Source organism: Streptomyces sp. NPDC002520 (assembly GCF_053595235.1).
In genome coordinates, this window is the sequence record NZ_JBSFXG010000009.1 from 56,304 (window position 1) to 113,974 (window position 57,671).

Consider the following 57,671-nt stretch of genomic DNA (forward strand, 5'->3'; position numbering starts at 1 on the left):
ACAGCACGGTCTACGAACCCCAGCCCCTGCCCGACGACACCGGCTCCTACGGTGTCTACGGTGACCAGCCCGTCGCCGCGGGCGCCGGACAGCCCCAGGGCGCCGGCCAGGCCTACGCCTACGACTACTCGGGCTACGAACAGCAGGGCTACGGCTACGACGCCGGCGGCCAGCAGGGTTACGCCAACTACTCCGACCCGTACATCGGCGCCCAGTCCTACGGCGGCACCTCGTACGACACCGGCTATGGCCAGCAGCAGTACGGCCAGCAGGGCTACGGGCAGGACGCGTACGGCACCGGCGGCTACGGCGAGACCCCGGCCGGGGGAGTCTGGGTCCCCCAGCAGCGCACCGACGAGAACTACGGCGGCGAGCTCCCGCAGGAGCAGCCGTACCCGTACCAGAACCCCACGCCGCAGCAGCCCGGCCCCGGGTACGACGAGCAGTACCGCTACTGAGCCCGCCCGCTCACTGGGAGCCGCGGAACTCCGGCCCCTCCACGATCAGTCCGGCCACCAGTGCGCCCGACATGCCGGCGTGGGGGAGGCCGCCGCCGGGGTGGGACCAGCCGCCCGCCCGGTACAGACCGGGCAGCCGCGTGGTGTTCGCCGGGTGCAGGAAACGGCCCTCGCCCGCGGCGAGCGAGGGAGCGGGCACGGCCCCGGAGCGGGCACCTGTCTCGCCCTCGATGTCCCCGGGGGTGCGCACCTCGTGCCACAACAGGCGCTCGCGCAGCCGGGGTACGGCGTGCCCGGCGGCGTCGAGGAGCAGGTCCGCGCAGCGCCGGACCGTGGCCTCCTCGTCCCAGCCGGCGTCGGCCGGCACCGCCGCGGACACCACCGCCGACTCGTGCGCGTCGTCCGGCCGCAGCGCAGGGTCGTCGGGGCGCAGCACGGTCACCGTGGGAGACGGGAGCTGGTCCCCGCCGGGTGAGGCCAGGAAGTCCAGCTCTTTCTCGCCGTCCGGCGCGTGCACGACCGTGCGGTGCGCGGCCCCGGCCTCGGGCCCGCCGCGCAGGGCCAGCAGCAGCGTGAACCGCCCGGCCCCGGGAGAGGCCTGCTCGGACCGGACGTCACCCTCCGCGTCCAGCGGACGTTCCGTCAGCGCCCGCAGCCGCGCCGGATCCACGTCCGCCACGACGTGGTCCGCCTCGGCGACGGTCCCTCCCCCGCTGCCGAAAGCCCGCGAGGTGCCCCCGGCCAGCTCCACGCCGGCCGCCCGGCCGTCCTTCTCCACGATCCGGGTGACCTCGGCGCCGAAGACGAACTCGACCTTCCGCTTCAGGCACCGCTCGTACACCGCGCGCGCGAGCTCCCGCATACCGCCGCGCACGTACCAGGCGCCGAAGGCGTGCTCCATGTACGGCAGCACGGCGGCGCTCGCCGGAGCGGTCCGGGGGTCGAGGCCGTAGGCGAGGGCGTGGCTGTGCAGCAGGGCTGTCAGGCGCTCGTCGCGCAGCTCCCAGTCGCCGACCTCGGCCAGCGTGCGCGCCCGGCGCGTGCGCAGCAGCCGCTTGTGCGGGACGGCCGGATAGGGCTCCTGCTGCGCCAGTACCTGCCAGTTCGGCCACAGGGGCTCCTCCAGCAGTGGCCGGCGGGTGCGGTCCCAGGCCTCGCGGGCCCGCACCAGGAAGTCGCCCCAGCGCCGGCCCGCCCCCGCGCCCAGGGCCTCGTCCAGGGCCGTGACGACACCCGCGTGCGAGGCGTTCGGCAGGGACACCGCGGTGCCGTCCGCGAAGACGTGCCGGGAGGCCGGGTCGACCTGGACCAGCTCGACCGTGTCCTCCAGGGACTCCTTGCCGGTCTTGATGAACAGATCGCGGTAGACGGCGGGCAGCGGCAGCAGTCCCGGGCCGGTGTCGAAGGCGAACCCGTCCCGCTCGAAGCGGCGCACCGCACCGCCGTACGTCTGCGTACGTTCGTACACCACCACCCGGTGGCCCGCGACGGCCAGCCGGGCAGCAGCCGCCATCGCGCCCATCCCGGCGCCGATCACCGCAATCCGTGCCATGCCTGCGACTTTATCGACCGGCACCGACAACGCCGACGGCGGCCGGTCAGCCCGGAGGTCCGGGCATCCGCGAGGCCAGCCGCCGCTCCTCCCGGCGCTGGGCCCGGCGCCGCAGAAAGCGCCGGATGCGGGAGACCAGGAACACCAGCACCACCAGTCCGCAGACCAGCAGCACACCCGCGACGACGGACGCCGCCACCGGATGGAACATCGCGAACGAGACGACGGCGCCCACCCCGAGATCCTCGGCGAGGCTCAGGACGAAGTTGCTGAACGGCTCCGGCGAGCTGTTGACCGCCATGCGCGTCCCGGCCTTGACGGTGTGGCTGGCCAGCGCCGTCGAACCGCCGATCAGCCCGGCCGCCACGTCCGACAGCGACCCGCTGTGCCCGGCGAGCAGCGCCCCGACCCAGGCGCCCGCGAGTGGCCGGACCACCGTGTGCACGGAGTCCCACAGCGAGTCGACGTACGGGATCTTGTCGGCGACCGCCTCGCACAGGAAGAGCACGCCGGCCGCGATCAGCACCTCGGGCCGCTGCAGCGTCTGCGGGATGTCGTCGCTGACTCCCGTCACGCCGAAGAGGCCGAGCAGCAGCACCACCGCGTAGGCGTTGATGCCGCTGGCCCAGCCGCTGGTGAAGACCAGGGGGAGTACGGACACGGAGGCGATCGTAGCCAGGCGGCGCGCCCGCGTCCTGGGCACGCGCGCGGACGACTGAGTACCTGTACCTAGGCGCCGAGATGAGTACCCGCGCGGATGGGCCCGGACCTGCGGGAACGGGAGAGTGGAGACACGGCAAGGGGGCGCGGCCCGGCACCGCCGACACGGGGCGGCGGAACGGTGCCCGCCCGCCGGCCGCTCCTTCCGCCGACCCGTCGGCGGAAGCGAGGCACGGGGGACCCGGGGCAGACCACCACGGGGGACCATCGGGGGAATGCCCGTACAGGAAGCACGGGGGAAGTACGGGAGACAGGTACGGGGGAGGGAGGAGGCGCCGGTCCGCGTGCGGGCCGGCGCCTCCTTCATGCCCGGCGCCGCTCTGCCCCGCTCATGCCCGGCGTTGCCGTGCCGCGCTCAGCCCTTGCCGCTCACGCGTCCCTGAAGCAGCCGGGACAGGGCCGCGTGGACGTCGTCGAGGGAGCGCTCCGGCTGGAAGGACTTCCAGTCCAGGGCGGCCACCAGGACCATGCCGACCAGTGCGGCCGCCGTCAGTTGGACGTCGATCTCCTCGCTGAACTCGCCGGCCTCGACGCCGTCCCGCAGCACCCCCTCGACGACGGCCACGGCCTCCTGCCGGACCACCATCAGGGTCGACTGCCAGGCGCGGTTGGTGCGCCACAGCTCCGCCACGTACAGCTGGGTGAAGGCGGGGTAGCGGTCGATGAAGACCAGGCCCGCGCGGACCATGGCGTCCAGCGCGTCCACCTTGCCGCCGCCCTCGGCCGCGGTCCGCTCGGCCGCCTCCCTGAGGGAGGCGGTGAGCAGGCCCACGCCGTGCCGCAGCAGCTCCTCGAAGAGGACCGACTTGCTCGCGAAGTTGTAGTAGACCGTGCCCTTCGCGACCCCGGCCCGCTCCGCGATCTCGTCCACCGTGGTGGCGGAGAAGCCCTGCTCGGCGATGAGGGTGACGGCCGCCTCGTAGAGCTTCTGCCGGGTGGCCTCACGGCGCGTGCTGCCGCCGGACGTGGCGCTGCTGCTTTCCATGGACCCGATTCTCACAGGTACGCGCGTGTGCCGGGACTCCTTGGAGATCACAGGCTCAGCTCGGGGTGCAGCCGGTCCAGCGTCCACACCTGGCGGCGCCGGGCCGCCAGCGCGGTGAGGGCGAGAGCACCCGCGGTGAACGCAGCCAGGACGCCGCAGGCCTGCCACACCGGTCCCAGTCCGCCGCCCGTGATCAGCCGGCGCAGGGCGTCCACGATGTGGCTCATCGGCAGGAACGGGTGGATCGCGTTGAAGAAGCCCGGACTGGTCTGCACCGGATACGTGCCGCCCGCCGACGTCAGCTGGAGCATCAGCAGCGCGAGGACGAGGATCCGGCCCGCCGCGCCGAAGCGGGCGTTCAGCCACTGCACGATGGCCGCGAAGCACGCCGTGACCAGGAACAGGAAACCGACCGTGCCGGCCGCCCGCGCCATCTGGAGGCCGATTCCCCAGTGCAGGACGGACATCAGGGCCAGTGTCTGCAGCACGCCCACCGCGACCACCGGCAGCCAGCCGGCCAGCGCGATCCGCCACGCGGACGAACCGGCCGCCAGGGCACGCCGGTTGAGCGGCGGGATCAGCATGTAGGCGACCATCGCGCCCACCCACAGGGACAGCGGGATGAAGTACGGGGCGAACCCGGTGCCGTAGTTGGGCGCCTTGTGCAGGTCGTGGGAGGCCAGTTGGACCGGGTCGGCCATGACGCCGGTCCGCCGGTCGCGGTCCCGCTTGTCGTAGTCGGGGATCTTCGCGGCGCCGTCGTGCAGGCCGCCGGCCAGCTTCCCGGAGCCGTCGACCAGCTTGTAGATGCCGCCGTTGAGGGTCTCGGCGCCGGACTCGGCCGTACCGAGCCCCTGGTCCAGCTTGACCGCTCCGGTGTCGGCGGTGCCGAGGCCGGCGTGCAGCTTCTTGGCGCCCGCGGCGACCTCGGCCGCGCCGTCGTTCAGCTTGTTGATCTTCTTGACGGCGTCGTTCACGTCCTTGTGGAGGTGCGGCGCGCGCTCGGCGAGGGCGCTGGCCTGCTTCCGCAGTGTGCCGAGGTTGTCCCGCATCGTCTTCAGGTCGCCGTTCTGGTCGGCGATCAGGGCATTGAGGTCGTCGGCGACGGTGGCCACGTCGGCGGCCGCCTGCTTGGCCCGCTTCAGGTCCGGGCAGGCCGGGTCGGGAATCGGCAGGGTTTCGCAGCGGGCCTTGTAGACCTCGGTCAGGACGGTGGAGGAGGCGTGGGCCGTCTTGGCGGCGCCGGGCGCGAGCTTCACCATGACGTCGAGGTTGTCCTCGACCGTCTGCGCCGAGTCGGCGACCAGGCGGGCCGTGTCCCCGATGGTCTTCTGGTTGTCCTCGAGGAACGGGCCTGCCTTCGCGTAGGCGCCGTTGACGCTGTCGGCGAGCGTCTGGGTGCCGTCCGCGACCTGCTGCGAGCCGTCCTCCAGGTCGGCCGCGCCCTTGTCGAGCTTCTTCAGGCCCTTGGAGAGCTTGCCGCTGCCCTTCTTGGCATCCTTCAGGCCGTCGGCGAGGTCCTTGGATCCCTTCTCCGCCTTGCCGATGCCGCCCTTGAGCCGGTCGGCCCCCTGGGCGGCCGTGACGGTCTTGTCGTGGATGGAGGAGAAGGAGACGAAGATCTTGTCCAGGAACGTGCGGGACGCCTTGGTGGACGCGGCCGAGCGGACCTCGCTGAAGACCGTCCGCGAGATCTGGCCCACGATGTAGTTGTTCGCGTCGTTCGTACGCACCTGGAGCGCGCCGGTCTGCGGGGAGCCGCCCGAACTGGAGGCGATGCGCGTGCTGAAGTCGGCGGGCATCGTCAAGGAGAGGTAGTAGGTGCCGTCCTCGACGCCCCGGCGGGCCTCGGCGTCGCTCACCTCGTGCCACTCGAAGGTCCGGCTGTCGCGCAGCCCGTCGACGATGTCGTCGCCGGCCGTGACCTTCTTCCCGCCGGCGATCGCCCCCTTGTCGTCGTTCACCAGGGCGACCGGGATGCGGTCCAGGCGGCCGTACGGGTCCCAGAAGGACCACAGGTACAGGGCGCCGTAGAGCAGGGGCAGCACGAGCAGCGCGACCAGGGCGGCGCGCGGCAGCCTGCCCCGCCCGAAACGCTTCAGCTCAAGGGCGGCGAGCCGGGGCGAGCGCATCGTCCTCCTCCTTGCGGTCCTCGTGATCCGTCTCGTCGTTCTGGTCCGTCTGGTCCGTCTGGGGCTTCTGGTCCTTCTGGCCGTTCCGGTCGCTGGGCGCGTCGGCCTGGCCGGGGATCCGGTCGTCGCGCCCGGTGCGGACGACGACGCAGTCCTCGGGGGCGGTGCGGCACACGGCCACGACCGTCGTCCCCGCGCGCGTGAGGGATCGCAGCAGGTCCCAGACCTCGGCGCGCTCGGAGTCCGAGAGCTTCAGATCCGTGTCGTCGACCGCGATCAGCCGGGGCCGGCCGACGAGGGCCAGCGCGATCGACAGGCGCAGCGCCTCCAGCCGCTCCAGGTCCCGTACGGCCGTGCGGGAGCCCTTGGGGAGCGTCTCCACCTCGAGTCCGGCGGCGGCCAGAGCCGCGTCGGCGCGCAGCCGGGCCTCGTGAACGCGGTGGGCGCCGGGCCGCAGCACCTCGCGCAGGGAGTCGCCGAACCGGCGTTGCAGCAGGGCCCGTTCGCGCAAGTGCTCGCCGACGGTCAGGGCCGGCTCCAGGTCGGTCACTCCGGGCACGTTGGCCACGGCGCCGATCCGGCGTACGGCCGCCATCTGCCGGGGGAGCCGGAACCCGCCCACGGCGGCCGCGCCCTCGGTGGGCTTCATCCGCCCGGTGAGTGCGAGCAGCAGAGATGTACGGCCGGAGCCGGACGGTCCCTCGATCGCGATCAACGCGCCGGGCTCCGCCGCGAAGGACACATCACGGAAGGCCCACCCCCGCGGCCCCTTGAGCCCGAGGCCCGTGGCCGTCATGTCCACGCCATTCATTGCCCCGCCCCTCCACCAATTTGAACTGACTGGTCAGTTCAAAAGTATCCACCGAACTGTCGATCGAAGCAAAAGCCCAGGTCAGAACGGATTGTCAGTGGCATACCTCACGATGGGCACATACGGCACCTGTGCCGTCACCCAGACGACAGGAGGTTCGTCATGGCCAACCCGTCCGCAGCCGCCGCCCGCCGGCGCCGCGCCACCGGCCCTGCCCCCTCACTGCCCGGCCCGGCGAGCGACGTGCACCCCGTGCGACGCCGGACCACGGCCCCGCCCGCAGCCCTCGACCTGCTCGCCCAGGCCCGCGCCGGACTGGACGAGGCCGCCGTCCTGGTAACACCGAACGAGCGCTATGCGACGGCCCACCTGGCCGCCCTGCGCACCGCCGCCGCCGTGCTCGCCGCCCGCGGCCGTCCCGAGACCTCGCCACGCCGCCGGGCGCGCATCCGCAGCGCCTGGGAGGTGCTCCCCGAGATCGCACCCGAACTGACCGAATGGAGCGCCCTGTTCGCCTCCGGCGCCGCCCGCCGGGCCCGCGCCGAGGCGGGCATCCCGGGCGCGGCCGGCCGGCGGGACGCCGACGACCTCATACGCGACGTCGCGATGTTCCTCCGCCTCGTCGAGCGGATGCTGGTGCTCCAGCCCGTCCTTCCCCAGCCCCGCCAGGACGGCGCCGCCGGCGGCGCCGCCGGACCGGACGGCCCGAGAGCCCGGGACGAACTCCCGGACGCGGGCTGACCCTCCCCGTCTCCGCCCCGCCCTGCCTGGTCCCGCCCTCGCCCCGCCTCGCGCGCGGCCCGATCCGTCCGCCGTGCGAGACGCATCCGGTCCCGCACCGGCGCGGTGACCAGGTACGGCGGTGGAGGCAATAGGGTGGAGACGCCTGCAGCCTTCCCACCTCCCGGTTCCGGGCCGGGGAGGCATCCCGTTCGCGCCGCCGGGCAACAGGCGGTGCCGCGCCGAGGAGTCAACTGTCGTGTCGGACCCGATGCGCCCGCCCGTCGCCCGCCCCCACCCTCAATCGGCGTCGCTGCGCTCCGACCCCCTTCGTCCTCGTGCCTCGCTCCGTACCGCCGTGGTCTGGGAGGTCCTCCAGGACGCCCTCGACCGCCGGGTCAAGGCCACCGGGCGGGAGGCGCTGGACGTGCTCGACACCGGAGGCGGCAGCGGCAACTTCGCGGTGCCCGTCGCCCGCCTCGGCCACCGCGTCACCGTCGTCGACCCCAGCCCGAACGCGCTGTTCGCGCTGGAGCGCCGCGCCGCCGAGGCCGGCGTGGCCGACCGGGTCAAGGGCGTCCAGGGCGACGCCCACGGCCTGTTCGACGTGGTCGAGCGCGGCGGCTACGACGCCGTGCTGTGCCACGGCGTCCTGGAATACCTCGACGACCCCGCCGAGGGCGTGCGCAACGTGGTCGCCGCGCTGCGCTCCGAGGGCGTGCTCAGCCTGCTCGCCGCCGGACTCGGCGGTGCCGTGCTCGCCCGGGCCCTCGCCGGCCACTTCACCGAGGCCAAGCAGGCCCTGGAGGACCCCGACGGGCGCTGGGGCGCCGGCGACCCGGTCCCGCACCGCTTCACCGCCGGGCAACTCACCGCGCTGGTCGAGGGCGCGGGCCTGAAGGCCGGTGCCGTCCACGGCGTGCGGGTCTTCGCCGACCTCGTGCCCGGCGTCCTGGTGGACACCGAGCCGGGCGCCCTCGACGCCCTCCTGAAGCTGGAGGCCGCCGCGGCTGAGCTGCCGGCGTTCCACTCCGTCGCCACCCAGATCCATGTGCTCGGTGAGACGCGGGGGGCCGCGGAGGCCTGAGCGGCCCCCCGAGACCCGCCGCTGATCAGGGGCTTGGCAGCAGATGGAGTACGCCACAAGCCCCCCGAACGAGGGGTTTGCGCCGTATGATCGAGGTACACCACCCGGCATGACGGGTCGGCCGCCGGGGAATGGAAGTCTCAGCGAGCCGGGACGGCCATGACGGATTCCGGTTGGCCAATTGGCGTAGAGGGGCGGGTTTCACGGGGGCGATTCCCTGCCTATCCTGAAGGGACCCCCCAGGTCGCCCCGGCGACTGCACGATGAGGAGGACTCCGTGCCGCTCTCGGAGCACGAGCAGCGCATGCTCGAGCAAATGGAGCGAGCGCTGTACGCCGAAGATCCGAAGTTCGCGTCAGCGCTTGAGGGAAACGGGCTGCGGACGTACACCCGGCGGCGGGTCTACCAGGCGGCCGCGGGTTTCCTTGTCGGTATCGCGCTCCTCATGACCGGTATGGCCCTGCAGCAGATCTGGGTCAGTGTGGTCGGCTTCCTCGTCATGCTCGGCTGTGCCGTACTCGCCGTCACGGGCTGGCGCAAGGCGCCCAAGCCGGGTGAACAGCCCGCGGGGCCGGCTCGCGGCCAGGCACGGCAGAAGCGTTCGATGATGGACCGGATCGAGCAGCGCTGGCAGCGCCGCCGGGACGAACAGGGTCACTGACCGGGCGCCGCTCCGCGCCCGCGCGGACGACGGCAGTCGGACCGACGACATCAGACATCCATGAGGGGTGACCACCGGCCGGTGGTCACCCCTCATACGTACGTCCCGCACGCCTCCCGCCCGTCCCGGTCCGGCGGTACACCGGTCCCGCCGGGTGCCTTCGACCTACGGCCGCCGGGTGTCACAGCCCACCGGCGGCCGGGCGCACGGCCCAGCCGCCGTGACAGTGACAGGCTCAGCCCTGCTGTCCCGACGGTCTCCGCAGTGTCGGCCGGGCCCGTGCCGCGCGGGTCCTGAGGGCTGCCCACCGGACCGACACCGCCCACAGCACCCGTACCGCCGAGCGCGGTGCGAACAGCGCCCGCAGCCGGGTCCGCCGGCCCACCGCGCCGTGCAGCGCGGTGACGACCCGGCGCACGTCCTCGGCCAGACCCGCCACCGGACGCGGCTCGGGCGCGTACAGCACCTGCTCCAGCGCCTGCGCCACCCGGTGCACCGCGGCCCCGGCCGCCGGATCGAGATGCCCGAGGTCGACGATGCGGGCCGCCGCCTTGCGCGGGGTCTGCGACTCGTCAGGCACGATGCCCACGTCCCAGGCGCTGTCGGTCAGCTCCTGCCAGGCCGCCAGGGTGTGCGCCGCCGCGCCCTCCCCGGTCCGGTCGTGTCCGCCCAGCCGCACGGACCGCACTCTGGCCCGCCACAGCATCGGCGACAGCGGGACCGCGAGGACGACCAGCGCTCCGAGCCCGATCAGCAGGGCCCACAGCCCGCCCGGCGTACCGCCGCCACTGTGCGGCACCGGTGCCGCGGACGGGCTGTCGCACATGTCCAGCCGGCGCAGCCGGCCCGTGCAGCCGTCGCTCGGCGAGGGCTCCGCCGAGGGCGCCGCGCTCGACCCGTGGGACGGCAGCGTCTCGTCCGGTACCGAGTTGCCGGGGGTGTCCGGCTGGGTGTACGCGGGCGCGGTGCCGCGGGTCGGCGTCGGCTCGAAGCGGGTCCAGCCCACGCCCTCGAAATACAGCTCGGGCCAGGCATGGGCGTCCTTCAGGCTCACCGACACCGAACCGTCCCCCTGCGGGGTGCCGGGCGCGAAGCCCACCGCGACCCGGGCCGGGATGCCCAGCGTGCGTGCCATCGCGGCCATCGCGAACGAGAAGTGGATGCAGAAGCCCTGCTTCTTCTCCAGGAACTTCGCGATGGCGTCGGGGCCGCGGCCCACCTGGACCTGGGTGTCGTACTGGAAGCCGCCGTCGACGGCGAAGTAGTCCTGGAGCTTGACCGCCTCCTCGTAGTGGTTCGCCGAACCGGAGGTGACCTCCCTGGCGGTGCGGGCCACCACCTCGGGCAGGCTGGACGGCACCTTGGTGTATTCGCGCCTCAGGGCGGCCGACGGCTCCGGGGCGGTGGCCAGCTGCTGCGGACTGGGCTGTACGTCCAGGCTGGTGACCACGTAGCGACGGCCGTGCGTGTTCTGGCCGCGGTCGCCCACGAGCGTCATGCCGACGGGCTCGTACCGCCAGTTGCCACCGATCTTCACGTCGGCCGGCGGGTACGGCATCGGCAGCCAGTCCTGCACGTACCAGTCGGCCGCCGTGATCGTCGTGCTCACGAAGGTGCGCCGGACGTCCGCGTCCAGGCCCGCGGGCGTGGGGAGGACGTCAGGCACGCTGACGACATCGCGCCGGGACGCCTTCCAGGTGGTGCCGTCGAAGTCGTCCAGGGAGACGATCCGCACGTACATGTCCGACAGGTTGTTCGCCGTGGTCCGCAGGGACAGCACCTGCCGGTCGTTGTCCACGTTCAGGCTGTCGCGCAACGACACCAGAAGGTTGACCGCGGAGGGCCCGCCACCGGGCCCGTCACCCGGGCCGATGCCCGTCCCCGTCTTCTCCAGCAGGCCGCCCTGCATCGCGGGCAGGGCGAGCGGCACCATCAGGGCGACGCCGAGGGCGACCGCACCGATCCGGCGTCCGGTGCGCACCGGGGCCACCGCGCCACCCTCCGGGGCGCCCGGTGCGCGGGGTGCGCCGCCGAAGACGCGGCCCCACTGCGCCAGCCGGTCCCGGCCCTCGGCGAGCAGCAGCATCAGATAGCCGGCCGCCGCCACCAGGAACCACAGCCAGTCGGCGCCGCCGTCGGCCAGCCCGGCGGCCACCGAGTACAGCGCCAGCAGCGGCAGCCCCGCCGGGGCCGCGCTGCGGAAGGTCACCGCGACGGTGTCGACCAGCAGATGGATGACCAGGACACCGCCGATCAGCATCAGCTTGATGCCGTCGGTGAGTGGTGCCGGTATCGCGTACCGGTTGACGTCGTCCGAGCCCTGCTGCAACAGGTCGCCGAAGTGCCGCAGCGCGTCCGGGCCCGGGAGCAACCCGATGACGGCCTGCTCGCGGGCGAAGAACAGCGTCAGCAGCATCAGGGTGACCAGGGCCTGGGCCGCCACGGTCAGCGGCCGTGCCAGCGGCACCCGTCGGGCCACCGCGCCCACGCCCGTCTGGACGGCCACCAGCAGGATCGACTGGATCAGCCAGGTGGGCTGGACGACCAGGGGCAGCAGCGCGCACGAGGCCATCAGCGTCGCCGCGGCGGCGCACAGCGCCAGACGTGCCCGCCCGCTCATCGCAGAGCCTTTCCGGTCATCCCCGTGCCTCCCCGCCCAGCGCGGCCAGACCCGAACGCTCCCGGTCCGCCTGCCGCCACAGTTCGTCCAGCGAGGCGCCGCGCGGCACGCCGATCGCCGTCCAGCCGGCCTCGCGCAGTATGCGCAGCCGCTCCTCGTGCGTGCCGCCCGCGGGCGGCACATCGGTCGCCTCCCGTGCCCAGGTGCCGGGATCCAGCACGAAGGCGACCGCGCCGCCGCTGCGCTGGCGCATCTTGGCCGCCACGGTGGCCTGCTCCTCGTCGAGATCGCCCAGGAAGGCGACCAGCAGCCCCTCGTTCCCGCCGCGCAGCACGTCGTAGGAGCGGGACAGGCCCGTGCCGTCGGAGTGGTCGATCACCGCGAGTGTGTCCATCATCAGCCCGGCCGCGTCCGCGGTGTCCGGGCCGGAGCCCGCGAACCCGTCGAAGCCCTCGCCGGGCACCGCGCTGCCACTGTCCGTCAGCATGCGCACCGAGAAGCCGCGTTCGAGCATGTGCACCAGGACCGAGGCGGTACCGGAGACGGCCCACTCGAAGGCGGAGTCGGGACCCGCGCCCTCGTAGGCGATGCCCCGGGTGTCCAGCAGCACCGTGCATCGGGAGCGGCGGGGCTGTTCCTCGCGGCGCACCATCAGCTCGCCGTAGCGCGCCGTGGACCGCCAGTGGACCCGGCGCAGGTCGTCGCCGTGGCGGTAGCCGCGCGGGATCACGTCGTCGTCGCCGGCCAGGGCGAGCGAGCGCTGCCGCCCGTCGCCGTAGCCCTTGGCCTCGCCGCTGAAGCGGACCGGGGACAGCGGCTGTACGCGCGGGATGACCGTCAGGGTGTCGTACGCCGAGAAGGAGCGGGTCAGTTCGCACATCCCGAACGGGTCGCCCAGCCGCAGCTGGAGCGGGCCGAGCGGATAGCGGCCGCGCAGGTCCGAGCGGACCCGGTAGGACACCTCGCGGCGGCCGCCCGGCTCGACCCGGTCCAGCACGAACCGGGGCCGGGGCCCGAGGACGTAGGGCACCCGGTCCTGGAGCATCAGCAGGCCGGTGGGCAGCCGGGAGACGTTGTCCATCCGCAGGTGGACCCGGGCCTCGCTGCCGGCGGGCACGCGCGCGGGGGAGAGACGGCGGCTTCCGGCCACCTGGTAGCGGGTGCGGTAGAGCACGGCGGCGCAGATCAGGGGCAGCACGGCGAGCAGCAGGCCGACCCGCAGCAGGTCGCTCTGGCCCAGTACGTAGGCGCAGACGGCGGCGGCGATCCCGGCGGCCAGGAAGGAACGGCCGCGCGTGGTGAGCACGGCCAGGGCGGTGCGGACACCGCTCGCCTCTCCCTGGTCGGCCTCCGGCCCTCCCGTCCCCCCGGCGCTCATCACAGACCCCGCGGGGGCTGCTGGGGATAGGCCGGCACGCCCCGGCCGAGCCCGCCCAGGCCGTTCTGCTGCGGGGCCTGGGGCACCGGGGTGCGCTGAAGGATCTCCAGCACGACCTGTTCGGCGGTGCGGCGGTTGAGCTGGGCCTGGGCGGTGGGCAGCAACCGGTGGGCGAGGACGGCGACGGCGAGCGCCTGGACGTCGTCCGGCAGCGCGTACTCCCGGCCACCGAGGGCGGCCGCGGCCTTGGCCGCGCGCAGCAGGTGCAGCGTCGCGCGCGGGGACGCGCCGAGTCTGAGGTCGGGGTGGTTACGGGTGGCCGAGACCAGCTCGACCGCGTACCGCCGGACCGCCTCCGAGACGTGCACCCCGCGCACCGCCTCGATCAGCTTCACGATCTCGTGCGCGTGCGCCACCGGCTGGAGGTCCTCCAGCGGGCTGACCCCGCCGTGGACGTCGAGCATCTGCAGCTCGGCCTCCACGCTCGGGTAGCCCACGGAGACCCGGGCCATGAAGCGGTCGCGCTGGGCCTCGGGCAGCGGGTAGGTGCCCTCCATCTCGACCGGGTTCTGGGTGGCCACCACCATGAAGGGGCTGGGCAGTTCGTAGGTCTGCCCGTCGATGGTGACCTGCCGCTCCTCCAGGGACTCCAGCAGCGCGGACTGGGTCTTGGGCGAGGCGCGGTTGATCTCGTCGCCGATCACGATCTGCGCGAAGATGGCGCCCGGCTTGAACTCGAAGTCCCGGCGCTGCTGGTCCCAGATGGACACACCGGTGATGTCCGAGGGCAGCAGGTCGGGCGTGAACTGGATGCGCCGCACCGAGCAGTCGATGGACCGCGCCAGCGCCTTGGCGAGCATCGTCTTGCCCACACCGGGGACATCCTCGATCAACAGGTGTCCCTCGGCGAGCAGTACGGTCAGCGCGAGCCGTACGACCTCGGGCTTGCCCTCGATCACGCCCTCCACCGAACCGCGGATGCGTTCCGCGGTACCGGTCAGTTCAGTGAGGCTCGCACGATCGTCATAGGTCGTCACCCGGCCCTCCTCGGCCCGTTATTGCTCGGGCCGACGCTCTGTGACGCGAAACCGGCCCACCCCGAAACACGGGCACCACGCGGAAAAAGTTCCGCGCGACGCCACACCCCGCATTCTTGCCGCCGTTACCGATTCGTGTCACTCGCCTGTGGACAACTGCCCGCAGGATGTCGGTGTTACGGCCATTTCGACTGCGTTTTCGATGCCGTGTTGTGGAGTTGTTTCCGGGCGGGCCGTCGGGGCAGGACCTCGTGCCGGTGCGCGAGCGGGTCCTCGCGCAGGGTCCGGCCGCCGGGGTCTCAGGCCGGGTCGACTTCGCGCAGCAGGCCGTCGCGCACGTCGAAGACGAAGCCGCGCACGTCGTCGGTGTGCAGCAGGAACGGCGAGGTGCGCACGCGCTGCATGGACTGCCGTACGTCCTGGTCGACGTCCCGGAAGGACTCCACCGCCCACGCCGGGCGCTGGCCGACCTCCATCTCCAGTTCGTGCCGGAAGTCCTCGGTGAGGGACTCCAGACCGCATCCGGTGTGGTGGATCAGCACCACACTGCGGGTGCCGAGCGCCCGCTGGCTGATGGTCAGGGAACGGATCACGTCGTCGGTGACGACGCCACCGGCGTTGCGGATGGTGTGACAGTCGCCCAGTTCGAGGCCGAGCGCGGCGTGCAGGTCGAGTCGGGCGTCCATACAGGCCACGACGGCGACATGCAGGACGGGGCGAGCGTCCATACCGGGGTCGGTGAAGGCGGAGGCGTACCGCTGATTGGCGTCGACCAGTCGGTCCGTCACGGTGCCGCCGCGCGTTATGGCGCCTTCGGAACCAGTGGGGGCTGCTGCGGAAGTCGTCATGGTGAAGACGTTACTGGTCACCTTCGTGCTCGGCCTGCTGTGAGTCCGAACAAAGAACGTCATCATGGCTTGTTGTGAGCTAACCCACACGAAGGGCAAACCTGGGCCGGACGGGTGAATCCCTTCGAATTGCGGCTCCGGCCGGTATGCGGTACGCGACGCGCAGGCCGGTTGATTGACCGCGAGACAGGGTGGACTAAAGTGACGCGAAGCGGGAGGCGTGGCTCTCCCTGCTGGTGAAACCCACGGAGACCCCGGCACCCGCCCGGACCGTCTCCCCGCGTGCGCGGCGCGTACGTACGGCTCGGCCTCCTCCCGCTCCCGGTCGGCTGACGCTTTTGGCGCCGGCAGGCCTCCCCTTCACCGGGGGCACCCCCAGCGTCGGCTGGGGGAGGGCGGGGGCCCGGCGGTGCGTACGGCCCGCTCTGTACTGAGAGGCCCCCTTGAGCCAGAGTCGACACGTCCCGGTGATGCTCCAGCGGTGTCTGGACCTGCTGGCGCCCGCGTTGCGGCGCCCGGGAGCGGTGGTCGTCGACTGCACCCTCGGCCTCGGCGGGCACAGCGAGGCGCTGCTGACGCAGTTCCCCGAGGCGCGGCTCGTCGCCCTCGACCGGGACAAGGAGGCGCTGCGCCTTTCGGGCGAGCGGCTCGCCCCCTTCGGTGACCGCGCCACCCTCGTGCACGCCGTCTACGACGAGCTGCCCGAGGTGCTGGACCGGCTCGGCGTCCCGCGCGTGCAGGGCGTGCTGTTCGACCTCGGGGTCTCCTCCATGCAGCTGGACGAGGCCGACCGCGGCTTCGCCTACGCCCAGGACGCCCCCCTGGACATGCGCATGGACCAGACGGCCGGGATCAGCGCGGCCGAGGTCCTCAACACCTACCCGGCCGGCGAGCTGGTGCGGATCCTGCGCGCGTACGGCGAGGAGAAGCAGGCCAAGCGCATCGTCTCCGCCATCGTCCGCGAGCGCGAGAAGGAGCCGTTCACCAACAGTGCGCGGCTCGTCGAGCTGATCCGGGACGCCCTGCCGCAGGCGGCCAAGCGCACCGGCGGCAACCCGGCCAAGCGCACCTTCCAGGCGCTGCGCATCGAGGTGAACGGCGAGCTGTCCGTCCTGGAGCGGGCGATCCCGGCGGCGGTGAAGGCCCTCGACGTCGGCGGCCGCATCGCCGTGCTGTCGTACCACTCGCTCGAGGACCGGCTGGTGAAGCAGGTCTTCGCCGCCGGCGCCGCGAACACCGCCCCGCCCGGGCTGCCCGTCGTGCCCGAGCAGTACCAGCCCCGGCTCAAGCTGCTCACGCGCGGTGCCGAACTTCCCACCGAGGAAGAGATCGCCGAGAACCGCCGGGCCGCCCCGGCCAGGCTGCGCGGTGCCGAGCGGATCAGGGAGGACGCCGAGTGAGCGGACGGGGTCGGCCCGGTTTCCGGACCCTCCGGGGGGCCGTCGAGATCCGCCGGAGGGCCTGTGAGTAGGAAACCCGAACTGAGGGGGAGGGCGGCCCGGCTCGCGCGGCTCTTCCCGGCCGGCCGCGCCCGGGCGGCCCGCACCCCGTTCGTGTTCCTCGTCGTCCTGCTCCTCGGCGGCGGCCTCATCGGGCTGCTGGTGCTGAACTCCGCGCTCAGCGAAGGCTCGTTCCAACTCGACGACCTGCAGAAGCGGACGAAGAACCTCACCGACGAGGAGCAGGCCCTCCAGCGGGACATCGACGCCTACTCGTCCCCCGACGCCCTCCAGCGACGCGCCCGCGAACTCGGCATGGTCCCCGGCGGCGACCCCGCCTTCCTCGGCCCCGGCGGCACCGTCAAGGGCGTACCGAGCGCCGCCCCCAGGTCCGCCAGGCTCACCGAGCCGCTCGCGCCCGAGGCCATGACCCCGGGCGCGAGCCCCGCCACGAGCCCCTCGACGGTCCCGTCCGCCCCGTCCCCACCATCCGCCCCGTCCCCACCGGCCGCCTCGTACTCCCCGGGCGCGCGGTCCGCCCCGCTCGCGGGGGTGGCCTCCTCCGCCCCCTCCGCCGGAGCGTCCGCCGCCCCCACGGCCGCCCTCTCGGCGCCGGTCACCGCCCCGGGCACGGCGGCACCCTCGCTGTCCACCCTCCAGCACGCCCCCACCCCGACCCCCGGCAGGTGACGGAAGTGTCCGACAGGGAACCGCCGCGCCGCCGCGTGCCAGGGCCCGCCCAGCCGTCCCGGAATTCCCGGCCCCGCCCGGACCGGGGCCCGGAGCGGGGAGGGGCCCCGCGCCCGCGGGGCGCCGTGCGCCGTCAGCCCGCGCCGGGTGCGCGTCCCGCGCGCCGCCCGGCCGGTGCCCGGCCCCCGGTTCCGCCCGTCCTGCGGCTCGGCAGCCCCCGGCCCCGGCTGCGCCTGGTCAGCCTGGCGTTCACGCTGGTCCTGATCGCCTTCGTCGTCCGGCTGCTCCAGGTGCAGGCGGTGGACGCGAGCACGTACACCGCGAAGGCCGAACAGAACCGGTACGTCGTGCACACCCTCGCCGCCGAACGCGGTGGCATCACCGACCGCAACGGTGTGGCCCTCGCCGTCAGCGAGGACGCCTACGACATCACGGCCGACCCCGTGATGTTCGGCAGCAAGCAGCTGAAGGTCGGCGACGGCCCCGAGCAGGCCGCCGCGCTCCTCGCCCCGATCCTCGGCCAGGACCAGGCCACGATCGTCCGAAAGCTCAGGCCCGAGAACAAGGAGTCGCGCTACGCCAAGCTCGCCTCCCGGCAGACCCCGCAGGTCTGGAAGCAGATCAAGGACCTGAAGGCCGCGCTCGCCAAGAAGGCCGAGACCGACCGCACCGCCGTCAACGTGCTCGCCGGCGTCTTCGCCGACCCCAGCAGCCAGCGCGTGTACCCGGGCGGCGACCTCGCCGCCGGGATACTGGGCTGGGTCAACTCCGAGGGCAAGGGCGGCGGCGGCATCGAGCAGTCGCTGAACAAGCTGCTGGCCGGCAAGGACGGCAAGATCCGCTACGCCCAGTCCGGCGGCCGCGAGGTACCCACCGCGGGTTCGGCCGAGACGCCCGCCGTGTCCGGCTCCGACGTCGAGCTGACCATCGACCGCGACATCCAGTGGGCCGCGCAGAACGCCATCAGCCAGCAGGTGAGGAAGTCCAAGGCCGACCGCGGCTACGTCATCGTCCAGGACACCCGCACCGGTCAGATCCTGGCCATGGCCAACTCGCCCGGCTTCGACCCGAACGACCTGACGAAGGCCCGCTCCGAGGCCATGGGCAACGCGGCCCTGCAGGACGCCTACGAGCCCGGCTCGACCGCCAAGGTCATGTCGATGGCGGCCGTGCTGGAGCAGAACGCGGCCACCCCGCTCACCCACGTCGTCGTACCGAACCGGCTGCACCGCGGCGACCGGCTCTTCCAGGACGACGTCGACCACAACACCTGGCACCTCACCCTCAACGGCGTGCTCGCCAGGTCCAGCAACATCGGCACGATCCTCGCCACCGGCCAGCTCGGCAAGACCCAGCCCGAGGCCAACAAGGTCCTCTACTCCTACCTGCGCAAGTTCGGCATCGGCGGCTACACCGGGCTCGGCTTCCCCGGCGAGACCCCGGGCATCCTCGCGCCCGCCGCGAAGTGGTCCACGTCGCAGCAGTACACGATCCCTTTCGGCCAGGGTTTCTCCATCAACGCCATGCAGGCCGCCTCCGTGTACTCGACGATCGCCAACGGCGGCGTCCGCGTCGAGCCGACCCTGGTGCGCGGCACCGAGGGCGCCGACGGCCGCTTCACCCCCGTGCCGCAGCCCCACAAGACCCGCGTGGTCAGCGAGAAGACGGCCCGGACCCTCGCCCAGATGCTGGAGTCCGTCGTGGACGACGAGCAGGGCACCGGCATCAAGGCCCGCATCCCGGGCTACCGGGTCGCGGGCAAGACTGGCACGGCCAACCGTGTGGATCCGGCCACCGGCCGCTACCACGGCTACACCTCGTCCTTCGCCGGATTCGCACCCGCGGACAACCCCCGTGTCACCGTCTACTGCGCCATCCAGAACGCCACGTCCGGCAACTACTACGGCGGCCAGATCTGCGGTCCGATCTACAAGCAGGTGATGGAGTTCGCCCTGAAGACCCTCCAGGTGCCGCCGACCGGCGCGAAGGCCGCGAACCTGCCCGTCGACTACAAACCCTGATCAGCCCCCGGAAAGACCCAGGTACGAACTCGTGACAACGATCACCCCGAACCCCGGGAACCAGGGCACCACGAGCCCCTCTCCCGCCCGTCTCCCGCCACCATCCGTGCCGGACCGCGCTGCGCGCGGGCCCCTTTTTAGCTCCGGGGCGCGTGCGCCCGGTACGCTCACCGCCGTGCCACACGCTGATCAGTACCAAATCACCCAGAAGGGCGTTTCCGTGACATACCCGGGGCCGCCGCGACCGGTTCAGACCTCCGCCACACCCCTTGCGGAGCTGGCCGATCAGCTGGGTACCGCCGCGCCGGAGGGCGCCGCCGAGGTCACGGGGATCACCCACGACTCGCGCGCCGTCCGCCCCGGTGACCTGTACGCCGCCCTCCCGGGCGCCCGCCTGCACGGCGCCGACTTCGTCACCCAGGCCGCCGGCCTCGGCGCGGCCGCCGTGCTCACCGATCCGACGGGCGCCGAGCGGGCCGCCGCGACCGGACTGCCGGTCCTGGTCGTCGACGACCCGCGCGCGCGGATGGGGGAGCTGGCGGCGACGATCTACGGCCGCCCCGGCCAGGACCTGCTCCAGATCGGCATCACCGGCACCTCGGGCAAGACCACCACCGCCTACCTGGTGGAGGGCGGCCTGAAGACCACCCGCGCCACCGGTCTCGTCGGCACCGTCGAGATGCGCATCGGCGAGGAGCGCATCAAGTCCGAGCGCACCACCCCCGAAGCCACCGACCTCCAGGCCCTGTTCGCCGTCATGCGCGAGCGTGGCGTCGAGGCGGTCGCCATGGAGGTCTCCAGTCACGCGCTGGTCCTCGGCCGGGTCGACGGCTGCGTCTTCGACATCGCCGTCTTCACCAACCTCAGCCCGGAGCACATGGAGTTCCACTCCGACATGGAGGACTACTACCGGGCCAAGGCGGCGCTGTTCACCCCGAAACGCAGCAAACTCGGCGTGCTCAACGCCGACGACGAGTACGGCCGTCGGCTCGCGAAGGAGGCGACCGTCCCGGTCGTCACCTTCTCCGCCGAGGGCCACCCCGACGCCGACTGGCGCGCCGAGGACGTGAACATCGGCCCCATGGGCTCGACGTTCACCGCCGTCGGCCCCGGCGGCGAGCGAGTCCGGGCCAAGTCGCCGCTGCCGGGCCCCTTCAACGTGGCGAACACCCTCGCCGCCCTCGTCGCCCTCGCCGCGGCCGGCCTCGACCCGCAGGAGGCCGCAGATGGCATCGCCGCCGTACCGGGCGTCCCGGGCCGCCTGGAGCGCGTGGACGCCGGGCAGCCCTACCTCGCGGTCGTCGACTACGCGCACAAGACCGACGCGGTCGAGTCGGTGCTCAAGGCGCTGCGCAAGGTCACCAAGGGCCACCTGCACGTCGTCCTCGGCTGCGGCGGCGACCGGGACAGGACCAAGCGCGCCCCGATGGGCGCCGCCGCGGCCCGGCTCGCCGACACGGCCGTACTGACCTCCGACAACCCCCGCTCCGAAGACCCCCTCGCGATCCTCGCGGCCATGCTCCAGGGCGCGGCCTCCGTGCCCGCGCACGAGCGTGGCGAGGTACTCCTCTTCGAGGACCGGGCCGCGGCCATCGCGGCCGCCGTGGGCCGCGCCGGACCAGGCGACACCGTGCTGGTCGCCGGCAAGGGTCACGAGCAGGGCCAGGACATCGCCGGCGCGGTCCGTCCCTTCGACGACCGCCAGGTGCTTCGCGAAGCTATCCAGCAGACCCAGGGATGAACTTGTGATCGCCCTCTCCCTCGCCGAGATCGCAGCTGTCGTCGGCGGGCAGACACACGACATACCGGATCCGTCCGTGAACGTCACGGGACCGGTCGTCCGGGACTCCCGAGAGGTGGTGCCCGGCAGCCTGTTCGCCGCCTTCACCGGCGAGCGGGTGGACGGCCACGACTACGCGGCGGCCGTCGTGGAGGCGGGCGCGGTCGCCGTACTGGCGTCGCGCCCCGTCGGCGTGCCCGCGATCGTGGTCGAGGACGTCCAGACCGCCCTCGGCGCCCTCGCCCGCCACGTCGTCCAGCGGCTCGGTGCGACCCTCGTCGCGCTGACCGGCTCGGCCGGCAAGACCAGCACCAAGGACCTCATCGCCCAGGTGCTCCAGCGCAAGGCGCCGACCGTGTTCACGCCCGGCTCGCTCAACAACGAGATCGGGCTGCCGCTGACCGCCCTGTCCGCCACCGAGGAGACGAAGTTCCTCGTGCTGGAGATGGGCGCCCGCGGCATCGGCCACATCCGCTACCTCGCCGACCTCACCCCGCCGAGGATCGGGCTCGTGCTCAACGTCGGCACCGCCCACATCGGCGAGTTCGGCGGCCGCGAGCAGATCGCCCAGGCCAAGGGCGAGCTCGTGGAGTCCCTGCCCGCGGCGGAGGACGGCGGCGCGGCGATCCTGAACGCCGACGACCCGCTGGTGCGCGAGATGGCCTCCCGTACCAAGGCGAAGGTGGTCCTTTTCGGAGAGTCGGCCGAAGCGGACGTTCGCGCCGAGAACGTGCGACTCACGGACAGCGGGCAGCCCTCCTTCAGGCTTCACACACCCTCCGGTGCAAGCGATGTGACCATGCGCCTGTACGGTGAGCATCACGTGTCGAACGCGCTCGCCGCGGCCGCCGTCGCCCATGAGCTGGGCATGTCCGCAGCTGAGATCGCCACCGCGCTCTCCGAGGCGGGCTCCCTCTCCCGCTGGCGCATGGAGGTCACCGAGCGCCCGGACGGCGTGACCATCGTCAACGACGCCTACAACGCCAACCCCGAGTCCATGCGGGCCGCCCTGCGGGCGCTCGCGGCCATGGGCAAGGGGCGCCGCACGTGGGCGGTGCTCGGCAAGATGGCCGAGCTGGGGGACGAGGCGCTCGCCGAGCACGACGCCGTCGGACGGCTCGCCGTCCGGCTCAACGTCAGCAAGCTCGTCGCGGTCGGGGGGCTCGAAGCCTCCTGGCTGCAACTGGGCGCATATAACGAGGGTTCGTGGGGTGAGGAGTCGGTGCACGTGTCCGACGCACAGGCGGCGGTCGACCTGTTGCGCAGCGAGTTGCGCCCGGGGGACGTCGTCCTCGTGAAGGCGTCCCGTTCGGTGGGGCTCGAAAGCGTCGCCCAGGCGCTCCTGGAGACCGGTGCCGAGGGTGAGGTTGCCGCCCGATGATGAAGCAGATCCTGTTCTCGGGAGTCATTGGCCTCTTCCTGACGCTGATCGGCACCCCGCTGCTGATCAAGCTGCTGGCCCGCAAGGGCTACGGCCAGTACATCCGCGACGACGGCCCGCGCGAGCACGCCAGCAAGCGCGGTACGCCCACCATGGGCGGTATCGCCTTCATCCTGGCGACGATCGCCGCGTACTTCCTGAGCAAGCTCATCACCGGCTACCCCCCGACCTACTCCGGACTGCTGGTCCTCGGCCTGATGTTCGGCATGGGCCTGGTCGGCTTCCTCGACGACTACATCAAGATCGTCAAGCGGCGTTCGCTGGGCCTGCGGGCCAAGGCGAAGATGGCGGGCCAGCTGATCGTCGGCATCAGCTTCGCGGTGCTGTCGCTGATGTTCGCCGACGCCCGGGGCAACACCCCGGCCTCCACCAAGCTGTCGTTCATCACGGACTTCGGCTGGTCCATCGGCCCGGTGCTGTTCGTCCTCTGGGCGCTGTTCATGATCCTGGCGATGTCGAACGGCGTGAACCTCACCGACGGTCTGGACGGCCTCGCCACCGGCGCCTCCGTCCTCGTCTTCGGCGCCTACACGTTCATCGGCGTCTGGCAGTTCCAGGAGTCCTGCGCCAACGCGGGCACCCTGACCAACCCGGCCGCCTGCTACGAGGTGCGCGACCCGCTTGACCTCGCCGTGGTCGCCTCCGCCCTGATGGGCGCCTGCCTGGGCTTCCTGTGGTGGAACACCTCGCCGGCGAAGATCTTCATGGGCGACACCGGTTCGCTCGCCCTCGGCGGTGTCCTCACCGGCCTGGCCATCCTCTCCCGCACGGAGCTGCTGGTGGCCATCATGGGTGGCCTGTTCGTCCTCATCACCATGTCGGTCGTCATCCAGGTCGGCTCCTTCCGGCTCACCGGAAAGCGCGTCTTCCGGATGGCGCCACTCCAGCACCACTTCGAACTCAAGGGCTGGTCCGAAGTCCTGGTCGTGGTCCGCTTCTGGATCATCCAGGGAATCTGTGTGATTGTCGGACTGGGCCTCTTCTACGCAGGATGGGCAGCGGACAAGTGACCTCCTCGGTGCCTTCTGGGTCCTTCGAATTCCAGGGCAAGCACGTCACCGTCGCCGGGCTCGGCGTCTCCGGCGTCCCGGCGGCCAAGGTGCTGCACGCGCGCGGGGCGATCGTCACGGTCGTCAACGACGGCGACGACGCACGCGCGCGTGAGCAGGCCGCGGAGCTGGAGGCGCTCGGCGTCACCGTGCGCCTCGGTGACGGGGCGACGCTTCCCGAAGGCACCGAGCTGATCGTCACCGCGCCCGGCTGGAAGCCGGACAAGCCGCTCTTCCTCGCGGCCGAGAAGGCCGGCGTGCCCATCTGGGGCGACGTCGAGTTGGCCTGGCGCCTGCGGGGCCCCGACGCGGCCCCCTGGCTGGCCGTGACCGGCACCAACGGCAAGACCACCACCGTCCAGATGCTGGCGTCCATCCTGAAGGCCGCGGGCCTCAGGACGGCCGCCGTCGGCAACATCGGCGTCTCCTTGCTGGACGCGGTCCTCGGCGAGGGGGAGTACAGCGATCTCGATGTACTCGCCGTCGAGCTGTCCAGCTACCAGCTCCACTGGGCGCCCTCCCTGCGCGCCCACTCCGGCGCGGTGCTGAACCTCGCCCCGGACCACCTCGACTGGCACGGCTCGATGGAGGCCTACGCCGCCGACAAGGGCCGTATCTACGAGGGCAATCGGGTCGCCTGCGTCTACAACGTGGCCGACAAGCTCACCGAGGACCTGGTGCGCGAGGCCGACGTCGAAGAGGGCTGCCGGGCCGTCGGGTTCACGCTCGGCGCCCCCGCGCCGTCCCAACTCGGCGTCGTGGACGGGATCCTGGTCGACCGTGCCTTCGTGGAGAACCGGTACGAGAACGCGCAGGAGCTGGCCGAGGTCTCCGACGTCAACCCGCCTGCCCCGCACAACATCGCCAACGCCCTTGCCGCGGCGGCCCTCGCGCGCTCCTTCGGGGTGCCCGCCACGGCCGTCCGTGACGGCCTGCGGGCCTTCCGGCCCGACGCCCACCGCATCGCCCACGTCGCCGACATCGACGAAGTGGCGTACGTGGACGACTCCAAGGCCACCAACACCCACGCCGCGGAAGCCTCGTTGGCGGCATATGAGTCGATCGTATGGATTGCCGGCGGTCTGGCGAAGGGTGCCGTCTTCGACGAGCTGGTCGCCAAGTCGGCAAAGCGACTTCGCGGCGCGGTCCTGATCGGCGCCGACCGCGCGCTGATCCGCGACGCCCTCGCGCGACACGCGCCGGAAGTACCCGTCGTCGACCTCGACCGGACCGACACTGGGGCGATGCTCCAGGCGGTGACGGAGGCGAAGCGGCTCGCGCGGCCCGGCGACACGGTGCTCCTCGCCCCGGCCTGTGCCTCGATGGACATGTTCACCAACTACAACCAGCGCGGTGACGCGTTCGCGGCCGCGGTCCGCGAACTCGACGCCTGACCCCGGCCGCCCGCCGGGCGGATCTTGGGAGGGACGCGTGGGACGGCCGACGTTCAGTGGAGGCGTTGATGCCCGGTAGCCGTACCGGCCGCCCGCCCGTGCAGCGGGCGGCCCGCCGTCCCGCAGCCCCCGGTCCGCCCAGAGACACCCCCCTGCGGCGGCTCTACATCCGCGCGCACAAGGCCTGGGACCGGCCGCTGACCGCCTACTACCTGATCCTCGGCGGCAGCCTGCTCATCACCGTGCTGGGTCTGGTGATGGTCTACTCGGCCTCCCAGATCACCGCGCTGCAGCTGTCGCTGCCCGGTTCCTACTTCTTCCGCAAGCAGTTCCTCGCCGCGCTCATCGGCGGCGCCCTGATGTTCGCCGCCGCCCGCATGCCGGTGAAGCTGCACCGGGCGCTGGCCTATCCGATCCTGGCCGGCGCGGTCTTCCTGATGGCCCTGGTACAGGTACCCGGGATAGGGATGGCGGTCAACGGCAACCAGAACTGGATCTCCCTCGGCGGTTCCTTCCAGATCCAGCCCAGCGAGTTCGGCAAACTCGCCCTGGTGCTGTGGGGCGCGGACCTGATCGCGCGCAAGCAGGAGAAGAAGCTGCTGACCCAGTGGAAGCACATGCTGGTGCCGCTCGTCCCGGTCGCCTTCCTGCTGCTCGGGCTGATCATGCTCGGCGGCGACATGGGAACTGCGATCATCCTCACAGCGATCCTGTTCGGCCTGCTGTGGCTCGCGGGCGCGCCCACCCGGCTCTTCGCCGGCGTGCTGTCGATCGCGGGCGCGATCGGTGTGATCCTCATCAAGACCAGCCCCAACCGGATGGCCCGCCTCGCCTGCATCGGCGCCACCGAGCCCCAGTCCGGGGTCGCGGACTGCTGGCAGGCCGTGCACGGGATCTACGCCCTCGCCTCCGGCGGACTCTTCGGATCCGGTCTCGGTGCGAGTGTGGAAAAATGGGGTCAACTCCCGGAAGCCCACACCGACTTCATCTTCGCGGTCACCGGTGAGGAACTGGGCCTGGCGGGGACGCTGTCGGTGCTCGCCCTGTTCGCGGCTCTAGGCTATGCGGGTATCCGCGTGGCCGGAGGCACGGAGGACCCCTTCGTGAGGTACGCCGCGGGAGGCGTGACCACCTGGATCACCGCCCAGGCAGTGATCAACATCGGTGCGGTGCTCGGCCTGTTGCCGATCGCCGGTGTCCCCCTCCCGCTGTTCTCCTACGGAGGGTCCGCCCTGCTGCCGACCATGTTCGCCATCGGGCTGCTGATCGCCTTCGCACGCGACGAGCCCGCTGCGCGGGCGGCGCTTGCGATGCGGCAACCTCGCTTTGGTAGAAAGCGGGGTGCCGGGGGGCCTCCGGGTCCCCGGAGATGGAACACGATGCGACGGCGCGCCTCATCGGCGCGTTCGTCCGGAGAGCGGTGAATTTCGGTGCATGTCGTACTCGCCGGCGGGGGTACCGCGGGCCACATCGAGCCCGCGCTCGCCCTCGCGGACGCCCTGCGCAGGCAGGATCCGACCGTGGGGATCACGGCCCTGGGCACGGAGCGAGGCCTGGAGACCAGGCTCGTCCCGGAGCGCGGCTATGAGCTGGCGCTGATCCCGGCGGTCCCGTTGCCCCGCAAGCCCACGCCCGAGCTGATCACCGTCCCGGGCCGGCTGCGCGGCACGATCAAGGCCGCCGAGCAGGTGCTGGAGCGCACCAAGGCCGACTGTGTGGTCGGCTTCGGCGGTTACGTCGCCCTGCCCGCCTACCTCGCGGCCAAGCGCCTCGGCGTGCCCATCGTGATCCACGAGGCGAACGCGCGCCCCGGTCTGGCCAACAAGATCGGCTCGCGGTACGCGGCCCGGGTCGCCGTCTCCACCCCGGACAGCAAGCTGCGCGACGCGCGCTACATCGGCATCCCGCTGCGCCGCTCCATCGCGACTCTGGACCGCGCCGCCGCGCGTCCCGAGGCCCGCGCGATGTTCGGGCTCGACCCGAACCTGCCGACGCTGCTGGTCACCGGTGGCTCGCAGGGTGCCCGCCGCCTCAACGAGGTGGTCCAGCAGGTCGCCCCGTGGCTCCAGCAGGCCGGCATCCAGATCCTGCACGCGGTCGGCCCGAAGAACGAACTGCCGCAGGTCCACCAGATGCCGGGCATGCCCCCCTACATCCCGGTAAGTTACCTGGACCGGATGGACCTCGCGTACGCGGCGGCCGACATGATGCTCTGCCGCGCGGGCGCGATGACCGTCGCCGAACTCTCCGCCGTCGGACTCCCGGCCGCCTACGTCCCGCTGCCCATCGGCAACGGCGAACAGCGGCTCAACGCCCAGCCGGTGGTCAAGGCGGGCGGCGGACTCCTCGTCGACGACGCGGAGCTCACGCCCGAGTGGGTGCAGCAGAACGTGCTGCCCGTGCTCGCCGACCCGCACCGGCTGTACGAGATGTCCCGGGCGGCAAGCGAGTTCGGCCGCCGGGACGCCGACGAGCTGCTGGTCGGGATGGTGTACGAGGCGATCGCCTCACGCCGATAGGACCGTATGACGAAAGGGCAGTGAGCGTGGCCGGACCGACGACCGCCGAGCGCGGTGAACGCCAGCAGGAGTCGTCCGGCCCGCCGCCCGCCCGCGGGTTGAGGCGACCGCGCGTTCGTACGATCGTCATCCTGGCCGTGGCCCTCGTCCTCCTCGGCGCCGGTTCCACCTGGGCGTTGTACGGCAGCGACTGGCTGCGGGTGGAGCGCGTCTCGGTGTCCGGCACGCGGGTGCTGACCCCGCAGGAGGTGCGCTCGGCCGCCTCCGTGCCGCTCGGGGCACCGCTGGTTTCCGTCGACACCGACGCGATCTCAGCCCGGCTTCGCCAGAAATTGCCCCGAATTGACACCGTTGATGTCGTGCGGTCCTGGCCCCATGGAATCGGCCTGAAAGTGACTGAGCGCACTCCGGTACTCCTTGTCCGAAAAGCCGGGAACTTCGTCGAAGTCGACAAGGAAGGTGTCCGTTTCGCCACGGTTTCTGGTGCGCCGAAAGGTGTTCCGACGCTGGAATTGACCGCATCGCGTTCGGGTTCGGGTGCCGCGAGCTTCCGGCGCTTCGGAATCGACCGGCTGGTGCGCGAGGCCGTCCGGGTCGCGGGCGACGTGCCGGCCCCGGTGGCGAAGGACACCCGGAGTGTCCAAGTCCGGTCCTACGACGCCATCTCGCTGGAGTTGGCCGACGGCCGCACGGTGGCATGGGGCAGCAGCGAGGACGGCCGGGCCAAGGCGCGAGCCCTCACAGCTCTCATGAAAGCAGCCCCCGGCGCACGGCACTTCGATGTCAGCGTTCCCACCGCCCCTGCGTCAGCGGCGAGTTGACGCACATCAGCGCAGGCCAGCACCCTGGTTGGGCACTGCTACGGCTGATCACATAGGGTGAAAAGAAAAACGGGAGGTTCGGCGTGTTCGTTGAACGGGCGCCACTTGTCGACTTAGTGTCCTGTTCGGAAGAGTCCAGGGAACAGACACACTGATAACCCTAAACTTCAGCGTTAGGGTTCGGGTCGGCGTTCGGACCGTCCCATTCGGCATCTGCCGTCCCGGCGCGGGGAACCGCGTGGAGGCGGCAACGTAATTCGAGGCGAGAGGCCTTCGACGTGGCAGCACCGCAGAACTACCTCGCAGTCATCAAGGTCATCGGTGTCGGCGGCGGTGGTGTCAATGCCATCAACCGGATGATCGAGGTCGGTCTCAAGGGTGTCGAGTTCATCGCCATCAACACCGACGCGCAGGCGCTGTTGATGAGCGACGCCGACGTCAAGCTCGACGTCGGCCGTGAACTCACCCGCGGACTCGGCGCCGGTGCCAACCCGGCCGTCGGCCGCAAGGCCGCCGAGGACCACCGCGAGGAGATCGAGGAGGTCCTCAAGGGGGCCGACATGGTCTTCGTGACCGCCGGTGAGGGCGGCGGGACCGGCACCGGCGGCGCGCCGGTCGTGGCCAACATCGCGCGCTCGCTGGGCGCCCTGACCATCGGCGTGGTGACGCGCCCGTTCACCTTCGAGGGACGGCGCCGCGCGAACCAGGCCGAGGACGGCATCGCCGAGCTGCGCGAAGAGGTCGACACCCTCATCGTCATCCCCAACGACCGGCTGCTGTCCATCTCGGACCGCCAGGTCTCGGTCCTGGACGCCTTCAAGTCGGCCGACCAGGTCCTGCTCTCCGGTGTCCAGGGCATCACCGACCTCATCACCACCCCCGGCCTGATCAACCTCGACTTCGCCGACGTCAAGTCGGTCATGTCCGAGGCCGGTTCGGCCCTCATGGGCATCGGCTCGGCCCGCGGCGACGACCGTGCGGTGGCCGCCGCCGAGATGGCGATCTCCTCGCCGCTGCTGGAGGCGTCCATCGACGGCGCCCGCGGTGTGCTGCTGTCCATCTCCGGCGGCTCCGACCTCGGTCTTTTCGAGATCAACGAGGCCGCCCAGCTGGTCAGCGAGGCCGCCCACCCCGAGGCCAACATCATCTTCGGTGCGGTCATCGACGACGCCCTCGGCGACGAGGTCCGGGTCACCGTGATCGCGGCCGGCTTCGACGGCGGTCAGCCGCCGTCCCGCCGGGACAACGTCCTCGGCTCGGCCTCCGCCCCCTCCAACGCGCCCCGCCGTGAGGAGCCCGCTCCGGCGCGGCACCAGCAGCCGGTCTCCACGTCCTTCGGCTCGCTCGGCAGCGTGACCCCGAAGGAGGAGCCGGAGCCCGCGCCCGAGCCGGTGGCCGACATCCCGGTCGCCCCGCCCGTCACGCCGGCGCCCCGGACCTACGCGGACAGCGCGGCCGAGGAACTGGACGTCCCGGACTTCCTGAAGTGATAGGACAGCGCGAAAGCGTGAGCGGCGCGCACTTCGCCTTCACCGACAGGTGGGGCGGGGTGAGCGCCGCTCCGTATGAGGAGCTCAATCTCGGCGGAGCGGTCGGCGACGACCCCGACGCCGTACGCACCAACCGTGAACTCGCAGCCAAGTCGCTGGGCGTCGACCCGGCGCAGGTGGTCTGGATGAACCAGGTGCACGGCGCCGACGTGGCCGTGGTGGACGCGCCCTGGGGCGCGGGGGTCCCCCCGCTCGGGCGGAGCCGGGAGCGGGGGAGTTCCGTGCCGGAGGTCGACGCGATCGTCACCGCCCGCCGCGGGCTCGCCCTCGCCGTGCTCACCGCGGACTGCGTGCCGGTGCTGCTGGCGGACCCCGTCGCGGGAGTCGTCGGCGCGGCCCACGCGGGCCGGCCCGGAATGGTCAAGGGGGTCGTCCCCGCCGCCGTCCGCGCCATGGCCGAACTCGGCGCCGAACCGGCCCGGATCGTCGCCCGCACCGGACCGGCCGTCTGCGGCCGCTGCTACGAGGTGCCGGAGCGGATGCGCGCCGACGTGACCGCCGTCGAACCGGCGGCGCACGCCGAGACGAGCTGGGGTACTCCCGCCGTCGACGTGAGCGCCGGAGTGCACGCGCAGCTCGACCGGCTCGGGGTGTCCGACCGGGCGCAGTCGCCGGTGTGCACGCTGGAGTCGGGCGATCACTTCTCGTACCGCCGCGACCGCACGACAGGGCGGCTCGCGAGCTATGTCTGGCTGGACTGATGAGGCATGACGGACCGTAAGACCGAACTCGCCGCGAATCTGGCGAATGTGGAGGACCGCATCACCGCCGCGTGTGTGGCGGCGGGGCGCAAGCGGGAGGAGGTGACCCTGATCGTGGTCACCAAGACCTACCCGGCGAGCGATGTGCGGATTCTGTCGGAACTCGGTGTGCGTCATGTCGCCGAGAACCGGGACCAGGACGCGGCGCCGAAAGCCGCTGCTTGTGCGGATCTGCCCCTGAAGTGGCATTTTGTGGGCCAGTTGCAGACCAACAAGGTCCGTTCCGTGGTCGGTTATGCCGATTTCGTGCAGTCCGTCGATCGCGCCCGGCTCGTTTCGACGCTGTCGAAGGAGGCGGTGCGGGCGGAGCGCGAAGTGGGCTGTCTTGTCCAGGTCGCGTTCGACGCCGGCGTCGGCGGGCGCGGTGAGCGCGGGGGCGTGGCGCCGGGCGGAATCGAAGAGTTGGCCGACCTCGTCGCCGACGCGCCCGGACTGCGGCTCGACGGACTGATGACCGTCGCTCCGCTCACCGGCGAGTACGCGGGACGCGAACGGGCGGCGTTCGAAGGGCTCATGGATTTGTCGACTGACCTGCGCCGTGCCCATCCGGCTGCAACCATGGTGTCGGCAGGGATGAGTGCGGACCTCGAGCAGGCTGTTGCGGCCGGAGCGACACATGTGCGCGTCGGCACTGCGGTACTCGGAGTCCGCCCCAGGCTCGGGTAACGTCGCCAAGAAGTCGGACCACAGCAGAAAATATGGTCAATGCCGCCGAAGGTGGCACAACGACCACGTGGATCGCGGGCACTTGGCAGTCGTCAGCCGATCCACCACAGAGCGGAGGACTCAGAGCATGGCCGGCGCGATGCGCAAGATGGCGGTCTACCTCGGCCTCGTGGAGGACGATGGGTACGACGGCCGCGGATTCGACCCCGACGACGACTTCGAACCCGAACTGGACCCGGAGCCGGAGCGGGACCACCGACGGCATGAATCGTCACATCAGTCTCACAGTGCACATCAGCCCCAAAGGGGCGAAGAGGTGCGAATCGTACAACCGCCCGCGCCGCGCGAGCCGGTGGCCCGGTCGGCTTCGCTTGCCGCGGAATCCGGACGCCCGGCGCGCATCGCGCCCGTGGCGTCCATCACACAAGAACGTCAGTCCCTGGAGAAGAACGCGCCGGTGATCATGCCCAAGGTCGTGTCCGAACGAGAGCCGTACCGGATCACCACACTTCACCCGCGGACCTACAACGAGGCCCGTACCATCGGGGAACACTTCCGTGAGGGCACTCCGGTGATCATGAATCTGACTGAGATGGATGACACAGATGCGAAGCGACTTGTCGACTTTGCGGCTGGTTTGGTGTTTGGTCTTCACGGCAGCATCGAGCGGGTGACGCAGAAGGTGTTCCTGTTGTCGCCTGCTAACGTCGATGTCACGGCGGAGGACAAGGCCCGCATCGCAGAGGGCGGGTTCTTCAACCAGAGCTGAGACGCACCACCGGTAAGAAGCACGGAACAGGGGAGAGGGAAAAGCAGGCCATGAGCGTGTTCGCGCAGGTGATCTACATCGCGCTGATGGTGTTCCTCGTCGTGCTCATCTTCCGGCTGGTCATGGACTACGTGTTCCAGTTCGCCCGCTCGTGGCAACCCGGCAAGGCGATGGTGGTCGTACTGGAGGCCACCTACACTGTCACCGATCCACCGCTGAAGCTTCTGCGGCGGTTCATTCCGCCGCTGCGTCTCGGGGGCGTGGCGCTCGACCTGTCCTTCTTCGTACTGATGATCATCGTCTACATCCTCATCTCCGTCGCACGGAGCTTCGTGTGATGAGAGTGGACGATACGGTCTTGCCGACTGCCGATGACTACGTTGAGGTGAAGAGATGCCGTTGACCCCCGAGGACGTGCGGAACAAGCAGTTCACGACCGTCCGCCTCCGAGAAGGCTATGACGAGGACGAGGTCGATGCCTTCCTCGACGAGGTCGAAGCCGAACTGACCCGTCTGCTCCGCGAGAACGAGGACCTGCGCGCCAAGCTGGCCGCTGCCACGCGTGCTGCTGCCCAGAACCAGCAGAACATGCGCAAGGGTCCCGACCCGCAGGACCAGCAGCAGGGCGTGCCTCAGCAGGGGATGCGAGGTCCCGGCGCTCCGGTGCCCGCCGGCATATCGGGCCCGCCGCAGCAGCAGATGGGTGGCCCCATGGGTGGCCCCCCGCAGCTGCCGAGCGGCGCCCCGCAGCTGCCCGCCGGTCCCGGCGGTCAGGGCGGCCCGCAGGGTCCCGGTCCGATGGGCCAGGGTCCGATGGGCCAGGGCCCCATGGGTCAGGGTCCGATGGGTCAGGGTCCGATGGGCCAGGGCCCCATGGGTGGTCAGCCGCCCATGCCGCAGCAGATGGGTGGCCCGATGGGCGGCCCCATGGGCGGTCCGATGGGCGGCCCCGGTCAGGGCCCCGGTGGCGACAGCGCCGCCCGAGTCCTCTCGCTGGCCCAGCAGACCGCCGACCAGGCGATCGCCGAGGCCCGCTCCGAGGCCAACAAGATCGTCGGCGAGGCCCGCAGCCGCGCCGAGGGTCTGGAGCGTGACGCCCGTGCCAAGGCCGACGCCCTGGAGCGGGACGCGCAGGAGAAGCACCGCGTCGCGATGGGCTCCCTGGAGTCCGCCCGCGCCACGCTGGAGCGCAAGGTCGAGGACCTGCGCGGCTTCGAGCGCGAGTACCGCACGCGCCTGAAGTCGTACCTCGAGTCCCAGCTGCGTCAGCTGGAGACCCAGGCCGACGACTCCCTGGCCCCGCCGCGCACCCCGGCCACCGCGTCCCTGCCGCCGTCCCCGGCGCCCTCCATGGCACCGGCCGGCGCGAGCGCCCCGTCCTACGGCGGCAACCCGACGATGGGTGGCGGCCCCGCGCCGTCCGCCCCGTCCTACGGCGGCCAGCAGCAGATGACCCCGGCCATGACCCAGCCGATGGCTCCGGTCCGTCCGCAGGGTCCGTCCCCGATGGGCCAGGCCCCCTCGCCGATGCGTGGGTTCCTGATCGACGAGGACGACAACTGACGGCCGCTCTCGGCCAGTAGTGCGCCACAGGCGTCGGCAGCGCCCAGGGCGGGCCCCCGGACTTCGGTCCGGGGGCCCGCCCTTTTTACGCGTGTTGACACACGCAGGGGTACCGGGCGAAGGGCTCGCGGGAAACGGAAGGGCCCGGCCTCCCACGTGCCCACGTGGAGACCGGGCCCTTTGCGTACGGCCGGCGCTTAGGCCTTGCGCAGGCGGAACGTGAGGGACAGACCCTCGTCGGTGAACGGCTCGCCGTACGTCCCGTCCGCCTCGCCCTGGGCGAAGTCGGTCGCGAGGACCTCCTCGGCGATCAGGTCCGCGTGCTCGGCGAGGGCCGCGAGGACCGCCGGGTCGGTGGAGGTCCAACGCAGGGCGATCCGGTCGGCGACGTCCAGGCCGCTGTTCTTGCGGGCCTCCTGGATCAGCCGGATCGCGTCGCGGGCGAGGCCCGCCTGCCGCAGTTCCTCGGTGATCTCCAGGTCCAGGGCGACCGTGGCGCCGGAGTCGGAGGCCACCGACCAGCCCTCGCGCGGGGTCTCGGTGATGATCACCTCGTCCGGGGCGAGGGTCACCGTCTCACCGTCGACCTCCACCGACGCGGTGCCCTCGCGCAGGGCGAGGGAGAGCGCGGCGGCGTCGGCCGCGGCGACGGCCTTCGCCACGTCCTGCACCCGCTTGCCGAACCGCTTGCCCAGGGCACGGAAGTTGGCCTTGGCGGTGGTGTCCACCAGGGAGCCGCCGCCCGCCGGACCGGCGGAGGAATCCGTCAGCGACGCCAGCGAGGAGACGTTCAGCTCCTCGGTGATCTGGGTGTGCAGCTCGCGGTCGAGGGACTCGAAACCGGCCGCCGCGACCAGCGCGCGCGACAGCGGCTGGCGCGTCTTGACGCCCGACTCCGCGCGCGTGGCACGGCCCAGCTCCACCAGCCGGCGGACCAGGACCATCTGCTTCGACAGCTCCGGGTCGATCGCGGACAGGTCCGCCTCCGGCCACGACGCCAGGTGCACGGACTCCGGCGCGCCCGGGGTCACCGACACGACCAGGTCCTGCCACACCCGCTCGGCGATGAACGGGGTGATCGGCGCCATCAGCTTGGTGACCGTCTCCAGCACCTCGTGCAGCGTGCGCAGCGCGGCCTTGTCGCCCTGCCAGAACCGGCGGCGCGAGCGGCGCACGTACCAGTTCGACAGGTCGTCGACGAACGCGGACAGCAGCTTGCCGGCGCGCTGGGTGTCGTACGCCTCCAGCGCCTGGGTCACCTGGTCCGTGAGCGCGTGCAGCTCGGACAGCAGCCAGCGGTCCAGCAGCGGGCGGTCGGCCGGGGCCGGGTCGGCCGCGGACGGCGCCCAGTTCGACGTACGGGCGTACAGCGCCTGGAAGGCCACCGTGTTCCAGTACGTGAGGAGCGTCTTGCGGACGACCTCCTGGATGGTGCCGTGGCCGACCCGGCGGGCCGCCCACGGGGAGCCGCCGGCCGCCATGAACCAGCGCACCGCGTCCGCGCCGTGCCGGTCCATGAGCGGGATCGGGTCCAGGGTGTTGCCCAGGTGCTTGGACATCTTGCGGCCGTCCTCGGCGAGGATGTGGCCCAGGCAGACGACGTTCTCGTACGACGACTTGTCGAAGACGAGCGTGCCGACGGCCATCAGCGTGTAGAACCAGCCGCGGGTCTGGTCGATCGCCTCGGAGATGAACTGCGCCGGGTAGCGGCTCTCGAACAGCTCCTTGTTCTTGTGCGGGTAGCCCCACTGCGCGAACGGCATCGAACCCGAGTCGTACCAGGCGTCGATGACCTCGGGCACGCGCGTGGCCGTCTTTCCGCAGCCGTCGTGCCGGCAGGCGAAGGTGATCGCGTCGATGTACGGGCGGTGCGGGTCCAGGTTCGACTGGTCGGTGCCGGTCAGCTCGGTCAGTTCCGCGCGCGAGCCGACGACCGTGAGGTGGTTCTCCTCGCAGGCCCAGATCGGCAGCGGGGTGCCCCAGTAGCGGTTGCGGGACAGCGCCCAGTCGATGTTGTTGCTCAGCCAGTCGCCGAAGCGGCCGTGCTTGACCGTCTCCGGGAACCAGTTGGTCTTCTCGTTCTCCGCGAGCAACCGGTCCTTGACGGCGGTGGTGCGGATGTACCAGGAGGGCTGCGCGTAGTACAGCAGCGCGGTGTGGCAGCGCCAGCAGTGCGGGTAGCTGTGCTCGTACGGCAGGTGCCGGAAGAGCAGCCCGCGCGCGTGCAGGTCCTCGGTGAGCTTCTCGTCGGCCTTCTTGAAGAAGACGCCGCCGACCAGCGGGACGTCCTCCTCGAAGGTGCCGTCCGGGCGGACCGGGTTCACGACCGGCAGGCCGTAGGCGCGGGAGACCTTGAGGTCGTCCTCACCGAAGGCCGGGGCCTGGTGGACCAGACCCGTACCGTCCTCGGTGGTGACGTAGTCGGCGTTCACCACGAAGTGCGCCGGCTCCGGGAACTCAACGAGCTCGAACGGGCGCTGATACGTCCAGCGTTCCATCTCGGCGCCGGTGAAGGACTGACCGGTGGTCTCCCAGCCCTCGCCGAGTGCCTTGGCGACCAGTGGCTCGGCGACGACGATCTTCTGCTCGCCGTCGGTGGCGACGACGTAGGTGACGTCCGGGTGCGCGGCGACCGCCGTGTTGGACACCAGGGTCCACGGGGTCGTCGTCCACACCAGGAGCGAAGCCTGGCCGGCGAGCGGACCGGAGGTCAGCGCGAAGCGGACGTAGACCGAGGGGTCGACGACCGTCTCGTAGCCCTGGGCGAGCTCGTGGTCCGACAGGCCGGTGCCGCAGCGCGGGCACCAGGGGGCGACGCGGTGGTCCTGGACCAGCAGGCCCTTGGTGAAGATCTCCTTCAGCGACCACCAGACGGACTCGATGTACTCGGGGTCCATCGTGCGGTACGCGTCGTCCAGGTCGACCCAGTAGCCCATGCGGGTCGTCAGGTCGGCGAAGGCGTCCGTGTGCCGGGTCACCGACTCGCGGCACTTGTCGTTGAAGGCGGCGATGCCGTACGCCTCGATGTCCTGCTTGCCGGAGAAGCCCAGCTCCTTCTCGACCGCCAGCTCCACCGGCAGACCGTGGCAGTCCCAGCCGGCCTTGCGGCCCACGTGGTAGCCGCGCATGGTGCGGAAGCGGGGGAAGACGTCCTTGAAGACGCGTGCCTCGATGTGGTGGGCGCCGGGCATGCCGTTGGCGGTGGGCGGGCCCTCGTAGAAGACCCACTCGGGGCGGCCCTCGGACTGCTCCAGGCTCTTGGTGAAGATCTTCTGGTCGCGCCAGAAGTCGAGCACGGCGTGCTCAAGAGCGGGCAGGTCGACCTGAGCGGGCACCTGGCGGTACGTCGGCGCTGTCATCTGCGAGCATCCTCCAACGGACTTGCTGCCTTCCGTCGGAGGGACGAGAGCCTTCGATCCTGTCGACGCCGTGTGCGGCGCGCTCCCGCGGTACCACCCTCCTTGGCCCCCGCCGCGCCGTACACGCCGGTGAGCCCCCTCATTGGGGTCGCGAAGCCGGTTCTACGGCCCTGGCCGGCTCAGGGGCTGAGCCCATCGCTGTCCACGGCTTTCTTCCGGCGGCTCCGGGGTGATCTTCACGTCGCGCTCACCCCCGGGCTCACACCGTCCCCGGGTCGCTCTGGGCTGCGTACGCCGCTACTCGTCCCCATCCACGCTTTTCGCTCCGCCCAGTGTACGGCGCCACGCGGACAGCGGCCGACCGTATTTCGCGCGGTAGGGGCGGGCGGTGGCACAGGGGGGCGGTGGCAGGGCGGTCGCGGGCCGGTCGCGGCGGGTTCCGGGGCGCGGGGTGACCCGAACGGTGAGGAGGGCGGGCGTTAGCCCGTCGGGCGCGTGCGGCTCGGGCGGATTACCCGGCGAGGAGCTGGGCACAACGCATGCAGGTCTGCTGCGCGGGGGTGCGGGGCGGGCGAATCGGGCGGCGTGCCCCGTTGCCGCGGGACTCAAGTCGATTTATCGTCCCAGCACGATTCGCGTGCAAGATCACAATATGTGAAGGGGCCGCGGCCATGGTGGCGAAGAAGACCGCCGTACAGCAGCCGGCGACCGGCCGGGCCAGTGGCGCGGCCGCCCCTGGCGGTACGGCAGCGGCCTCCGGCGACGAGGCCAAGGGTGCCGGCGGAAAGAAGAGCACGCGCACGCGTACGGCTGCGGCCGGGCGGGCCGGGCCGGTGAAGACCCTCCGGACGGCGGATGCCGAACCGGCGAAGAACTCCTCGCCCCGGCCCCTGACCGGGGCCCCGGCCGCGATGGACACGGATCCTCCCGTGCGGAAGGCGGCCGGCGAGGAGCCCGCTGCGAAGCCTGCCGCCGAGAAGTCGGTGCGGAAGAAGGCGGAGGCCAAGAAGGCGGAGGCCAAGAAAGCCGCCGACAAGAAGGCTGCTGCGAAGAAGGTGGCTGCGACGAAGGCGGTGGCCGGGGACGAGTCTGCCGCCCAGGAGCAGAAACCTGCCGCCCAGAAGGCATCCGCCAAGAAGGCGTCCGCCGAGAAGGGCGAGGCCGAGAAGCCCGCTGCCAAGAAGACGGCGGCGAAGAAGACCGCTGTGAAGAAGACCGCTGTGAAGAAGACCGAGGCCGAGAAGGCTGCCGTGAAGGCTCCGTCCGCCCAGAAGGCGGGGCCGGCCGGGAGAGCGGCTGTGACGGAGGTGGCACCCGAGGAGAAGGCGTCCGACAAGGCGGTTGCGAAGAAGGCGGCTGCGAAGAAGGCCGCCAGGAAGACGGCCGGTCCGAAGAAGGCGGTCGCCGCGGGTGTCCCCCTCGGCGCGGCGGCACAGGGCACGGACGGGAAAGCCGAGAAGAGCACGGCCAAGAAGGCAGGCGCGGCGAGGGCCGCGAAGCAGACGGGAGCCACGACGGTGGTTGCGAAGAAGACTCCTGGCACGGCCGCGGCGGCGCAGACCGCCGTCCCCAAGGCGCGGGTCGCCGCGGTGGAGCCCGGCGAGCTGGCGGTGCGCCCCGGTGAGGATCCCTGGACCCCCGAGGAGGTCGAGGAGGCCCGTGCGGAGCTGCTGGCCGAGGCGGAGCGCCTGAGGGACGAGATCAGCTCCTCCGAGGCGTCCCTCGTGGGTCTGATGCGGGACTCCGGTGACGGCGCCGGCGACGACCAGGCCGACACCGGGACCAAGAACATCACGCGCGAGCACGAGATGGCGCTGGCCGCCAACGCGCGCGAGATGCTGATCCAGACCGAGCGCGCCCTGGAACGGCTGGACGCGGGCACCTACGGTCTGTGCGAGAACTGCGGCAACCCCATCGGCAAGGCCCGTATGCAGGCGTTCCCCAGGGCCACTCTGTGCGTGGAGTGCAAGCAGAAGCAGGAACGTCGCTCCTGAGCAGAGGGGGGCGCCAGGGCGTGCCGTAGTCTCGTCCCCAGTCAGGCACCTAGGTTGAGGGACTCACGTGGCAGAGGCGGAGCGCATCATCGGTACGCCGGACACTCCGGACGACGGCGACGAGCGCACGGTGCGGGCGGATCCTTTCGCCAGTGCGTCGGGCGCGGGCGAGCAGGACGCCGCGGCGCAGCGGCGCAGCGGGCGCGGGCGCCGGATCGGCGTGCTGTTCGCCGTGGCCGTGTTCGCGTACGCCCTCGACCTGGTCAGCAAGATGCTGGTGGTCGCGAAGCTGGAGCACCACGCGCCGGTCCAGCTGATCGGGGACCTGCTCGAGCTGCACGCCATCCGCAACCCCGGCGCGGCCTTCGGCTTCGGCGCGGCCTTCACGGTCATCTTCACGGTGATCGCGGCCGCCGTGATCGTGGTGATCATCCGCCTGGCCCGCAAGCTCTACAGCCTGCCCTGGGCGATCGCGCTCGGCCTGCTGCTCGGCGGCGCGCTCGGCAACCTCACCGACCGGATCTTCCGGTGGCCGGGGATCTTCAAGGGCGAGGTCGTGGACTTCATCGCGCCCAAGGGCTTCGCGGTGTTCAACCTGGCCGACTCGGCGATCGTGTGCGGCGGCATCCTGATCGTGCTGCTGTCCTTCCGCGGCCTGGACCCGGACGGCACCGTCCACAAGGATTGACACCGGGTCCACGCGGTCCGACGCCGGGGCTTCGTCCACAGGCTCGTTCGGTGCCCTCAGGCCCGTCCGGCATACTCGACGGGTGAGCACGATTCCCGAGATCCGTACCCTGCCCGTGCCCGACGGCCTGGAGGGCGAGCGCGTCGACGCCGCCATCTCCCGCATGTTCGGCTTCTCCCGCACGAAGGCGGCGGAGCTGGCCGCGGCCGGCAAGGTCCAGGTCGACGGGACGGTGGTCGGCAAGTCCGAGCGGGTGCGCGGCGGCGCCTGGCTCGAGGTCGAGATGCCGCAGGCGCCCGCGCCGGTGCAGGTGGTCGCCGAGCCGGTCGAGGGCATGGACATCGTGCACGACGACGATGACGTGGTCGTGATCGTCAAGCCGGTCGGCGTGGCCGCGCACCCCTCGCCGGGCTGGAGCGGACCGACCGTGATCGGTGGTCTCGCCGCCGCCGGCTACCGGATCTCCACCTCGGGCGCCGCCGAGCGCCAGGGCATCGTGCACCGCCTCGACGTCGGCACCTCCGGCCTGATGGTGGTCGCCAAGTCGGAGCGGGCGTACACCTCGCTCAAGCGCCAGTTCAAGGAGCGCACGGTCGACAAGCGCTACCACACCCTGGTCCAGGGCCACCCGGACCCGACGAGCGGCACGATCGACGCGCCCATCGGCCGCCACCCCAACCACGACTACAAGTGGGCGGTCACGGCCGACGGCAAGCCCTCCGTGACCCACTACGACCTCATCGAGGCCTTCCGCGCCGCCTCCCTGCTCGACGTGAAGCTGGAGACCGGCCGCACCCACCAGATCCGCGTGCACATGTCGGCGCACCGCCATCCCTGCGTCGGCGACCTGACCTACGGTGCCGACCCGACCCTCGCCAAGCGGCTGCGGCTGCACCGCCAGTGGCTGCACGCCGTCCGCCTCGGCTTCGAGCACCCGGGGGACGGGCAGTGGGTGGAGTTCGAGAGCGACTACCCCGAGGACCTGGAGAAGGCCCTTGAGCAGGTCCGTGAGGAGACGTGGGCGTGAGCACGCCGTACACCGTCCGGATCGCCGAGGACCCCGCCGACCGCGAGGCCTGCTTCGCGGTGCGCAAGGCGGTCTTCGTCGTCGAGCAGGACGTCCCGGAGGACATCGAGTACGACGCGTACGACGCGGGGGCCGTGCACGTGCTGGCCGTCCGCGAGGACGGCGTGCCGCTCGGCACCGGGCGCCTGCTCTATGGCGAGTCGGCCGCCGCGAAGACCGGCGGGGACGCCTCGGTGGGCTCGCTCGGACGGCTGGCCGTCGCCCGGGAGGCGCGTGGCCTCGGCGTCGGCGCGGCCCTGGTGCGGGCCATCGAGGACACGGCACGCGCGCGCGGCCTGGCCGCCGTGGACCTGCACGCGCAGACCCAGGCCCTGGGCTTCTACGAGCGCCTCGGGTACGAGGCCTACGGCCCCGAGTTTCCGGACGCGGGGATCGCGCACCGGGCGATGCGGCGCGCCCTGTAGGGGCGCGGCGGCTCGCTGGGCGCCCGGGGCGCCGGTGAGAAGGATCACGTGGCACCCTTGAGGCCCCCGTGTGATCTTCGACTCCCGGAGTGCCGGCCGTGGACCAGTTGGCCCTGTTGTTCCTGCTGCTGCTCGGGGCCGTCGTCAGCGTCCCGGTCGGCGACCGGTTCGGGCTGCCGGCGCCGGTGCTGATGACGCTGTTCGGCGGGGTTCTCGCGGTGAGCGACTTCGTCCCCAACGTGAGCATCCCGCCCGCGCTGATCCTGCCCGCGGTGCTGCCGCCGCTGCTCTACGCCGCCGTGCGCCGGACTTCCTGGCGGCAGTTCGCGGCCAACAGACGCCCGATCTTCCTGCTGGCCGTCGCCCTGGTGTTCGTGACGACCGTGTGCGTGGCGGCCGCCGCCCACGCGATGGTGCCCGGACTGTCGGTCGCCGCCGCGGTGGCGCTGGGCGCGCTGATCGCCCCGCCCGACCCGGTCGCCGTCACCGCCGTCGCCGGACAGCTGGGGCTGCCGCGCCGGCTGGTGTCGATCCTGGAGGGCGAGGGGCTCTTCAACGACGTCACGGCGATCGTGCTCTACCACGTGGCGATCGCCGCGGCCGTCAGCGGGCACTTCTCGCTGTGGCGGGCCGGTCTTGACCTGGTGCTGTCGGCCGTGGTCGCGGTCGCCGTCGGGCTGGCACTGGGCTGGGGAGCGAACCGGCTGCTGGACATGCTGGGCGACGCGACCCTGCAGATCGGGCTGACCCTGCTCGTGCCCTATGCCTCCTACGTACTGGCCGAGGAACTGCACGGCTCCGGCGTCCTGTCCGTGCTCGTCACCTCCCTCTTCCTCGCCCAGTACGCCACCGACGCGGACGACGTGCTGACCCGGCTGGCCGGGCACACCTTCTGGGACATCGTCGACACACTCGTGACCGGGGTCGCCTTCGGACTGATCGGGCTCGAACTGCACAACGCGATCACGGCGGCGCCGGGCCGCTGGGGCACGCTGATCGGCTATGCCGCGGCGGTCGCGGGCGTCGTCGTCGTCGTACGACTGCTGTGGCTGCTGCCCGCGGCCTGGCTGACCACGCGGCTGCACGCGAGCCGGGACTACGAGGAGGAGATCCCGATCGGCTGGCGGGAGACCGTCGTGATGTGGTGGTCCGGGATGCGTGGGGTGGCCTCGGTGGCGCTGGCGCTCGCCATTCCGCTGACCACCGAGGACGGATCGCCCTTCCCCGACCGGAACGAGATCGTGTTCATCGCGTTCGGGGTGATCGTCGCGACGCTGGTGCTCCAGGGGACGACGCTGCCCTGGCTGGTGAAGCGGCTGGGGGTGCGGGCCGATTCGGCGCGCGAGAAGGAGTTCGAGAAGGATCTGGCCGTACGGGCGATGAAGGCCGCGCGGCAGAAGCTGCGGGAGATCGAACAGGTGGAGGAGCTGCCGGAGGAGCTGTCGGAACAGATGCTCCGCCGGGCGTACGACATCGGGATCCGGATCAGCCCGGACATGGGGGAGGAGGAGCGGCGCGAGGCGTACCGGCAGCGGGCCCGGCGGCTGAAGAAGGTGCGGCGGATCCAGGCGGAGATGATGAGTGCGGCCCGGCACGAGGTGTTGGCGGCCCGCAACGAGCCGGGGGCGGATCCGGAGATCGTGGACAGGGTCCTGCGCCATCTCGACGTGCGGAGCCTGCGCTGACCCATCGGGCCCGTCCAGCGTCGCCCGTTGCTGTCGGCCGGGGTGCGGGGCTGCTGGCACCATGGGGGGCATGAACATCATGCTTTTCCACTCGGTCCACGGGCTGACACCCGCCGTGCGCGACGCCGCGGGGCGGTTGCGGGCCGCCGGTCACGAGGTGTGGACGCCGGATCTCTTCGAGGGGCACACCTTCGAGACCGTCGAGGAGGGCATGGAGTTCCAGGAGCGGATCGGCAAGGACGAGCTGCTGAAGCGGGCCGTGCTGGCCGCCGCACCCTACTCGGAGCGGGGACTGGTGTACGCGGGCTTCTCGCTGGGCGCCTCGATCGCGCAGACCCTGGCCCTCGGCGACGACAAGGCGCGCGGTCTGCTGCTTCTGCACGGCACGTCCGACATCGCGCCGAACGCGCGGGCGGACGACCTGCCGGTGCAACTGCACGTGGCGGAGCCGGACCCGTTCGAGACGGACGACTGGCTGAGCGCCTGGTACCTGCAGATGGGCCGGACCGGCGCGGACGTCGAGGTGTACCGCTACCCCGGTGCCGGTCACATCTACACCGACCCGGGGCTGCCGGACTACGACGAGGAGGCCGCCGAGGCCACCTGGCGGGTGGCGCTCGGCTTCCTCGACACTCTGAAGTGAGCGGTTACACCGGGTCGTACGTCCGCTCGACCTTCTGCGTACCGCTGCGGGTGCGGTACGAACGCACCCAGCTGGATGTCGCGCCGGCGTCCGTGCGGTCGGACAGGACGTAGTAGTCCATCTGCGCGCGGTCGCCCGTGATGTCCAGGACGCCGTAGCCGTGGCGGTCGGTGTCGACCCAGTGGACGTGCCGGTTGGCGGCCCGGATGACCGGCGAGGCGATCGCGGAGACGGTGCCCTCGGGGACCTTCACGATGTCGTCGAGGTTGTCGGAGGTGACCGAGGTGACCACGAACTCGGTGGCGGCCGGCGCCGACAGCGGGTAGGTGCCCGCGTCGTAGGGCACGTCGTTGGCCCACGCCATGTGGATGTCACCGGTCAGGAAGACGGTGTTGCCGATGGCGTTGGTGCGCAGGTGACTGAGCAGTTCGCGGCGGTCGTCGGTGTAGCCGTCCCACTGGTCGGTGTTGGTGGCGATGCCTTCCTGCGGCAGCCCGAGCAGCTTGGCGAGCGGTTTGAAGAGGTCGGCGGACAGGGAGCCGAAGGAGAACGGCGAGATCATCACCGAGTTGCCGACCAGCCGCCACTTGGTGTCGGAGGCCTTCAGACCGGCCTTCAGCCAGTCCAGCTGGGCGCGCCCGGTGAGCGTACGGTCCGGGTCGTCCACCGAGCCGCTGGCCGTGGCCGCCTGCTGGGAGCGGAAGGAGCGCAGGTCCAGCAGGGAGAGGTCGGCGAGCTTGCCGAAGCGCAGCCGGCGGTAGGTCGTGCCGGCGACCGCCGGGCGGACCGGCATCCACTCGAAGTAGGCCTGCTTGGCAGCGGCCTGACGGGCCGTCCAGGTGCCCTCGGCGCCCTCGGTGTGGTTGACCGCGCCGCCCGACCAGGCGTTGTCGGCGAACTCGTGGTCGTCCCAGATCGCGACGACCGGCGCCTTCTGGTGCAGCGTCTGGAGGTCCGGGTCGGTCTTGTACTTCGCGTGCCGGGTGCGGTAGTCGGCGAGGGTGAGGATCTCGTTGGCCGGCGCGTGCGGGCGCACGACCGTCCCGCGGGCCGCGTACTCGCCCGACTTGTACTCGTAGATGTAGTCGCCGAGGTGCAGCCAGGCGTCCAGGTCGCTCCGGGCGGCGAGGTGGCGGTAGGCCGAGAAGTAGCCCGCCTCCCAGTTGGCGCAGGAGACCACGCCGAAGCGCAGCCCGGCCACGGCCGCGTCCGCCGCCGGCGCGGTGCGGGTGCGCGCCACCGGGGAGTGGGTGCCGCCGGCCGAGAAGCGGAACCAGTAGTCGGTGGCCGGGGCCAGGCCGCGGACGTCGGCCTTCACCGTGTGGTCGGAGGCGGACCTGGCGACCGTGGAACCCCGGGCGACGACGTCGGTGAGTGCCTTGTCCTTGGCGATGATCCAGCTGACCTCGGTGTCCGGGCCGAGTCCGGAGCCGGGTATCGCCTCGGGGGTGGGGGTCACCCGGGTCCACAGCAGGACGCCGTCGGGCAGTGGGTCACCGGAGGCGACACCGTGCAGGAAGGCGGGGGCGCCCGTGGCGGCGCGGGCCGGGAGGGCGGCGGCGAGCGGGCCGGCCAGCACAGCGGTGGCCGCCGCGGCCTTGACGACCGTACGGCGGCTCGGGGTACGCGAGTCGAGGCCCTGGGCGGCCTCGGACGATCTGTATCGACTGGTCACGACCGATCAGGTTACTGATCGGTAAGCAAGAGAGCGGGCGAACTCCGAAAGTTCGCCCGCTCTTCACCGGGTGATCAGTTCCCGAGGGCTGGTCAGCCCTTGAGGGCCGCGTCCACCACGCGGTTGAAGTCGGCGACCGTCATGGGCGGGTTGCCCTGGCCGTCGGCGGCGAGCTTCTTGCCGTCCATGACGAAGCTCGGGGTGCCGGTCACGCCGTCCTTGTTGGTGTCGAAGGTCTTCGACATGGCCACGGCCCAGGCGTCGTAGGTGCCCTTCGTGACCGCGTCCTGGAACTTCTTGTTGTCCTTCAGCGCGGGCACGGTGTCGGCGACCTTGATCAGGTAGCTGTCGTCCTTGAACTTGTCGGTCTGCTCGTCCGGGTGCCACTTCGTCGAGTAGAGCGCGGTCTTGTACTCGAGGAACGCCTCGGGGCTGACGTTGAGCGCGGCGCCGAGGGCGCTCAGCGCGTTCTTGGAGCCCACGCCGTTGTCGTGGTTGTCGATGAAGGTGCCGCTGACGAACTCGATCTTGAACTTGCCGTCGTCGATGTCCTTCTTGACGGTCGAGCCGACGGTCTGCTCGAACTGGGCGCAGACCGGGCAGCGCGGGTCCTCGTAGACCTTGAGGGTCTTCTTGGCGGTGTCCTTGCCGACGACGACCGTGGTGCCCTTGTCGCCCGTGGTGTTGGCCGGGGTGACGACCTTGGCGTCCTTCAGGCCCTCCCAGTAGCTGGGCTTGTTGGCCTGGACGACGGCGTATCCGATGCCGCCCGCCGCGGCCAGGACGCCCACGACCGAGGCGGCCACGATGATCTGCCGCCTGGCCTTGGCGCGCTTGGCCTGCCGCTCGCGCTCCTCGCGCAGCCGCTCCCGGGCCGCCGTCTTCGCCGCCTGGCTGTTCCGCTTGCTCATATCGGTGATCTCCATGTGGGACGCGCACATGCCGTACGCGGGATACGTGAGGGGGGACTGCTCGTGCTCGGATGCCGTCGCTCACGCGAAGGCCGGTGCCGTCGCTCGGCCGAGGGCGCGGGCGAGGGCGGGCGAGCGAGGCGGTCCACGCCGTCCCAGGGAGTGCGCGAGGAGAAGTTTGCGGGCGGTGGCCCGGCGCGGGGCGGCCGGACGCGGCAGCCGGCGGGCCGGGGACAGTCGTACGGTCACGGCGGCCGCGGCCACCAGCAGCGGCCGGAACGTGGTCACGGCGACCGAGCGCAGCAGCTGGGTCAGGGCGCGCTCGCCCCGGCGCAGCCAGGCGGCGGCCAGCAGCCCGACCCCGACGTGCGCGGCGAGCAGCAGCCAGGGGGCGGCCGGGCTCGCGTGCGTGAGCAGCACACCTTCTACGGCTGGGCGGGAGCCGCCGGCGACCTGGGCGAGGGGCGTGCCCATGGCGCCGCCCTGGCACAGCACGTCCAGGCCGACCGCGTGCAGCGTGCCGGCGACCGGGCCGCCCGCCCGGCCGTAGCAGGTGTGCTGCCCCGTGGTGAACACCGTGTCCGCGGCCAGCTCCAGCGGGATCAGCGCAGCCGCGATCCGGCCGAAGCCGCGCTCGCGGCCGGCCAGCGCGTACGCGGCGACGAAGACCCCGGCGGCGACGGTGAGCACGGTCCCCATCGGCAGCGGGGTCCGGGACAGCAGCACGTGCGACGCGGTGCTGAGCGTCACGACGAAGGCCGTGAACAGCGCCGCGCGCACGGCTCTGAGCTGGGTCCCGGATATGTCCATAGCGAAAGGAGAGTCTGTCACGGACCGAGGTAAGGGACCCCTAAAGAGTGGCTTTGGGTCCGGGAAGGTTACAGCCCCGGAATCCGGCCGTTGCGGAACAGGTCGACGAAGATCTGGTGGTCGGCACGCGCGCGTGCGCCGTAGGAGTGCGCGAAGTCCACCAGCAGGGGTGCGAGGCCCTCCTCGTCGGCCGCGAGCGCCGCGTCGATGGCCCGCTCGGTGGAGAACGGCACCAGGGACTCGCCGGAGGTGTCGTCCGCCGCCGCGTGCATGGTCGCGGTGGCCCGGCCCAGGTCGGCGACGACGGCCGCGATCTCCTCCGGGTCGTCGATGTCGCCCCAGTCCAGGTCGACGGCGTACGGCGAGACCTCGGCGACCAGCTGGCCGGAGCCGTCCAGCTCGGTCCAGCCGAGCCACGGGTCGGCGTGCGCCTGCAGGGCACGCTGGGAGATCACCGTGCGGTGGCCCTCGTGCTGGAAGTAGCCGCTGATCGCCGGGTCGGTGATGTGCCGGGAGACGGCCGGGGTCTGGGCCTGCTTGATGTAGATCACGACATCGTTCTCCAGGGCGTCGCTGTGGCCCTCCAGAAGGATGTTGTACGACGGCAGCCCGGCCGAGCCGATGCCGATGCCGCGGCGGCCGACGACGTCCTTCACGCGGTACGAGTCCGGGCGGGCCAGCGAGGTGTCCGGCAGCGTCTCCAGGTAGGCGTCGAAGGCGGCCAGCACCTTGTAGCGGGTGGCCGCGTCCAGCTCGACGGAGCCGCCGCCCGAGGTGAAGCGGCGCTCGAAATCGCGGATCTCGGTCATCGAGTCCAGCAGCCCGAAGCGGGTCAGCGAGCGGGCGTCACGCAGCGCGTCCAGCAGCGGACCCTCCGCGGTGTCCAGAGTGAAGGGCGGCACCTCGTCGCTCTTGGCGCCGGTGGCCAGGGCGTGGATGCGCTCGCGGTAGGCGGCCGCGTAGATCGTCACCAGCTCGGCGATCTGCTCGTCGCTGAGCGCCTTCGCGTACCCGATGAGCGCGACGGAGGCCGCGAAGCGCTTGAGGTCCCAGGTGAACGGGCCGACGTAGGCCTCGTCGAAGTCGTTGACGTTGAAGACCAGGCGGCCGTTGGAGTCCATGTACGTGCCGAAGTTCTCGGCGTGCAGGTCGCCGTGGATCCACACGCGCGAGGTGCGGTCGTCCAGGTACGGGCCGCCCCGCTTCTCGGCGTCCAGGTCGTGGTAGAAGAGGCCAGCCGTGCCCCGGTAGAACGCGAAGGCCGAGGCCGCCATCTTCCGGAACTTCACCCGGAAGGCGGCCGGGTCGGCGGCCAGGAGCCGTCCGAAGGCGGTGTCGAAGACGGCGAGGATCTCCTCGCCGCGCTGCTCGTCGCTGAGCTGGGGGACCGACATCGCGGGGTGCCTCCTGGTGCAAGTGCCTGTACGACAGCGATTCTGTCGTCTTCAACGGGCGACGCCACGCGGGAGTGCCCGGTTCCCGCACGAAGCTACGTGTGGATCGGCCGCGTGTGTCAGTGCCGGGGCATAGACTTCCGAGCTGTCCCCCAGTCCGCCCGCAGCCGGTCGCAAGACCGTCGGCGCCTGCCCACCCGTCACCCGACCACCGCCCCTCAACGAGGCGCTTCGCGCCGCACCTGTTCAATCGGAGGCCGAAACCGTGTCCAAGCCGCCCTTCACGCACCTGCACGTCCACACCCAGTACTCGCTGCTGGACGGTGCCGCGCGGCTCAAGGACATGTTCAACGCCTGCAATGAGATGGGCATGACGCACATCGCCATGTCCGACCACGGCAACCTCCATGGGGCGTACGACTTCTTCCACTCCGCGAAGAAGGCCGGAGTCACCCCGATCATCGGGATCGAGGCGTATGTCGCCCCCGAGTCCCGGCGCAACAAGCGCAAGATCCAGTGGGGCCAGCCGCACCAGAAGCGGGACGACGTCTCCGGCTCCGGTGGTTACACCCACAAGACGATGTGGGCCGTGAACAGCACGGGCCTGCACAACCTCTTCCGGCTCTCCTCGGACGCGTACGCCGAGGGCTGGCTGCAGAAGTGGCCCCGGATGGACAAGGAGACCATCGCGCAGTGGTCCGAGGGGATCGTCGCCTCCACCGGCTGCCCCTCCGGCGAGCTGCAGACACGGCTTCGCCTCGGCCAGTTCGACGAGGCACTCAAGGCCGCCGCCGACTACCAGGACATCTTCGGCAAGGACCGCTACTTCCTGGAGCTGATGGACCACGGCATCGAGATCGAGCACCGGGTCCGCGACGGCCTCCTGGAGATCGGCAAGAAGCTCGGCATCCCCCCGCTGGTCACCAACGACTCGCACTACACCTACGCGCACGAGGCGGGCGCCCACGACGCCCTGCTGTGCATCCAGACCGGCAAGAACCTCTCCGACCCGGACCGATTCAAGTTCGACGGCACCGGCTACTACCTGAAGTCCACGGACGAGATGTACGCCATCGACTCCTCGGACGCCTGGCAGGAGGGCTGCGCCAACACGCTCCTGGTCGCCGAGATGGTCGACACCACCGGCATGTTCGAGGCCAAGAACCTCATGCCGAAGTTCGACATCCCCGACGGCTACACCGAGGTCACCTGGTTCAAGGAGGAGGTCCGCCGGGGCATGGACCGCCGTTTCCCCGGCGGTGTCCCGGACGACCGGCAGAAGCAGGTCGAGTACGAGATGGACGTCATCATCCAGATGGGGTTCCCGGGCTACTTCCTCGTGGTCGCCGACTTCATCATGTGGGCCAAGAACAACGGCATCGCGGTGGGCCCCGGCCGAGGCTCCGCGGCCGGCTCGATCGTCGCCTACGCCATGGGCATCACCGACCTCGACCCGATCCCGCACGGCCTGATCTTCGAGCGGTTCCTCAACCCCGAGCGCGTCTCCATGCCCGACGTCGACATCGACTTCGACGAGCGCAGGCGCGTCGAGGTGATCAGGTACGTGACCGAGAAGTACGGCGCCGACAAGGTCGCCATGATCGGCACCTACGGCAAGATCAAGGCAAAGAACGCGATCAAGGACTCCGCGCGCGTGCTGGGCTACCCGTACGCGATGGGCGACCGGCTCACCAAGGCCATGCCCGCCGACGTCCTCGGCAAGGGCATCGACCTCGACGGCATCACCAACCCCTCGCACCCGCGCTACAACGAGGCGGGCGAGATCCGGGGGATGTACGAGAACGAGCCGGACGTGAAGAAGGTCATCGACACCGCCAAGGGCGTCGAGGGCCTGGTCCGGCAGATGGGTGTGCACGCTGCCGGCGTGATCATGTCCAGCGAGACCATCACCGAGCACGTGCCCGTCTGGGTCCGGCACACCGACGGCGTGACCATCACCCAGTGGGACTACCCGAGCTGCGAGTCGCTCGGCCTGCTGAAGATGGACTTCCTCGGCCTGCGCAACCTGACGATCATGGACGACGCCGTCAAGATGGTGAAGTCCAACAAGGGCGTCGACATCGACCTGCTGGGCCTCCCGCTCGACGATCCGACGACCTTCGAACTGCTCCAGCGCGGCGACACCCTCGGCGTCTTCCAGTTCGACGGCGGCCCCATGCGCTCACTGCTGCGCCTGATGAAGCCCGACAACTTCGAAGACATCTCCGCCGTGTCGGCCCTGTACCGTCCGGGCCCGATGGGCATGGACTCGCACACGAACTACGCGCTGCGAAAGAACAAGCTCCAGGAGATCACCCCGATCCACAAGGAGCTGGAGAAGCCCCTCGAAGAGGTCCTGGCCGTCACCTACGGCCTGATCGTCTACCAGGAGCAGGTGCAGAAGGCCGCCCAGATCATCGCCGGCTACTCGCTCGGCGAGGCCGACATCCTCCGCCGCGTGATGGGTAAGAAGAAGCCCGAGGAACTGGCCAAGAACTTCGTCCTCTTCCAGGAGGGCGCGCGGAAGAAGGACTACAGCGACGAGGCCATCCAGGCCCTGTGGGACGTGCTGGTCCCGTTCGCCGGCTACGCGTTCAACAAGGCCCACTCGGCCGCGTACGGCCTGGTGTCGTACTGGACCGCGTACCTCAAGGCGAACTACCCCGCCGAGTACATGGCCGCCCTGCTGACCTCCGTCAAGGACGACAAGGACAAGTCGGCGATCTACCTCAACGAGTGCCGCCGCATGGGCATCAAGGTGCTCCCGCCGAACGTCAACGAGTCCGTGCACAACTTCGCCGCCCAGGGCGACGACGTGATCCTCTTCGGCCTGGAGGCCGTGCGCAACGTCGGCACCAACGTGGTGGAGTCGATCATCAAGAGCCGCAAGGCGAAGGGCAAGTACGCCTCCTTCCCCGACTATCTCGACAAGGTCGAGGCGGTCGCGTGCAACAAGCGCACCACGGAGTCGCTGATCAAGGCCGGCGCCTTCGACACCATGGGCCACACCCGCAAGGGGCTCACGGCCCAGTACGAGCCGATGATCGACAACGTGGTCGCGGTCAAGCGCAAGGAGGCCGAGGGACAGTTCGACCTCTTCGGCGGCATGGGCGAGGAGACCAGCAGCGAGCCCGGCTTCGGACTCGACGTGCAGTTCACCGACGAGGAGTGGGACAAGACCTACCTCCTCGCCCAGGAGCGGGAGATGCTCGGTCTGTACGTCTCCGACCACCCGCTCTTCGGCCTGGAGCACGTGCTGTCCGACAAGGCCGACGCGGGCATCGCCCAGCTCACCGGCGGCGAGCACGCCGACGGCGCGGTGGTCACCATCGGCGGCATCATCTCGGGCCTGCAGCGCAAGATGACCAAGCAGGGCAACGCCTGGGCGATCGCCACCGTCGAGGACCTCGCCGGCTCCATCGAGTGCATGTTCTTCCCGGCGACCTACCAGCTGGTGTCGACCCAACTCGTCGAGGACGCCGTCGTGTTCGTCAAGGGCCGCCTCGACAAGCGCGAGGACGTGCCCCGGCTCGTGGCCATGGAGCTGATGGTCCCGGACCTGTCCAACGCGGGCACCAACGCGCCGGTGATCCTCACCATCCCGGCCACCAGGGTCACTCCGCCCATGGTCAGCCGCCTCGGCGAGATCCTCAGCCACCACAAGGGCGACAGCGAGGTCCGCATCAAGCTGCAGGGCCCCCGCAAGACCACCGTGCTGCGTCTGGACCGGCACCGGGTCAAGCCCGACCCGGCGCTCTTCGGCGACTTGAAGGTGCTCCTCGGCCCGTCCTGCCTGGCGGGCTGAGCCGATGCGAACAGGAAGGGGCGCACCCCAGGTGGGTGCGCCCCTTCCTCGTGCCTGCGCTCAACTGCCCTTTAGTTGTGGCCGAAGCGCTGCTGCTTGCCCTTGCGCGCCATGTCGCCGGGCGTCGTCTGGGAGATCCGCTGCTCGGCCCCCGACTCGTGCGAGGACGAGGGGGTCTCCTGCTGGCCGCGCTCGGCCTGGGGCTGCTTACGATCCTGCTTCTTGTTCTTGGCCATGGTGATCTGCCTCCTGCGGGGGATCTAGGGGCCAGGGCCGAGACTAGATTCACATATGCTGAAATCGAGCGCATGTCGGACAATTACCGTGTGTGACAGGGTCGGTGGGCGCGCGGGAGCCGCAAACGCCACGCCGAAGATCGAGTTCGGGCCGTTAACCCCCGCGCCGTCGGGCAGACTCGAAGGAAGTCCGAAACAACCTCCCGGGAAGAGGGTGAGTCGAGTGGACCGCTGCATCGTCCTGGTGGACGCCGGGTACCTGTTGGGTGCCGCCGCGAGCCTCCTCGCCGGTGAGCCCTCACGGTCCCGGATCACCGTCGACCACGCCGCACTGATCCAGGCGCTGCGCGAATGCGCGGAATCGGACACCGAGCGCCCGCTGCTGCGCATCTACTGGTTCGACGGCGCCCCCGACCGGGTCCCCCAGCCGGAGCACCGCCGGCTGCGCGTGATGCCCCGGGTCACCGTCCGGCTGGGCGCCCTCACTCGCAGTGACGGACGCTGGGCGCAGAAGGGCGTGGACGCCGCCATGCACGCCGAGCTGACCGAGCTGGCCCGCAACCGCGCCTGCTCCGACGTCGTCCTGGTCACCGGCGACGGCGACCTGCTGCCCGGCATGATGGCCGCGAAGGAACACGGCGTCGCCGTCCACCTGTGGGCCGTACAGGCCGCCGACGGCGACTACAACCAGTCCGAGGACCTGGTCGCCGAGGCCGACGAGCGGCGCGTGCTGGACCGGGCCTGGATCACCAAGGCCGTCCGGGCCAAGGAGCTGAGCGGCGTCTGCGCGCCGCCGCCCGTGCCGCGCCCCGAGATCGCCGCGATCCTCTCCGCGCCGCTGCCCGACTCCGCGCTCGCCGGGACCGCCGAGCGGGCCCCCGAGGAGGGCGTGCACCCTCCGGCCGCCGCGACCACGCAGGACGGCACCCAGGAGCGGGTGCCCGCGCCCAAGGGCGTCCCCACTCCCAAGGACCTCGCCGGCCTGCGCGCACCCGGCACCGCGGCCGTGCAGAATCCGACGACCGCGACTCTCAGGTGGTCCTCCGACAAGGGCTGGGTCGACCGTCCGGGCGCGGTCCCCGAACCGCCCGAGATCGCCTCCATGCCGACGCTGGCCCAGCTCACCACCGCCGAGCAGCGGTGGGCCGACCGGGAGGAGGACATCACCACCGTCGGCGGCGACCCGTACGAGGTGGGGCAGGTCTTCGCCCGCCGGTGGATGTCCCGGCTCGGCGACCAGAGCCATCTGCAGCGGCTGTCCACGATGTACCCGCGCGTCCCGCACCGCATCGACGGCGAGCTGCTGCGGTACGCCGCGCGCTTCGGACTGCTCGCGCACAAGGACGACCAGATCGACGAGCACGACCGTTACGCCATCCGGGCGGGGTTCTGGCGGGAGATCGACGTGCCGGCCGCCGCGGAGAACGTCTCCGCAGGGGAGTGAGGTCCCGGGGGCGAGCCGGGGCGGGGGCCGCGGTGCGTTCGGCACCGCCGCGCCGTCGCGGCTGGTCGCCGTCGCGGCGGGACGCGGTCCCGGGCCGTTTCCGGGCTGTGCGGTGGGGAGCCCGCGGAGGCGGGCGGGGGAGTAGTGCCCCCAAAGGCGAGTAAAGGGGCCGGACCCCGTAGTCTCGTCCCTTGTGAGTACGCGCGCGGGACAGGCACTTCGGCATAACGAGGTCGTACGCGTGCGCGAGCTCAAAAAGACGTATCCGGCCGTGAAGGGGCGGCGCGGGGCACCGGACGCACCCGAGGTGCGGGCCACCGACGGGGTCGGCCTGGAGGTGCGGCGCGGGGAGGTCTTCGGACTGCTCGGGCCGAACGGCGCCGGCAAGTCCACCCTCGTACGGCAGCTCACCGGCCTGATGCGGCCGGACGGCGGCAGCGTCGAGATCCTCGGGCACGACATCGTCCGGCACCCCGAGAGGGCCGCGCGGATCCTCGCCTACCTGGGGCAGGAGTCCTCGGCCCTGGACGAGCTCACCGTCTCCCTCGCCGTCGAGACCACCGGACGGCTGCGCGGCCTCGACGCACACCGGGCACGGGCCGAGCGGGACGCCGTCATGGACGAGCTGGGGCTCACGCCCCTCGCCGGGCGGGCACTGAAGAAGCTGTCCGGTGGACAGCGGCGGCTCGCCTGCTTCGCCGCCGCGCTCGTCGGCCAGCGGCCGCTGCTCGTCCTCGACGAGCCGACCACCGGCATGGACCCGCTGGCCCGGCGCGCCGTCTGGGCGGCCGTGGACCGGCGGCGGGCCGAGCGCGGTACGACCGTGCTGCTGGTCACCCACAACGTCATCGAGGCCGAGACCGTCCTCGACCGGGTCGCCGTCCTCGACCAGGGCCGGGTCATCGCCTGCGACACCCCCGCCGGACTCAAGGAGCAGGTCTCCGGCGAGGTGCGGGTGGAGCTGGTGTGGCGGGAGCGGGCGCCGCTGGAGGTGCCCGAGGTCGCCGGCTTGCGCGAGCGGGCCGTGGAGTCCGGCCGGCGCTGGACGCTGCGGCTCGCGCCGGAGGAGGCCCGGGCCGCCGTCGCCACGGTGACCGGCGGGGCCGCCTTCGCCGCCCTGGACGACTTCACCCTCGCCACGCCCAGCCTCGAGGACGTGTACCTGGCACTGGGCGGCGCGGCACGGCAGGGGCTGGTGAAGGCATGAGCGGGCGGCGCACCGGATGCGCAGGGTCCCCGTGGGGGTCCCATGAACGGCCCCTGGAGGGCGGCGGGACGCACGCCGTCGGGAAGAGGAGCAGCTCGTCGTGAGTGTCGTACCCGCGGAGGTTCTGCCGAGCGGTACCCGCACGGTGTCGCAGACGCCCCCGGGCGCCGCCGAGCTGGGGCCGCCCGCGCGGCTGTGGCCGTCGCTCGTGGCCGTCTACCGCGCCCAGCTGTCCCGGGCCCGGGTGGCGCGCATCCCGCTGCTCTTCGTGGCCACCTTCCAGTCCGTCGGCATCACCGTGATGATGCGCGGCGTCGTCGACAGCGGCGGCGAGGCGCGGTCCGTGGTGGCGGGCTCCTCGGTGCTGGTCGTCGCGTACGTGGCCCTGAACCTGCTGTCCCAGTACTTCGGTCAGCTGCGGGCCAGCGGAGGACTCGACCACTACGCCACCCTGCCGGTGCCGCCGGCGGCGGTCGTGCTCGGCGCGGCGGCGGCGTACGCCTCCTTCACGGTGCCGGGGACCTTGGTGACCGCGGTCTTCGGGTGCGTGCTGTTCGGGCTGCCGCTGTCCAACCTGTGGGTCCTGCTGGCCGTGATCCCGCTCGCCGGTGCGGCGCTCTCCGGGCTCGGCGCCGCCTTCGGGCTGCTCGCGCCGCGCCCCGAACTGGCCACACTGCTCGGCCAGCTGGGCATGTCGGCCGCGCTGCTGCTCGGCGTGCTGCCGGCCGACCGGATGCCGGGAATCGTCCGGCTGGCACGGGATCTGCTGCCCTCGACCTACGGCGTGGAGGCGTACGCCCGCACCTTCGCGGCGCATCCCGACTGGGCCGCCGTCCTCGCTGACCTGGGGGTGTGCGCGGGCGTCGGGGTGATCTCGCTGGCCGTGGCGACCAGGGCGTACCGCAGGGCCGCTGTCCGGTGACGCGGCGCGGGACGCGACCTGGCACGATGTCAGGGTGACCGCACCGCTGACTCCGCCTCCCCCGCCGCACGACGACTCCGCGCACCAGATCTGGCAGGGACCGCCTGCCGGGGCGCCGGTCGCGGGGATGTACGAACAGGACGGCCCCGGTATGAAGACCGAAGTGCGGGAAGCCGCCGTGATCGCGGTGGCCGTGGCTCTGGGCGGAGTGCTGTTCGGGCTGCTGTGGTGGTGGCTGGCGCCGCACGTTCCGCTGGTGGGTGACGAGGTCGGCCGCAGCTGGGTGGTGTACCTCAAGGACTCCGAGGGCGAGCAGGCGGCGGGCGTGGACGGAACGTTCACTCTGCTGGGGCTGGCCTTCGGCGTGGTGAGCGCACTGATCGTCTTCCTGGTGCGGCGGCAGGGTGGTGCGCCGCTGGTGGTGGCGCTCGGAGCAGGCGGCCTGCTCGGGTCGGTGCTGGCCTGGCGGATGGGCGTGTGGCTCGGACCCGGCTCCGACGTGATCGCTCACGCGAGGGCGGTGGGGAAGGGGGTCATCTTCTCGGCGCCGCTGAAGCTGGGTGCGAAGGGCGCGCTGCTGGCCTGGCCGTTCGCCGCGGTGCTGGTGCATCTGGGGCTCACCGCGCTGTTCGGACCTCGGGACCCCGAGCTGTTGTAGCGGGGAACCGCGCGGCTTGTCGTGGCCGGGCCTGCGCGCCGGAGTCGGTCCAGGGGCCGTGCCCCCGGACCCGTGTGCCCGGATTCGTGCCCGGACCCGTGTGCCCGAGACGCTGTGTGCCGCAGGCGCTGTACGTCCTGGGCGCGGAGCCTTCAGTTCCGTCCGATCGGTGCCAGCACGGCGCCGGTCAGCTTCGCCAGATCCCCCGGGGACAGTTCGACCTCCAGCCCCCTGCGGCCCGCCGAGACACAGATCGTCGGGTGGGCGTCGGCCGACGCGTCGACGACCGTGGGGAGCTTCTTGCGCTGGCCCAGGGGGGAGATGCCGCCCCGGACATAGCCGGTGGTGCGCTCGGCGAGCGCGGGGTCGGCCATCGCGGCCCGCTTGCCGCCCACGGCCGAGGCGAGGGCCTTGAGGTCGAGGGTGCCGGAGACGGGCACGACCGCCACGGTCAGGGCGCCGTCCACGTCGGCGACCAGGGTCTTGAAGACGCGGTCGGGGGAGACGCCCATGGCCTCCGCGGCCTCCTCGCCGTAGGAGGGGTGGGAGGGGTCGTGGTCGTAGGCGTGCACGGTGAAGGTCACGCCCGCCGCCGTGAGAGCCACGGTCGCGGGCGTGCCTCCGGCCTGCTGCTTCTTGGTCTTCTTCGCCATCTGGGGTGTCGGCCTCGGTTCGCTCAGTTGAGACTGGTCGGCGTCCGCGTCAGCTCGAACGCGGGCAACGACGGCAGGCTACGGATGATCGACGTCTCCGAGCGAAGGAGTTTCAGCTCGTCGCGCAGGCGGGAGGCGGTGTCCGGCGCCTGCAGGAGCCGCTGCTTCGTCGGGGTGTCCAGGACCATGGCCGCGGCCACCAGGTAGGAGACCACGCCGGGGTCGTCCGGCAGGTCGGCACCCGTGGACAGGGAGCGCTCGCGGGCGCCCGCCAGACGCTTCTGGTACTGGCGGAAGGAGCGCAGGACGCCCTCGGCGAGCGCGCCCGCCTCGTCACCCGGATCCTCCTCCAGCACCTCCAGCTCCGCCGTCAGGAACGGACCGGACGCGTCCACGGACACCAGCCGCACCCGGGTCGTCCCGGTCGCCAGCACCTCGAACGTGCCGTCGGCGCGCTCCCGGATCGTCGCCGCGTCCGCCACGCAGCCCACCCCGTGGAAGGCCTTGAGCGGATCGGTTCCGAAGCCCGCGGCCGGGCCCCGCTCGGGCTGGGCCGTCGGGTCCGGCATGCCCGGGGCGCTCGGCGCCACCTCGTAACCGTCGCGGATCGCGACGACGGCGAAC

48 protein-coding genes (2 of these 48 cut by a window edge) are annotated in these 57,671 nt (G+C 71.5%); 31 read left to right on the top strand and 17 right to left on the bottom strand.

The window, feature by feature from the left end; genetic code table 11:
- On the top strand, positions 1-458 hold the 3' portion of the coding sequence (locus tag ACWD5D_RS15275) for an SCO2102 family sporulation regulator (protein ID WP_451373156.1). It extends 475 nt beyond the left edge of the window; the window shows 458 of its 933 coding nt (coding positions 476-933); the start codon falls outside the window, past its left edge; its stop codon occupies positions 456-458.
- A gap of 10 nt (positions 459-468) precedes the next feature.
- Here the strand turns inward: ACWD5D_RS15275 and ACWD5D_RS15280 are convergent, their stop codons facing one another.
- From ACWD5D_RS15280 to ACWD5D_RS15300, 5 genes are all read right to left on the bottom strand, one after another.
- On the bottom strand, positions 469-2,010 hold the full coding sequence (locus tag ACWD5D_RS15280) for a phytoene desaturase family protein (RefSeq protein WP_451373157.1): 1,542 nt from the start codon (positions 2,008-2,010) through the stop codon (positions 469-471).
- Positions 2,011-2,056: 46 nt separating this feature from the next.
- Positions 2,057-2,671 (bottom strand): DUF4126 domain-containing protein, encoded by a 615-nt coding sequence (locus ACWD5D_RS15285; protein WP_451373158.1) that lies wholly within the window; start codon positions 2,669-2,671, stop codon positions 2,057-2,059.
- A gap of 414 nt (positions 2,672-3,085) precedes the next feature.
- Complete coding sequence (locus tag ACWD5D_RS15290) at positions 3,086-3,715, bottom strand: TetR/AcrR family transcriptional regulator (RefSeq protein ID WP_451373159.1); 630 nt, start codon at positions 3,713-3,715, stop codon at positions 3,086-3,088.
- A gap of 47 nt (positions 3,716-3,762) precedes the next feature.
- Complete coding sequence (locus tag ACWD5D_RS15295) at positions 3,763-5,847, bottom strand: YhgE/Pip family protein (RefSeq protein ID WP_451373160.1); 2,085 nt, start codon at positions 5,845-5,847, stop codon at positions 3,763-3,765.
- Positions 5,819-6,658 carry an ATP-binding cassette domain-containing protein gene (locus ACWD5D_RS15300; RefSeq protein ID WP_451373161.1) on the bottom strand — a complete coding sequence of 280 codons (840 nt, stop codon included), beginning with the start codon at positions 6,656-6,658 and terminating at the stop codon, positions 5,819-5,821. Before ACWD5D_RS15300 ends, ACWD5D_RS15295 begins: the two co-directional genes overlap by 29 nt.
- A 162-nt stretch (positions 6,659-6,820) precedes the next feature.
- On the opposite strand from ACWD5D_RS15300, the gene ACWD5D_RS15305 reads away from it, so the two are divergent.
- The 3 genes from ACWD5D_RS15305 to ACWD5D_RS15315 all read left to right on the top strand — a co-directional run bounded on the left by ACWD5D_RS15305 (position 6,821) and on the right by ACWD5D_RS15315 (position 9,126).
- Positions 6,821-7,399 carry an SAV_6107 family HEPN domain-containing protein gene (locus tag ACWD5D_RS15305; RefSeq protein ID WP_451373162.1) on the top strand — a complete coding sequence of 193 codons (579 nt, stop codon included), beginning with the start codon at positions 6,821-6,823 and terminating at the stop codon, positions 7,397-7,399.
- 238 nt (positions 7,400-7,637) lie between these two features.
- Positions 7,638-8,465, top strand: a complete 828-nt coding sequence (locus tag ACWD5D_RS15310; RefSeq protein ID WP_451373163.1) for a class I SAM-dependent methyltransferase — start codon at positions 7,638-7,640, stop codon at positions 8,463-8,465.
- A gap of 277 nt (positions 8,466-8,742) precedes the next feature.
- Positions 8,743-9,126 carry a DUF3040 domain-containing protein gene (locus tag ACWD5D_RS15315; RefSeq protein WP_451373164.1) on the top strand — a complete coding sequence of 128 codons (384 nt, stop codon included), beginning with the start codon at positions 8,743-8,745 and terminating at the stop codon, positions 9,124-9,126.
- A 235-nt stretch (positions 9,127-9,361) separates the two neighbouring features.
- Here ACWD5D_RS15315 and ACWD5D_RS15320 read toward each other — a convergent pair whose 3' ends face one another.
- The 4 genes from ACWD5D_RS15320 to ACWD5D_RS15335 all read right to left on the bottom strand — a co-directional run bounded on the left by ACWD5D_RS15320 (position 9,362) and on the right by ACWD5D_RS15335 (position 15,009).
- On the bottom strand, positions 9,362-11,746 hold the full coding sequence (locus ACWD5D_RS15320) for a transglutaminase TgpA family protein (RefSeq protein ID WP_451373165.1): 2,385 nt from the start codon (positions 11,744-11,746) through the stop codon (positions 9,362-9,364).
- A gap of 16 nt (positions 11,747-11,762) precedes the next feature.
- Complete coding sequence (locus ACWD5D_RS15325; protein WP_451373166.1) at positions 11,763-13,124, bottom strand: DUF58 domain-containing protein; 1,362 nt, start codon at positions 13,122-13,124, stop codon at positions 11,763-11,765.
- Entirely contained in the window at positions 13,124-14,161 is a 1,038-nt protein-coding gene (locus tag ACWD5D_RS15330) for an AAA family ATPase (protein ID WP_451373167.1), read from the bottom strand. Before ACWD5D_RS15330 ends, ACWD5D_RS15325 begins: the two co-directional genes overlap by 1 nt.
- Before the next feature lie 299 nt (positions 14,162-14,460).
- Positions 14,461-15,009, bottom strand: coding sequence for a beta-class carbonic anhydrase (locus ACWD5D_RS15335; RefSeq protein ID WP_451373168.1), 549 nt, complete (start codon positions 15,007-15,009; stop codon positions 14,461-14,463).
- 443 nt (positions 15,010-15,452) lie between these two features.
- On the opposite strand from ACWD5D_RS15335, the gene rsmH reads away from it, so the two are divergent.
- The 16 genes from rsmH (at position 15,453) to ACWD5D_RS15415 (ending at position 33,472) form a co-directional block, all read left to right on the top strand.
- Complete coding sequence (rsmH, locus tag ACWD5D_RS15340; RefSeq protein WP_451373169.1) at positions 15,453-16,409, top strand: 16S rRNA (cytosine(1402)-N(4))-methyltransferase RsmH; 957 nt, start codon at positions 15,453-15,455, stop codon at positions 16,407-16,409.
- Between the two features lie 63 nt (positions 16,410-16,472).
- Positions 16,473-17,138, top strand: a complete 666-nt coding sequence (locus tag ACWD5D_RS15345; RefSeq protein ID WP_451373170.1) for an FtsB family cell division protein — start codon at positions 16,473-16,475, stop codon at positions 17,136-17,138.
- A gap of 5 nt (positions 17,139-17,143) precedes the next feature.
- Positions 17,144-19,159 carry a penicillin-binding transpeptidase domain-containing protein gene (locus tag ACWD5D_RS15350; protein ID WP_451373171.1) on the top strand — a complete coding sequence of 672 codons (2,016 nt, stop codon included), beginning with the start codon at positions 17,144-17,146 and terminating at the stop codon, positions 19,157-19,159.
- Between the two features lie 220 nt (positions 19,160-19,379).
- A complete protein-coding gene (locus ACWD5D_RS15355; protein WP_451373172.1) occupies positions 19,380-20,900 on the top strand; it encodes a UDP-N-acetylmuramoyl-L-alanyl-D-glutamate--2,6-diaminopimelate ligase in 1,521 nt (506 codons plus the stop codon).
- A gap of 4 nt (positions 20,901-20,904) precedes the next feature.
- Entirely contained in the window at positions 20,905-22,320 is a 1,416-nt protein-coding gene (locus ACWD5D_RS15360; protein WP_451373173.1) for a UDP-N-acetylmuramoyl-tripeptide--D-alanyl-D-alanine ligase, read from the top strand.
- On the top strand, positions 22,320-23,390 hold the full coding sequence (gene mraY, locus ACWD5D_RS15365) for a phospho-N-acetylmuramoyl-pentapeptide-transferase (RefSeq protein ID WP_451373336.1): 1,071 nt from the start codon (positions 22,320-22,322) through the stop codon (positions 23,388-23,390). The genes ACWD5D_RS15360 and mraY overlap by 1 nt, the downstream gene beginning before the upstream one ends.
- Positions 23,372-24,823 carry a UDP-N-acetylmuramoyl-L-alanine--D-glutamate ligase gene (murD, locus tag ACWD5D_RS15370; protein ID WP_451373174.1) on the top strand — a complete coding sequence of 484 codons (1,452 nt, stop codon included), beginning with the start codon at positions 23,372-23,374 and terminating at the stop codon, positions 24,821-24,823. Before mraY ends, murD begins: the two co-directional genes overlap by 19 nt.
- 68 nt (positions 24,824-24,891) lie before the next feature.
- The gene (ftsW, locus tag ACWD5D_RS15375; protein WP_451373175.1) at positions 24,892-26,247 is read left to right on the top strand and encodes a putative lipid II flippase FtsW; all 1,356 of its coding nucleotides are present in this window, start codon (positions 24,892-24,894) and stop codon (positions 26,245-26,247) included.
- A gap of 6 nt (positions 26,248-26,253) precedes the next feature.
- Entirely contained in the window at positions 26,254-27,342 is a 1,089-nt protein-coding gene (gene murG, locus ACWD5D_RS15380) for an undecaprenyldiphospho-muramoylpentapeptide beta-N-acetylglucosaminyltransferase (protein WP_451373176.1), read from the top strand.
- A gap of 26 nt (positions 27,343-27,368) precedes the next feature.
- Positions 27,369-28,163: a cell division protein FtsQ/DivIB gene (locus ACWD5D_RS15385; protein WP_451373177.1), complete on the top strand. Its 795-nt coding sequence runs from the start codon at positions 27,369-27,371 to the stop codon at positions 28,161-28,163.
- A gap of 278 nt (positions 28,164-28,441) precedes the next feature.
- The gene (gene ftsZ, locus ACWD5D_RS15390) at positions 28,442-29,653 is read left to right on the top strand and encodes a cell division protein FtsZ (protein WP_451373178.1); all 1,212 of its coding nucleotides are present in this window, start codon (positions 28,442-28,444) and stop codon (positions 29,651-29,653) included.
- Positions 29,650-30,414 (top strand): peptidoglycan editing factor PgeF, encoded by a 765-nt coding sequence (pgeF, locus tag ACWD5D_RS15395; RefSeq protein ID WP_451373179.1) that lies wholly within the window; start codon positions 29,650-29,652, stop codon positions 30,412-30,414. The genes ftsZ and pgeF overlap by 4 nt, the downstream gene beginning before the upstream one ends.
- 6 nt (positions 30,415-30,420) lie before the next feature.
- Entirely contained in the window at positions 30,421-31,140 is a 720-nt protein-coding gene (locus ACWD5D_RS15400) for a YggS family pyridoxal phosphate-dependent enzyme (protein WP_451373180.1), read from the top strand.
- A gap of 127 nt (positions 31,141-31,267) precedes the next feature.
- On the top strand, positions 31,268-31,909 hold the full coding sequence (locus ACWD5D_RS15405) for a cell division protein SepF (RefSeq protein ID WP_451373181.1): 642 nt from the start codon (positions 31,268-31,270) through the stop codon (positions 31,907-31,909).
- Between the two features lie 50 nt (positions 31,910-31,959).
- The gene (locus tag ACWD5D_RS15410; RefSeq protein WP_393881282.1) at positions 31,960-32,247 is read left to right on the top strand and encodes a YggT family protein; all 288 of its coding nucleotides are present in this window, start codon (positions 31,960-31,962) and stop codon (positions 32,245-32,247) included.
- A gap of 55 nt (positions 32,248-32,302) precedes the next feature.
- The gene (locus ACWD5D_RS15415) at positions 32,303-33,472 is read left to right on the top strand and encodes a DivIVA domain-containing protein (RefSeq protein ID WP_451373182.1); all 1,170 of its coding nucleotides are present in this window, start codon (positions 32,303-32,305) and stop codon (positions 33,470-33,472) included.
- A gap of 197 nt (positions 33,473-33,669) precedes the next feature.
- Here ACWD5D_RS15415 and ileS read toward each other — a convergent pair whose 3' ends face one another.
- Complete coding sequence (gene ileS / locus ACWD5D_RS15420; protein WP_451373183.1) at positions 33,670-36,831, bottom strand: isoleucine--tRNA ligase; 3,162 nt, start codon at positions 36,829-36,831, stop codon at positions 33,670-33,672.
- A gap of 671 nt (positions 36,832-37,502) precedes the next feature.
- On the opposite strand from ileS, the gene ACWD5D_RS15425 reads away from it, so the two are divergent.
- From ACWD5D_RS15425 to ACWD5D_RS15450, 6 genes are all read left to right on the top strand, one after another.
- Positions 37,503-38,825 carry a TraR/DksA family transcriptional regulator gene (locus tag ACWD5D_RS15425; protein WP_451373184.1) on the top strand — a complete coding sequence of 441 codons (1,323 nt, stop codon included), beginning with the start codon at positions 37,503-37,505 and terminating at the stop codon, positions 38,823-38,825.
- A gap of 67 nt (positions 38,826-38,892) precedes the next feature.
- Positions 38,893-39,513 carry a signal peptidase II gene (gene lspA, locus ACWD5D_RS15430; protein ID WP_451373185.1) on the top strand — a complete coding sequence of 207 codons (621 nt, stop codon included), beginning with the start codon at positions 38,893-38,895 and terminating at the stop codon, positions 39,511-39,513.
- A gap of 82 nt (positions 39,514-39,595) precedes the next feature.
- Entirely contained in the window at positions 39,596-40,540 is a 945-nt protein-coding gene (locus ACWD5D_RS15435) for an RluA family pseudouridine synthase (RefSeq protein ID WP_451373186.1), read from the top strand.
- Positions 40,537-41,004 (top strand): GNAT family N-acetyltransferase, encoded by a 468-nt coding sequence (locus tag ACWD5D_RS15440; RefSeq protein WP_451373187.1) that lies wholly within the window; start codon positions 40,537-40,539, stop codon positions 41,002-41,004. The genes ACWD5D_RS15435 and ACWD5D_RS15440 overlap by 4 nt, the downstream gene beginning before the upstream one ends.
- 98 nt (positions 41,005-41,102) lie before the next feature.
- The gene (locus tag ACWD5D_RS15445) at positions 41,103-42,689 is read left to right on the top strand and encodes a Na+/H+ antiporter (RefSeq protein WP_451373188.1); all 1,587 of its coding nucleotides are present in this window, start codon (positions 41,103-41,105) and stop codon (positions 42,687-42,689) included.
- Between the two features lie 70 nt (positions 42,690-42,759).
- Positions 42,760-43,332, top strand: coding sequence for a dienelactone hydrolase family protein (locus tag ACWD5D_RS15450; protein WP_451373189.1), 573 nt, complete (start codon positions 42,760-42,762; stop codon positions 43,330-43,332).
- Between the two features lie 4 nt (positions 43,333-43,336).
- On the opposite strand, the gene ACWD5D_RS15455 is transcribed toward ACWD5D_RS15450, so the two are convergent.
- The 4 genes from ACWD5D_RS15455 to ACWD5D_RS15470 form a co-directional block, all read right to left on the bottom strand.
- Positions 43,337-45,007, bottom strand: coding sequence for an alkaline phosphatase D family protein (locus ACWD5D_RS15455; RefSeq protein WP_451373190.1), 1,671 nt, complete (start codon positions 45,005-45,007; stop codon positions 43,337-43,339).
- A 92-nt stretch (positions 45,008-45,099) separates the two neighbouring features.
- Entirely contained in the window at positions 45,100-45,918 is an 819-nt protein-coding gene (locus ACWD5D_RS15460; RefSeq protein WP_451373191.1) for a thioredoxin domain-containing protein, read from the bottom strand.
- A gap of 81 nt (positions 45,919-45,999) precedes the next feature.
- Complete coding sequence (locus ACWD5D_RS15465; protein WP_451373192.1) at positions 46,000-46,728, bottom strand: hypothetical protein; 729 nt, start codon at positions 46,726-46,728, stop codon at positions 46,000-46,002.
- Between the two features lie 68 nt (positions 46,729-46,796).
- On the bottom strand, positions 46,797-48,122 hold the full coding sequence (locus ACWD5D_RS15470; protein ID WP_451373193.1) for a DUF2252 domain-containing protein: 1,326 nt from the start codon (positions 48,120-48,122) through the stop codon (positions 46,797-46,799).
- 265 nt (positions 48,123-48,387) lie between these two features.
- On the opposite strand from ACWD5D_RS15470, the gene dnaE reads away from it, so the two are divergent.
- Positions 48,388-51,927: a DNA polymerase III subunit alpha gene (gene dnaE, locus ACWD5D_RS15475; RefSeq protein WP_451373194.1), complete on the top strand. Its 3,540-nt coding sequence runs from the start codon at positions 48,388-48,390 to the stop codon at positions 51,925-51,927.
- Between the two features lie 71 nt (positions 51,928-51,998).
- Here dnaE and ACWD5D_RS15480 read toward each other — a convergent pair whose 3' ends face one another.
- Positions 51,999-52,163, bottom strand: coding sequence for a hypothetical protein (locus ACWD5D_RS15480; protein WP_451373195.1), 165 nt, complete (start codon positions 52,161-52,163; stop codon positions 51,999-52,001).
- 223 nt (positions 52,164-52,386) lie between these two features.
- Between ACWD5D_RS15480 and ACWD5D_RS15485 the strand changes: the two genes are divergently transcribed.
- From ACWD5D_RS15485 to ACWD5D_RS15500, 4 genes are all read left to right on the top strand, one after another.
- Positions 52,387-53,607: an NYN domain-containing protein gene (locus ACWD5D_RS15485; RefSeq protein ID WP_451373196.1), complete on the top strand. Its 1,221-nt coding sequence runs from the start codon at positions 52,387-52,389 to the stop codon at positions 53,605-53,607.
- Between the two features lie 193 nt (positions 53,608-53,800).
- Positions 53,801-54,814: an ABC transporter ATP-binding protein gene (locus ACWD5D_RS15490; protein ID WP_451373197.1), complete on the top strand. Its 1,014-nt coding sequence runs from the start codon at positions 53,801-53,803 to the stop codon at positions 54,812-54,814.
- Positions 54,815-54,914: 100 nt separating this feature from the next.
- Positions 54,915-55,736 carry an ABC transporter permease gene (locus ACWD5D_RS15495; protein ID WP_451373198.1) on the top strand — a complete coding sequence of 274 codons (822 nt, stop codon included), beginning with the start codon at positions 54,915-54,917 and terminating at the stop codon, positions 55,734-55,736.
- A gap of 34 nt (positions 55,737-55,770) precedes the next feature.
- A complete protein-coding gene (locus tag ACWD5D_RS15500) occupies positions 55,771-56,394 on the top strand; it encodes an AAA family ATPase (RefSeq protein WP_451373199.1) in 624 nt (207 codons plus the stop codon).
- A gap of 152 nt (positions 56,395-56,546) precedes the next feature.
- On the opposite strand, the gene ybaK is transcribed toward ACWD5D_RS15500, so the two are convergent.
- Both ybaK and ACWD5D_RS15510 read right to left on the bottom strand, forming a co-directional pair.
- Positions 56,547-57,047 carry a Cys-tRNA(Pro) deacylase gene (gene ybaK / locus ACWD5D_RS15505; protein WP_451373200.1) on the bottom strand — a complete coding sequence of 167 codons (501 nt, stop codon included), beginning with the start codon at positions 57,045-57,047 and terminating at the stop codon, positions 56,547-56,549.
- 23 nt (positions 57,048-57,070) lie between these two features.
- Positions 57,071-57,671, bottom strand: partial view of an LON peptidase substrate-binding domain-containing protein gene (locus tag ACWD5D_RS15510; RefSeq protein ID WP_451373201.1) — the 3' portion only. 140 nt of this gene lie beyond the right edge of the window; only the last 601 of its 741 coding nucleotides appear in the window; its start codon lies beyond the right edge, outside the window; the stop codon is at positions 57,071-57,073.

Excerpts from the sequence above, each read along its gene's own strand:
- ACWD5D_RS15415 (WP_451373182.1), top strand. The coding sequence starts at position 32,303 with ATGCCGTTGACCCCCGAGGACGTGCGGAACAAGCAGTTCACGACCGTC.
- ACWD5D_RS15290 (WP_451373159.1), bottom strand. The coding sequence starts at position 3,715 with ATGGAAAGCAGCAGCGCCACGTCCGGCGGCAGCACGCGCCGTGAGGCC.
- ACWD5D_RS15410 (WP_393881282.1), top strand. The coding sequence starts at position 31,960 with ATGAGCGTGTTCGCGCAGGTGATCTACATCGCGCTGATGGTGTTCCTC.
- ftsW (WP_451373175.1), top strand. The coding sequence starts at position 24,892 with ATGCCCGGTAGCCGTACCGGCCGCCCGCCCGTGCAGCGGGCGGCCCGC.
- ACWD5D_RS15335 (WP_451373168.1), bottom strand. The coding sequence starts at position 15,009 with ATGACGACTTCCGCAGCAGCCCCCACTGGTTCCGAAGGCGCCATAACG.
- mraY (WP_451373336.1), top strand. The coding sequence starts at position 22,320 with ATGAAGCAGATCCTGTTCTCGGGAGTCATTGGCCTCTTCCTGACGCTG.
- ACWD5D_RS15480 (WP_451373195.1), bottom strand. The coding sequence starts at position 52,163 with ATGGCCAAGAACAAGAAGCAGGATCGTAAGCAGCCCCAGGCCGAGCGC.
- ACWD5D_RS15320 (WP_451373165.1), bottom strand. The coding sequence starts at position 11,746 with ATGAGCGGGCGGGCACGTCTGGCGCTGTGCGCCGCCGCGGCGACGCTG.
- ybaK (WP_451373200.1), bottom strand. The coding sequence starts at position 57,047 with ATGGCGAAGAAGACCAAGAAGCAGCAGGCCGGAGGCACGCCCGCGACC.
- ileS (WP_451373183.1), bottom strand. The coding sequence starts at position 36,831 with ATGACAGCGCCGACGTACCGCCAGGTGCCCGCTCAGGTCGACCTGCCC.
- ACWD5D_RS15465 (WP_451373192.1), bottom strand. The coding sequence starts at position 46,728 with ATGGACATATCCGGGACCCAGCTCAGAGCCGTGCGCGCGGCGCTGTTC.
- ACWD5D_RS15460 (WP_451373191.1), bottom strand. The coding sequence starts at position 45,918 with ATGAGCAAGCGGAACAGCCAGGCGGCGAAGACGGCGGCCCGGGAGCGG.
- ACWD5D_RS15400 (WP_451373180.1), top strand. The coding sequence starts at position 30,421 with ATGACGGACCGTAAGACCGAACTCGCCGCGAATCTGGCGAATGTGGAG.
- ACWD5D_RS15450 (WP_451373189.1), top strand. The coding sequence starts at position 42,760 with ATGAACATCATGCTTTTCCACTCGGTCCACGGGCTGACACCCGCCGTG.
- ACWD5D_RS15295 (WP_451373160.1), bottom strand. The coding sequence starts at position 5,847 with ATGCGCTCGCCCCGGCTCGCCGCCCTTGAGCTGAAGCGTTTCGGGCGG.
- ACWD5D_RS15280 (WP_451373157.1), bottom strand. The coding sequence starts at position 2,010 with ATGGCACGGATTGCGGTGATCGGCGCCGGGATGGGCGCGATGGCGGCT.
- ACWD5D_RS15470 (WP_451373193.1), bottom strand. The coding sequence starts at position 48,122 with ATGTCGGTCCCCCAGCTCAGCGACGAGCAGCGCGGCGAGGAGATCCTC.
- ACWD5D_RS15425 (WP_451373184.1), top strand. The coding sequence starts at position 37,503 with ATGGTGGCGAAGAAGACCGCCGTACAGCAGCCGGCGACCGGCCGGGCC.
- ACWD5D_RS15300 (WP_451373161.1), bottom strand. The coding sequence starts at position 6,658 with ATGAATGGCGTGGACATGACGGCCACGGGCCTCGGGCTCAAGGGGCCG.
- ACWD5D_RS15305 (WP_451373162.1), top strand. The coding sequence starts at position 6,821 with ATGGCCAACCCGTCCGCAGCCGCCGCCCGCCGGCGCCGCGCCACCGGC.
- ACWD5D_RS15325 (WP_451373166.1), bottom strand. The coding sequence starts at position 13,124 with ATGAGCGCCGGGGGGACGGGAGGGCCGGAGGCCGACCAGGGAGAGGCG.
- ACWD5D_RS15405 (WP_451373181.1), top strand. The coding sequence starts at position 31,268 with ATGGCCGGCGCGATGCGCAAGATGGCGGTCTACCTCGGCCTCGTGGAG.
- murD (WP_451373174.1), top strand. The coding sequence starts at position 23,372 with ATGGGCAGCGGACAAGTGACCTCCTCGGTGCCTTCTGGGTCCTTCGAA.